Annotated in this window: 60 protein-coding genes and 1 tRNA gene (2 of these 61 only partly in view); 38 read left to right on the top strand and 23 right to left on the bottom strand. The window is 70.4% G+C overall.

The window, feature by feature from the left end; all coding sequences use genetic code 11:
* On the top strand, positions 1-1,576 hold the 3' portion of the coding sequence (locus HF323_RS11145; protein ID WP_169582637.1) for an ABC-F family ATP-binding cassette domain-containing protein. Its footprint begins 23 nt before the window's first position; only the last 1,576 of its 1,599 coding nucleotides appear in the window; its start codon lies off the left edge, out of view; it ends in the stop codon at positions 1,574-1,576.
* Between the two features lie 21 nt (positions 1,577-1,597).
* On the opposite strand, the gene HF323_RS11140 is transcribed toward HF323_RS11145, so the two are convergent.
* From HF323_RS11140 to HF323_RS11125, 4 genes are all read right to left on the bottom strand, one after another.
* Positions 1,598-2,488 carry an SURF1 family protein gene (locus HF323_RS11140; protein WP_223169314.1) on the bottom strand — a complete coding sequence of 297 codons (891 nt, stop codon included), beginning with the start codon at positions 2,486-2,488 and terminating at the stop codon, positions 1,598-1,600.
* Complete coding sequence (locus HF323_RS11135) at positions 2,485-2,712, bottom strand: hypothetical protein (protein ID WP_169582636.1); 228 nt, start codon at positions 2,710-2,712, stop codon at positions 2,485-2,487. Before HF323_RS11135 ends, HF323_RS11140 begins: the two co-directional genes overlap by 4 nt.
* Positions 2,709-3,083, bottom strand: coding sequence for a DUF3099 domain-containing protein (locus HF323_RS11130; RefSeq protein WP_169582635.1), 375 nt, complete (start codon positions 3,081-3,083; stop codon positions 2,709-2,711). The genes HF323_RS11135 and HF323_RS11130 overlap by 4 nt, the downstream gene beginning before the upstream one ends.
* Positions 3,084-3,164: 81 nt before the next feature.
* Complete coding sequence (locus tag HF323_RS11125; protein ID WP_169582634.1) at positions 3,165-3,683, bottom strand: DUF4190 domain-containing protein; 519 nt, start codon at positions 3,681-3,683, stop codon at positions 3,165-3,167.
* A gap of 110 nt (positions 3,684-3,793) precedes the next feature.
* Here HF323_RS11125 and fabG point away from each other — a divergent pair, with 110 nt between their 5' ends.
* Complete coding sequence (gene fabG, locus HF323_RS11120; protein WP_169582633.1) at positions 3,794-4,504, top strand: 3-oxoacyl-ACP reductase FabG; 711 nt, start codon at positions 3,794-3,796, stop codon at positions 4,502-4,504.
* Between the two features lie 37 nt (positions 4,505-4,541).
* On the opposite strand, the gene HF323_RS11115 is transcribed toward fabG, so the two are convergent.
* Genes HF323_RS11115 through HF323_RS11105 form a run of 3 tightly spaced genes read right to left on the bottom strand, consistent with a single transcriptional unit; the run spans position 4,542 to position 7,202 of the window.
* A complete protein-coding gene (locus HF323_RS11115) occupies positions 4,542-5,234 on the bottom strand; it encodes an alpha/beta hydrolase (RefSeq protein WP_169582632.1) in 693 nt (230 codons plus the stop codon).
* 37 nt (positions 5,235-5,271) lie between these two features.
* Positions 5,272-5,913 (bottom strand): phosphoserine phosphatase SerB, encoded by a 642-nt coding sequence (gene serB / locus HF323_RS11110; protein WP_188241692.1) that lies wholly within the window; start codon positions 5,911-5,913, stop codon positions 5,272-5,274.
* 44 nt (positions 5,914-5,957) lie between these two features.
* Complete coding sequence (locus HF323_RS11105) at positions 5,958-7,202, bottom strand: glucose-1-phosphate adenylyltransferase (RefSeq protein WP_169582631.1); 1,245 nt, start codon at positions 7,200-7,202, stop codon at positions 5,958-5,960.
* A 77-nt stretch (positions 7,203-7,279) separates the two neighbouring features.
* Between HF323_RS11105 and glgA the strand changes: the two genes are divergently transcribed.
* The 3 genes from glgA (at position 7,280) to HF323_RS11090 (ending at position 9,640) form a co-directional block, all read left to right on the top strand.
* A complete protein-coding gene (gene glgA, locus HF323_RS11100; RefSeq protein ID WP_169582630.1) occupies positions 7,280-8,473 on the top strand; it encodes a glycogen synthase in 1,194 nt (397 codons plus the stop codon).
* A gap of 9 nt (positions 8,474-8,482) precedes the next feature.
* Positions 8,483-9,268 carry an ABC transporter ATP-binding protein gene (locus HF323_RS11095; protein WP_169582629.1) on the top strand — a complete coding sequence of 262 codons (786 nt, stop codon included), beginning with the start codon at positions 8,483-8,485 and terminating at the stop codon, positions 9,266-9,268.
* Positions 9,269-9,391: 123 nt separating this feature from the next.
* Positions 9,392-9,640 (top strand): type B 50S ribosomal protein L31, encoded by a 249-nt coding sequence (locus HF323_RS11090; protein ID WP_169582628.1) that lies wholly within the window; start codon positions 9,392-9,394, stop codon positions 9,638-9,640.
* Positions 9,641-9,695: 55 nt separating this feature from the next.
* Here the strand turns inward: HF323_RS11090 and HF323_RS11085 are convergent, their stop codons facing one another.
* Positions 9,696-10,427, bottom strand: a complete 732-nt coding sequence (locus HF323_RS11085; RefSeq protein WP_169582627.1) for a 3'-5' exonuclease — start codon at positions 10,425-10,427, stop codon at positions 9,696-9,698.
* A 72-nt stretch (positions 10,428-10,499) separates the two neighbouring features.
* On the opposite strand from HF323_RS11085, the gene HF323_RS11080 reads away from it, so the two are divergent.
* Positions 10,500-11,399, top strand: coding sequence for an alpha/beta hydrolase (locus HF323_RS11080; protein WP_169582626.1), 900 nt, complete (start codon positions 10,500-10,502; stop codon positions 11,397-11,399).
* Here HF323_RS11080 and HF323_RS11075 read toward each other — a convergent pair.
* Complete coding sequence (locus HF323_RS11075) at positions 11,359-11,913, bottom strand: CGNR zinc finger domain-containing protein (protein ID WP_169582625.1); 555 nt, start codon at positions 11,911-11,913, stop codon at positions 11,359-11,361. The genes HF323_RS11080 and HF323_RS11075 overlap by 41 nt on opposite strands.
* A 74-nt stretch (positions 11,914-11,987) precedes the next feature.
* On the opposite strand from HF323_RS11075, the gene HF323_RS11070 reads away from it, so the two are divergent.
* Entirely contained in the window at positions 11,988-12,983 is a 996-nt protein-coding gene (locus HF323_RS11070) for a DMT family transporter (protein WP_169582624.1), read from the top strand.
* Positions 12,984-12,992: 9 nt separating this feature from the next.
* Here the strand turns inward: HF323_RS11070 and HF323_RS11065 are convergent, their stop codons facing one another.
* On the bottom strand, positions 12,993-13,466 hold the full coding sequence (locus HF323_RS11065) for an Lrp/AsnC family transcriptional regulator (protein ID WP_169582623.1): 474 nt from the start codon (positions 13,464-13,466) through the stop codon (positions 12,993-12,995).
* A 167-nt stretch (positions 13,467-13,633) separates the two neighbouring features.
* Here HF323_RS11065 and pdhA point away from each other — a divergent pair, with 167 nt between their 5' ends.
* The 3 genes from pdhA to HF323_RS11050 are packed head-to-tail and all read left to right on the top strand — an operon-like array spanning position 13,634 to position 17,135.
* Positions 13,634-14,770 (top strand): pyruvate dehydrogenase (acetyl-transferring) E1 component subunit alpha, encoded by a 1,137-nt coding sequence (pdhA, locus tag HF323_RS11060; protein WP_169582622.1) that lies wholly within the window; start codon positions 13,634-13,636, stop codon positions 14,768-14,770.
* Positions 14,767-15,777, top strand: coding sequence for an alpha-ketoacid dehydrogenase subunit beta (locus tag HF323_RS11055; protein ID WP_169582621.1), 1,011 nt, complete (start codon positions 14,767-14,769; stop codon positions 15,775-15,777). The genes pdhA and HF323_RS11055 overlap by 4 nt, the downstream gene beginning before the upstream one ends.
* Positions 15,774-17,135, top strand: coding sequence for a dihydrolipoamide acetyltransferase family protein (locus tag HF323_RS11050; protein ID WP_169582620.1), 1,362 nt, complete (start codon positions 15,774-15,776; stop codon positions 17,133-17,135). Before HF323_RS11055 ends, HF323_RS11050 begins: the two co-directional genes overlap by 4 nt.
* 59 nt (positions 17,136-17,194) lie before the next feature.
* On the opposite strand, the gene HF323_RS11045 is transcribed toward HF323_RS11050, so the two are convergent.
* Positions 17,195-17,791 (bottom strand): TetR/AcrR family transcriptional regulator, encoded by a 597-nt coding sequence (locus HF323_RS11045; RefSeq protein ID WP_169582619.1) that lies wholly within the window; start codon positions 17,789-17,791, stop codon positions 17,195-17,197.
* 104 nt (positions 17,792-17,895) lie between these two features.
* Here HF323_RS11045 and HF323_RS11040 point away from each other — a divergent pair, with 104 nt between their 5' ends.
* The 5 genes from HF323_RS11040 to HF323_RS11020 are packed head-to-tail and all read left to right on the top strand — an operon-like array spanning position 17,896 to position 23,978.
* Positions 17,896-19,500 (top strand): carboxyl transferase domain-containing protein, encoded by a 1,605-nt coding sequence (locus tag HF323_RS11040; protein ID WP_169582618.1) that lies wholly within the window; start codon positions 17,896-17,898, stop codon positions 19,498-19,500.
* A 5-nt stretch (positions 19,501-19,505) separates the two neighbouring features.
* On the top strand, positions 19,506-21,491 hold the full coding sequence (locus HF323_RS11035; RefSeq protein WP_169582617.1) for a biotin carboxylase N-terminal domain-containing protein: 1,986 nt from the start codon (positions 19,506-19,508) through the stop codon (positions 21,489-21,491).
* 20 nt (positions 21,492-21,511) lie between these two features.
* Positions 21,512-22,663 carry an acyl-CoA dehydrogenase family protein gene (locus HF323_RS11030; RefSeq protein ID WP_169582616.1) on the top strand — a complete coding sequence of 384 codons (1,152 nt, stop codon included), beginning with the start codon at positions 21,512-21,514 and terminating at the stop codon, positions 22,661-22,663.
* Positions 22,664-22,668: 5 nt separating this feature from the next.
* Entirely contained in the window at positions 22,669-23,169 is a 501-nt protein-coding gene (locus HF323_RS11025; protein WP_169582615.1) for a MaoC family dehydratase, read from the top strand.
* Positions 23,166-23,978: a CoA ester lyase gene (locus HF323_RS11020; protein WP_169582614.1), complete on the top strand. Its 813-nt coding sequence runs from the start codon at positions 23,166-23,168 to the stop codon at positions 23,976-23,978. Before HF323_RS11025 ends, HF323_RS11020 begins: the two co-directional genes overlap by 4 nt.
* Before the next feature lie 16 nt (positions 23,979-23,994).
* Here the strand turns inward: HF323_RS11020 and HF323_RS11015 are convergent, their stop codons facing one another.
* Genes HF323_RS11015 through HF323_RS11005 form a run of 3 tightly spaced genes read right to left on the bottom strand, consistent with a single transcriptional unit; the run spans position 23,995 to position 25,860 of the window.
* The gene (locus tag HF323_RS11015) at positions 23,995-24,369 is read right to left on the bottom strand and encodes a DUF1801 domain-containing protein (RefSeq protein WP_169582613.1); all 375 of its coding nucleotides are present in this window, start codon (positions 24,367-24,369) and stop codon (positions 23,995-23,997) included.
* Between the two features lie 10 nt (positions 24,370-24,379).
* Complete coding sequence (locus tag HF323_RS11010; protein WP_169582612.1) at positions 24,380-24,982, bottom strand: histidine phosphatase family protein; 603 nt, start codon at positions 24,980-24,982, stop codon at positions 24,380-24,382.
* 26 nt (positions 24,983-25,008) lie between these two features.
* The gene (locus HF323_RS11005) at positions 25,009-25,860 is read right to left on the bottom strand and encodes a Sir2 family NAD-dependent protein deacetylase (protein ID WP_317451055.1); all 852 of its coding nucleotides are present in this window, start codon (positions 25,858-25,860) and stop codon (positions 25,009-25,011) included.
* Between the two features lie 75 nt (positions 25,861-25,935).
* Here HF323_RS11005 and HF323_RS11000 point away from each other — a divergent pair, with 75 nt between their 5' ends.
* Complete coding sequence (locus tag HF323_RS11000; protein ID WP_169582611.1) at positions 25,936-26,739, top strand: RNA methyltransferase; 804 nt, start codon at positions 25,936-25,938, stop codon at positions 26,737-26,739.
* 30 nt (positions 26,740-26,769) lie between these two features.
* Here HF323_RS11000 and HF323_RS10995 read toward each other — a convergent pair whose 3' ends face one another.
* On the bottom strand, positions 26,770-27,459 hold the full coding sequence (locus tag HF323_RS10995; protein ID WP_169582610.1) for an SDR family oxidoreductase: 690 nt from the start codon (positions 27,457-27,459) through the stop codon (positions 26,770-26,772).
* A 1-nt stretch (position 27,460) separates the two neighbouring features.
* A complete protein-coding gene (locus tag HF323_RS10990) occupies positions 27,461-28,321 on the bottom strand; it encodes an SGNH/GDSL hydrolase family protein (RefSeq protein ID WP_169582609.1) in 861 nt (286 codons plus the stop codon).
* A 132-nt stretch (positions 28,322-28,453) separates the two neighbouring features.
* On the opposite strand from HF323_RS10990, the gene HF323_RS10985 reads away from it, so the two are divergent.
* The 6 genes from HF323_RS10985 (at position 28,454) to HF323_RS10960 (ending at position 34,423) form a co-directional block, all read left to right on the top strand.
* The gene (locus tag HF323_RS10985; protein WP_223169312.1) at positions 28,454-30,331 is read left to right on the top strand and encodes a DEAD/DEAH box helicase; all 1,878 of its coding nucleotides are present in this window, start codon (positions 28,454-28,456) and stop codon (positions 30,329-30,331) included.
* A gap of 23 nt (positions 30,332-30,354) precedes the next feature.
* Complete coding sequence (locus tag HF323_RS10980; protein ID WP_188241691.1) at positions 30,355-30,825, top strand: hypothetical protein; 471 nt, start codon at positions 30,355-30,357, stop codon at positions 30,823-30,825.
* 106 nt (positions 30,826-30,931) lie between these two features.
* A complete protein-coding gene (locus HF323_RS10975) occupies positions 30,932-32,020 on the top strand; it encodes a VIT1/CCC1 family protein (protein WP_169582835.1) in 1,089 nt (362 codons plus the stop codon).
* Between the two features lie 82 nt (positions 32,021-32,102).
* Positions 32,103-32,187 (top strand) — tRNA-Leu (locus tag HF323_RS10970).
* A 59-nt stretch (positions 32,188-32,246) separates the two neighbouring features.
* Complete coding sequence (locus HF323_RS10965; RefSeq protein ID WP_169582608.1) at positions 32,247-33,548, top strand: M20/M25/M40 family metallo-hydrolase; 1,302 nt, start codon at positions 32,247-32,249, stop codon at positions 33,546-33,548.
* Between the two features lie 50 nt (positions 33,549-33,598).
* Positions 33,599-34,423 (top strand): undecaprenyl-diphosphate phosphatase, encoded by an 825-nt coding sequence (locus tag HF323_RS10960; RefSeq protein WP_169582607.1) that lies wholly within the window; start codon positions 33,599-33,601, stop codon positions 34,421-34,423.
* A 19-nt stretch (positions 34,424-34,442) separates the two neighbouring features.
* Here the strand turns inward: HF323_RS10960 and HF323_RS10955 are convergent, their stop codons facing one another.
* Positions 34,443-35,312, bottom strand: a complete 870-nt coding sequence (locus tag HF323_RS10955; protein WP_169582606.1) for a PAC2 family protein — start codon at positions 35,310-35,312, stop codon at positions 34,443-34,445.
* Positions 35,313-35,439: 127 nt separating this feature from the next.
* Here HF323_RS10955 and HF323_RS10950 point away from each other — a divergent pair, with 127 nt between their 5' ends.
* The 9 genes from HF323_RS10950 to lnt all read left to right on the top strand — a co-directional run bounded on the left by HF323_RS10950 (position 35,440) and on the right by lnt (position 45,365).
* On the top strand, positions 35,440-36,123 hold the full coding sequence (locus HF323_RS10950; protein ID WP_317451054.1) for an HAD family hydrolase: 684 nt from the start codon (positions 35,440-35,442) through the stop codon (positions 36,121-36,123).
* Complete coding sequence (locus tag HF323_RS10945; protein ID WP_169582605.1) at positions 36,120-37,124, top strand: tRNA (adenine-N1)-methyltransferase; 1,005 nt, start codon at positions 36,120-36,122, stop codon at positions 37,122-37,124. The genes HF323_RS10950 and HF323_RS10945 overlap by 4 nt, the downstream gene beginning before the upstream one ends.
* A 9-nt stretch (positions 37,125-37,133) precedes the next feature.
* A complete protein-coding gene (locus tag HF323_RS10940; protein WP_169582604.1) occupies positions 37,134-38,072 on the top strand; it encodes a hypothetical protein in 939 nt (312 codons plus the stop codon).
* A gap of 54 nt (positions 38,073-38,126) precedes the next feature.
* Positions 38,127-39,125: a WYL domain-containing protein gene (locus HF323_RS10935; RefSeq protein WP_169582603.1), complete on the top strand. Its 999-nt coding sequence runs from the start codon at positions 38,127-38,129 to the stop codon at positions 39,123-39,125.
* Positions 39,122-40,084, top strand: coding sequence for a WYL domain-containing protein (locus HF323_RS10930; RefSeq protein WP_169582602.1), 963 nt, complete (start codon positions 39,122-39,124; stop codon positions 40,082-40,084). The genes HF323_RS10935 and HF323_RS10930 overlap by 4 nt, the downstream gene beginning before the upstream one ends.
* 85 nt (positions 40,085-40,169) lie before the next feature.
* Positions 40,170-40,430 (top strand): Sec-independent protein translocase subunit TatA, encoded by a 261-nt coding sequence (tatA, locus tag HF323_RS10925; protein ID WP_169582601.1) that lies wholly within the window; start codon positions 40,170-40,172, stop codon positions 40,428-40,430.
* 66 nt (positions 40,431-40,496) lie between these two features.
* Positions 40,497-41,258, top strand: coding sequence for a twin-arginine translocase subunit TatC (gene tatC / locus HF323_RS10920; protein ID WP_169582833.1), 762 nt, complete (start codon positions 40,497-40,499; stop codon positions 41,256-41,258).
* The gene (locus tag HF323_RS10915) at positions 41,255-43,750 is read left to right on the top strand and encodes a DEAD/DEAH box helicase (protein WP_169582600.1); all 2,496 of its coding nucleotides are present in this window, start codon (positions 41,255-41,257) and stop codon (positions 43,748-43,750) included. Before tatC ends, HF323_RS10915 begins: the two co-directional genes overlap by 4 nt.
* A gap of 37 nt (positions 43,751-43,787) precedes the next feature.
* Positions 43,788-45,365, top strand: a complete 1,578-nt coding sequence (gene lnt, locus HF323_RS10910) for an apolipoprotein N-acyltransferase (RefSeq protein WP_169582599.1) — start codon at positions 43,788-43,790, stop codon at positions 45,363-45,365.
* 4 nt (positions 45,366-45,369) lie between these two features.
* On the opposite strand, the gene HF323_RS10905 is transcribed toward lnt, so the two are convergent.
* From HF323_RS10905 to HF323_RS10890, 4 genes are all read right to left on the bottom strand, one after another.
* Positions 45,370-45,753 (bottom strand): RNA polymerase-binding protein RbpA, encoded by a 384-nt coding sequence (locus HF323_RS10905; RefSeq protein WP_169582598.1) that lies wholly within the window; start codon positions 45,751-45,753, stop codon positions 45,370-45,372.
* 135 nt (positions 45,754-45,888) lie between these two features.
* On the bottom strand, positions 45,889-46,668 hold the full coding sequence (locus HF323_RS10900; RefSeq protein WP_169582597.1) for a glycerophosphodiester phosphodiesterase family protein: 780 nt from the start codon (positions 46,666-46,668) through the stop codon (positions 45,889-45,891).
* Entirely contained in the window at positions 46,665-47,633 is a 969-nt protein-coding gene (locus HF323_RS10895) for an SPFH domain-containing protein (protein WP_223169311.1), read from the bottom strand. Before HF323_RS10895 ends, HF323_RS10900 begins: the two co-directional genes overlap by 4 nt.
* On the bottom strand, positions 47,630-48,118 hold the full coding sequence (locus tag HF323_RS10890; protein WP_188241690.1) for an NfeD family protein: 489 nt from the start codon (positions 48,116-48,118) through the stop codon (positions 47,630-47,632). Before HF323_RS10890 ends, HF323_RS10895 begins: the two co-directional genes overlap by 4 nt.
* A 45-nt stretch (positions 48,119-48,163) precedes the next feature.
* Here HF323_RS10890 and HF323_RS10885 point away from each other — a divergent pair, with 45 nt between their 5' ends.
* The gene (locus HF323_RS10885; RefSeq protein ID WP_169582596.1) at positions 48,164-48,937 is read left to right on the top strand and encodes an SDR family oxidoreductase; all 774 of its coding nucleotides are present in this window, start codon (positions 48,164-48,166) and stop codon (positions 48,935-48,937) included.
* 3 nt (positions 48,938-48,940) lie between these two features.
* Entirely contained in the window at positions 48,941-50,923 is a 1,983-nt protein-coding gene (locus HF323_RS10880) for a S9 family peptidase (protein WP_169582595.1), read from the top strand.
* A 51-nt stretch (positions 50,924-50,974) separates the two neighbouring features.
* Here HF323_RS10880 and HF323_RS10875 read toward each other — a convergent pair whose 3' ends face one another.
* On the bottom strand, positions 50,975-51,535 hold the full coding sequence (locus HF323_RS10875) for a DUF308 domain-containing protein (RefSeq protein WP_169582594.1): 561 nt from the start codon (positions 51,533-51,535) through the stop codon (positions 50,975-50,977).
* 191 nt (positions 51,536-51,726) lie between these two features.
* Here HF323_RS10875 and HF323_RS10870 point away from each other — a divergent pair, with 191 nt between their 5' ends.
* Genes HF323_RS10870 through HF323_RS10860 form a run of 3 tightly spaced genes read left to right on the top strand, consistent with a single transcriptional unit; the run spans position 51,727 to position 53,311 of the window.
* Positions 51,727-52,320, top strand: a complete 594-nt coding sequence (locus HF323_RS10870) for a sulfite oxidase-like oxidoreductase (RefSeq protein WP_169582593.1) — start codon at positions 51,727-51,729, stop codon at positions 52,318-52,320.
* On the top strand, positions 52,317-53,042 hold the full coding sequence (locus HF323_RS10865) for a ferredoxin reductase (protein WP_169582831.1): 726 nt from the start codon (positions 52,317-52,319) through the stop codon (positions 53,040-53,042). The genes HF323_RS10870 and HF323_RS10865 overlap by 4 nt, the downstream gene beginning before the upstream one ends.
* Positions 53,043-53,062: 20 nt before the next feature.
* On the top strand, positions 53,063-53,311 hold the full coding sequence (locus HF323_RS10860; RefSeq protein WP_317451053.1) for a DUF6510 family protein: 249 nt from the start codon (positions 53,063-53,065) through the stop codon (positions 53,309-53,311).
* Positions 53,312-53,315: 4 nt separating this feature from the next.
* Here HF323_RS10860 and HF323_RS10855 read toward each other — a convergent pair whose 3' ends face one another.
* Positions 53,316-54,236, bottom strand: coding sequence for an AEC family transporter (locus HF323_RS10855; protein WP_169582591.1), 921 nt, complete (start codon positions 54,234-54,236; stop codon positions 53,316-53,318).
* Positions 54,237-54,547: 311 nt separating this feature from the next.
* Between HF323_RS10855 and HF323_RS10850 the strand changes: the two genes are divergently transcribed.
* A complete protein-coding gene (locus HF323_RS10850; RefSeq protein ID WP_169582590.1) occupies positions 54,548-55,006 on the top strand; it encodes a pyridoxamine 5'-phosphate oxidase family protein in 459 nt (152 codons plus the stop codon).
* A gap of 4 nt (positions 55,007-55,010) precedes the next feature.
* A protein-coding gene (locus HF323_RS10845) for a phosphotransferase (protein WP_169582589.1) crosses the window boundary here: on the top strand, positions 55,011-55,246 show its 5' end (the start). 505 nt of this gene lie beyond the right edge of the window; the window shows 236 of its 741 coding nt (coding positions 1-236); the start codon lies at positions 55,011-55,013; its stop codon lies off the right edge, out of view.

Raw genomic sequence — 55,246 nt, 5'->3', positions numbered from 1 at the left:
GATCCGCGTGGGCGCCCGCGTGCTCATGTCCGACGTGTCGTTCCGCGTGTCCGCGGGTGACAAGATCGGCCTCGTCGGACGCAACGGCGCCGGCAAGACCACGCTGACCAAGGTGCTCGCCGGTGACGTCCTGCCCTCGGAGGGCAAGGTCGAGCGCTCCGGCGAGCTGGGCTATCTGCCGCAGGACCCCCGTTCCGGCGACCCCGACATGCTCGCTCGCACGCGCATCCTCGACGCTCGCGGTCTGGGCACGCTGGCCCTCGGCATGCACGAGGCCTCGCTCGCTATGGGGTCGGAAGATCCGGATGCCGCAGCCCGCGCCATGCGCAAGTACGCCAATCTCACCGAGCGCTTCGAGGCGCTGGGCGGATACGCGGCAGAGGCCGAGGCGGCGTCCATCGCACACAACCTGTCGCTGCCCGACCGCATCCTCGACCAGCCGCTGCGCACCCTCTCAGGTGGCCAGCGCCGCCGCATCGAGCTCGCCCGCATCCTGTTCTCGGACGCGCAGACGATGATCCTCGACGAGCCGACCAACCACCTCGACGCCGACAGCGTGGTGTGGCTGCGAGAGTTCCTCAAGGGCTACAAGGGTGGGCTGATCGTGATCAGCCACGATGTCGAGCTCGTGGGGGAGACGGTCAACCGCGTCTTCTACCTCGACGCCAACCGGCAGGTCATCGACGTCTACAACATGAACTGGAAGAACTACCTGCGTCAGCGGGTCGCCGACGAGGAGCGCCGCAAGAAGGAGCGCGCCAACGTCGAGAAGAAGGCGACGGCGCTGCAGCAGCAGGCGGCTCGATTCGGGGCGAAGGCGTCCAAGGCGGCCGCTGCGCACCAGATGGTGGCCCGCGCCGAGAAGATGCTGTCGGGCTTGGACGACGTCCGCCAGGAGGACCGCGTCGCCAAGCTGCGCTTCCCGAAGCCCGCGCCGTGCGGGAAGACTCCGATCACGGCTTCGGGGCTGTCGAAGTCCTACGGCTCCCTCGAGATCTTCACCGACGTCGACCTCGCGATCGACCGCGGATCCAAGGTGGTCGTGCTCGGCCTCAACGGTGCCGGCAAGACGACCCTGCTCCGGATCCTCGCCGGCGTCGACCGTCCCGACACCGGGGAGGTCGAGCCCGGCCACGGCCTCAAGATCGGCTACTACGCGCAGGAGCACGAGAATCTCGACGTCTCGCGGTCCGTGCTCGAGAACATGATGTCAGCGGCGCCGGACATCACCGCGACCGACGCCCGCAAGGTGCTGGGGTCGTTCCTCTTCACGGGGGATGACGTCCTCAAGCCCGCCGGCGTGCTCTCGGGCGGCGAGAAGACCCGTCTCTCCCTGGCCACCCTCGTGGTGTCCAGCGCCAACGTGCTGCTGCTCGACGAGCCGACGAACAACCTCGACCCGGCGTCGCGGGAGGAGATCCTCGGTGCGCTCTCGCACTACGAGGGGGCCGTCATCCTCGTATCCCACGACGAGGGCGCCGTCGAGGCGCTGAACCCGGAGCGCGTGCTCATCCTCCCCGACGGCGTCGAGGATATCTGGGGTCGCGACTACGCGGATCTGATCACGCTCGCGTGATCAGGTCCTGACCAGGGCTCCTCACCGACCTGCCGCGTCGAGGAGCGCGTCCTCGTCCTCGGCGTCGCGATCGCGGCGACGGGATGCCCCGGCGCGCCGCGATGCGGTGCCGTCGGCCGCTTCGGCTTCGGCCTCGGCCTCCTCGTCCTCGCGGCGGTGACGTCGCTCACTGCGGATCACGTACGTGATGAAGACGAAGCCCATGATCGCGAACAGGATCCACTGGATCGCGTACGAGAGGTGGGGACCGGGGTCCTCCGACGGCGACTCGAGCGGCTCCGGGCGGGTCTGCGGGGCCGGGTCCTCCGACGCCATCACGCCGTAGGCGCTGAGCTCCATCGCCTGGCCCGCAGCGTCCGAGACGGTGTCTGCGATGAGGGGGAGGTGGATCGTCGGCACCTGGCCCTCGGGTGCGGACCGTCCCGAAGTCGGAAGCGGCTCACCCGGCTTGAGTCGCACGACCACGGTCGTCTCACCCGTGGGCGGCGCGGGGACCTCGTCGGGTTCGGGCTGGCTCTGCCCCGGCGGAACCCAGCCGCGGTCGACCAGCAGCACGCGGCCGTCGTCGAGTTGGAAGGGGACGAGCACCTCGAAGGCCGCGGTGCCGCCATGCGGGCGGTTGCGCACGAGGAGCTCTTCGGCGGCCAGGTAGCGCCCGGTGAGCTCGACCTGCCGCCACTGGTCCGACGGGTCGAATGCGCCGCCGTCGGGGATGAGCTCGGAGAGCGGTACCGGCACCGAGTCGTAGTTCGCCTCGACGAGAGCGAGCTGCTCGGCTCGCTCCTGATTCCGCGAGAACTGCCAGTTCGACAAGAAGGCGCAGGCGATCGCGAAGACCACGGCCAGCGCGATGTAGATCGCCCATCGACCGGCCTTCGGCAGCTGCTGCATGCTGACCTCGCGCCGGCTCATCGGGGCGTCTCCGCGGAGCTGGCGGCGAGAGGCGCGACCGAGACGGGAAAGCTGCGTGCGGCCAGGAACTCCCGCAGGTAGTCGGCGTGCTCGTCGCACGCGACCCACGTCTTCACTCGGTCGGCGGTGTGGATGCGGGGGTTTCGCCAGTCGATCCGCCACTGCGCCTCGGCGCGGCATCCCGCCCGCGAGCACTGGGCCGCGGCGGTGTCCTCGGCGCTCATGCGTGCGTGTCCGGATCGGGTCGATCGCCCGTCGCGGGGGTCTCCTCGATCCTGATCACGGTCGGATGCGAGGTGGGCGGAGCGGGAGGAGCGGCCGGCGCGGCGGGGAGCGCGCGCTCGGGGTCCTCCCGTCGATTGCTGCGGCCCTCCTCGCCGACGTTGGCGAGCACGACCGCGATGTAGGGGAGGAAGATCGCCGCAGCCCCGAGGACCCAGGTGTACCAGCCGTACGGCGTGATCACCACCATGAGGATGAAGCACGCGATGCGCACGGCCATGAGGGTGAGGTACCGCGCGGAGCGCGCGTCGGCCTCGTCACGGGGTGCCCGAGGCAGCGACGTGGCGGACTGGGCCCGGCTCGAGTTCTTCACGGTAGTTCCAGGGTACGCCGCGCGGCCCCCCTCGTCGCCCGTTCTGGGCGATCGAGAGGGGCCGCGCGGAGGATGGGTACGTCAGGACATGTAGCTCGGTGAGACCGCCGCGAAGAACGTGAAGAACGCGATCATGCCGATGATGAAGATGAGGCCGAGCGCGAGCCCGACCCACCCGAGGATGGTGCCCCACAGCGCCATGCCACGGCCCTCCTCGCCACTGGTCTTCAGCTGCCCGAGAGCCATGTGCCCGGTGATGACGCCGACGAGCGACCCTACGAACGGCAGGATGACGAGGCCGGCGATCGAGGCGATCAGGGAGACGATCGCCAGCGTGTTCGTCTTGGCCGGGGCACCGTACCCGTAGGCGGGGGCAGCGCCGTACTGCGGAGCGGCGCCGTACTGCGGAGCGGCGCCGTACTGCGGAGCGGCACCGTATTGCGGAGCGGCGCCGTACTGCGGAGCCGCGCCGTAGGCCGGCGCGCCGCCGTAAGCCGGGGGAGCCGGCGGGGGACCGGACTGCGCGGGCGGCGGGTAGGCGCCGGGCGCCGCCGGCGGACCCTGGTCGGGGCGAGGAGTGTCGGAGTTGTTGTCGCTCACGGGCGGCCTTCTTTCGGATGTCGCCACCAGCGTCCCAGTGCGCGAGTCGGGTGTCAAACCCCACGCCGCTAGGCTGGTGCGGATCCGTCACACACTCCGGGAGCACCACCATGTCAAGCGATCGCGTCGTCCTCGTCACCGGCGGAAACCGCGGCATCGGCCGCGCCATCGCCGAGCGCTTCGTCGCTCAGGGCTACAAGGTGGCGGTGACCGCACGTTCCGGTGAAGGGCCCGAAGGGACGCTCACCGTCCGTGCCGACGTGACCGATGCCGCGGCTGTCGACGCGGCCTTCACCGAGGTGGAGGAAAAGCTCGGTCCGGTCGGGATCGTCGTGGCGAACGCCGGCGTCACCAAGGACACCCTCCTCCTGCGCATGACGGAGGACGACTTCGACAGCGTCATCGCGACGAACCTCGGGGGCGCCTTCCGGGTCGTCAAGCGCGCCTCGAAGGGCATGCTGCGCGCCCGGTGGGGCCGGGTCATCCTCATCTCCAGCGTCGTGGGCCTCTACGGGTCCGCCGGTCAGATCAACTACGCGGCATCCAAGAGCGCACTCGTCGGCTTCGCCCGATCGCTCACGCGGGAGCTCGGGGCCCGCGGCATCACCGCCAACGTCGTCGCGCCAGGGTTCATCGAGACCGACATGACCGCGGCCCTTTCCGAGGACACGCAGGCCGAGTACAAGAAGAACATCCCGGCGGGCCGCTTCGCGACGCCTGACGAAGTCGCTGGTGTCGTGACGTGGATGGCGTCGGACGACGCCGCCTACATCTCCGGGGCGGTCATCCCGGTCGACGGCGGACTCGGGATGGGTCACTGACGCAGCGCCCACCCGTTCCGCTCGCGAACGAGCGACCTCAGCGGATCGCCGCGATGATGGCCTCGGCCAGCGCGTCCGGCTGAGAGAACTGGGGCCAGTGCCCTGAGCCGAGGTGGACGATCTCGGTGTCGGCGATCGCTGCGAACTCGTCGCCCCACGGTCCCCACTGAGCGACGGCTTCGCGGAAGGCGACGTCGTCCATACCGCCCATGAGGATGGTGACGGGCACGGCGTGTCGGCGCGAACCCTCGAGGCGGATCGGATCGGTCGGAACGCGAGCCGGCACCGAATGGGTCCGCGCCGCCCAGGCGGAGCGGGTGTCTGCGTCGAGGTCGCCGACCTCTTCGTCTTCGAACGTGTCCCAGCCTGGAAAGGGAATGACGCCGTCGACGATCTCGAACTCGGAGATGCCCTTGCCGTCGGGGGCGGGAATCGTGTCGACGAGGATGACGCGGGTCACGGCATCCGCCCTGGCCTCCGCCGCACCCCAGACGACGTTGCCCCCGCCGCTGTGACCGACCAGCACCACGGACCCCCCGGACGCGTCGATCTCGGCGACGACGGCGTCGACCCAGTCCTGGATGCCGATGTCGGCGGATTCGGAGGCGGGAACGCCGACACCCGGCAGAGTCAGGGGGCGCGGCGTGAGGCCGGCGCGTTCGAGCGCGGGGGTCACGCCCTCCCACGAGGACGCGTCGAGCCAGAGACCGGGAACGAGGATGATGTCCATGGTTCGACGCTATCGGCGGCCTGCGACATCCGGGAGGTCAGGGCAGAACGGAGATGACCTCGCGCAGATCGACGGGACCGACGACCACGTCGGCCTGCGCACGCACGGCGGGCTTGGCGTTGAAGGCGACCCCGAGACCGGCCGCCGCCATCATCAGGAGGTCGTTCGCGCCGTCGCCGATCGCGATCGTGCGGCTCAGCGGCACGTCCGCCTCGGCCGCCCACTCGCCGAGGGCCCTGGCCTTGCCCTCGGCGTCGACGATCGGGCCGTCCACGACTCCGCTCAGCGCCTCGCCGGCCGTCGCCAGGCGGTTCGCGCGCCACACATCCACGCCCAGATCGGGCGCGACGGTGTCGAGGATCTCGTGGAAGCCGCCCGAGACCACGCCCACCCGGCCGCCGCGGGCGTGAACGGCGTCGACGAGCTCACGCACCCCGGGCGTCGGCTCGATGCGCGAGAGCACGCGGGCGAACGCCGCGACCGGAACCCCCTGCAGCGCCTCGACGCGCGATCGCAGACTCGTCGCGAAGTCGACCTCGCCGCGCATCGCGGCCTCCGTCGCCGCAGCCACCTCCGGTCCGCGGCCCGCCTCGTCGGCGATCAGCTCGATGACCTCGTTGCGGATCAGGGTCGAGTCGGCGTCGAGCACCACGAGGAAGCGCGCGGGAGGCAGAGGCATCCCTCCACGCTAGCGGCGGAGGACGCCGCCACCCCAACCGGGGGTCACCGTTCGACGCGGACGCCCTTGCCGACCACCGTGAGTCCGCTGTCGGTCACGGTGAAGCCGCGGGCGAGATCCTTCTCGCGGTCGACGCCGACCGTGGCGCCCTCGGCGAGCACGACGTTCTTGTCGAGGATGGCGCGGTGGATCCGCGCGCCCGCGCCGACCTGCACGTGATCGAAGAGCACCGAGTCGGTGATCGTCGAACCCCCTCCGGCAAGGGTCCACGGTCCCACGACACTGCGTTCGAGATGGGTCCCCGAGAGCACGGATCCCAGCGACACGATCGAGTCGATCGCGTTGCCGATGCGCCCGACGGAGTCGCGCACGAACTTCGCCGGCGGTGAGTTGACGGCCTGGGAGTGGATCGGCCAGTCGGTGTTGTACAGGTTGAAGACCGGCAGGGTCGAGATGAGATCGCGGTGCGCGTCGAAGAACGACTCGATGGTCCCGACGTCGCGCCAGTAGTAGCGGTCCCGGTCTGTCGAACCGGGGACGTCGTTGCGTTTCATGTCGTACACGCCCGCCTCGCCGCGACCGACGAAGTAGGGCACGATGTCGCCGCCCATGTCGTGGTTCGACGTCGGCAGCTCGCCGTCGGACTCGACGGCCTCGATCAGCGCGTCGGTGTCGAAGATGTAGTTGCCCATCGAGGCGAGCACCTCTCCGGGCGAGTCGGCGAGCCCGGTCGGATTCTGCGGCTTCTCGAGGAACTCGCGGATGCGGGTGGGGTCGTCGGGCTCGACGTCGATGACGCCGAACTGGTTCGCGAGGGAGATCGGCTGGCGGATGCCGGCGACCGTCGCCCGCGCGCCGGATTCGATGTGCGCGGCGAGCATCTGCCTGAAGTCCATGCGGTAGACATGGTCGGCGCCGATCACCACCACGATGTCGGGCTGCTCGTCGTTGATGAGGTTCAGGCTCTGCAGGATCGCGTCGGCCGAACCCGAGAACCAGCGCTTGCCGAGCCGCTGCTGCGCCGGGACAGAGGCCACGTACGAGTCCAGCAGCGCCGACATGCGCCATGTCTGCGAGATGTGGCGGTCGAGGCTGTGCGACTTGTACTGCGTCAGCACCACGATCTGACGCAGCCCCGAGTTGATGAGGTTCGATATCGCGAAGTCGATGAGTCGGTACTGGCCCCCGAAGGGCACGGCGGGTTTCGCGCGATCCGCCGTGAGAGGCATCAGTCGCTTGCCCTCGCCACCGGCGAGGATGATTCCGAAGACCTTCGGCGCTGCAGGCATGCCACCACCCTACGGGGCGCCACCACAGCCGGGGTAGCGGCTATTCCTGGTACGTCACGTGTACTAGGTTTCGTCCCATGCGCGTCGACATCGTGACGAAGGAGTACCCGCCCGAGATCTACGGTGGCGCGGGGGTGCACGTGACAGAGCTGGTCAAGGCGCTGCGCACCTCGATCCACGTCCGGGTGCGCGCGTTCGGCGCCGACCGCGACGAAGAGGGCACCGCCTCGTACGGGGTGCCGGCCGAGCTTGCGGCCGCGAACGCCGCCGTCCAGACCCTCGGCACCGACCTCGAGATCGTGCCGGATGTGGCCGGTGCCGACGTGGTGCACAGCCACACCTGGTACGCCAACTTCGCCGGGCACCTCGCCTCGCTCCTGCACGGCATCCCGCACATCGTGACCGCACACAGCCTCGAGCCCCTGCGCCCGTGGAAGGCCGAGCAGCTCGGCGGCGGCTACGCCGTGTCGAGCTGGATCGAGAAGACCGCCTACGAGGGCGCCGCGGCCATCGTCGCGGTGAGCGAGGGGATGCGGCAGGACATCCTGCGCAGCTACCCGGCGCTCGACCCCCAGAAGGTGCGGGTCGTCTACAACGGCATCGACGTCGAGGCGTGGCATCCGGTCGAAGACCCCGCTCTGCTGGCCGAGCTGGGTGTGGACGCGTCCCGTCCGTCCGTCGTCTTCGTCGGGCGCATCACCCGGCAGAAGGGACTGCCCTACTTCCTCCGCGCGGCCGAGCAGCTGCCCCCCGAGGTGCAGGTGATCCTGTGCGCCGGCGCGCCCGACACGCCGCAGATCATGGCCGAGGTCGAGGATCTCGTGCGAGGCCTGCAGGAGACGCGCGATGGTGTGGTGTGGATCGACCGGATGCTGTCGCGACATGAGCTCTGCACGATCCTCACCGCCGCGACGACCTTCGTCTGCCCCTCGGTGTACGAACCGCTCGGCATCGTGAACCTCGAGGCGATGGCGTGCGGCGCGGCCGTCGTCGGCACCGCGACGGGCGGCATCCCCGAGGTCGTCGTCGACGGCGTCACAGGCCGCCTCGTGCCGATCGATCAGGTGCAGGACGGCACCGGGACGCCGATCGACCCGGATCGCTTCGTCGCCGATCTCGCCCGCGTGCTCACCGAGGTGGTCTCCGATCCCGACCGCGCGCGCGCCTACGGGACGGCCGGCCGCGAGCGGGCGACGAACGACTTCAGCTGGCGGAGCATCGCCGATCAGACGGCCGCGCTGTACGCGGAGGTGGCCGCCTCCGGCCGATAGGCTGGATCCATGCCGCAGGTGCTCGAGTTCTCCGACGTCGTCGTCCGCCGAAACGCCAGGGATATCGTCGACCGCCTCGATTGGACCGTCAGCGACGATCAGCGCTGGGTGATCCTCGGACCCAACGGCGCCGGCAAGACGACGGTGCTGCAGCTGGCCGACACGCTCATGCACCCGACGGCGGGCGTCGTGACGATCCTGGGGGAGCGGCTGGGCCGCACCGACGTCTTCGAGCTGCGTCCCCGCATCGGCTTCGCGTCGTCGGCGATGGCTCGGCGCGTGCCGCCGGAGGAGACGGTCATCAACGTCGTCCTCACCGCCGCGTACTCGGTGCTCGGCCGCTGGCGCGAGGACTACGAGGACATCGACGAGCGCCGCGCGCTGCGCGTGCTCGCGGAGTGGAAGCTCGACCACCTCGCCGACCGCACGTTCGGCACCCTGAGCGACGGCGAGCAGAAGCGCGTCCAGATCGCGCGTGCCGTCATGACCGACCCCGAGCTCCTCCTGCTCGACGAGCCGACCGCGAGCCTCGACCTCGGCGCGCGCGAAGAGCTCCTCTCGCTGCTCGGCGGCTACGCTTCGGCTCCCACGACGCCCGCGATGATCATGGTCACCCACCATGTCGAGGAGATTCCGGTCGGCTTCACCCACGTGCTGCTCCTCGCGGAGGGCCGCGCGGTCGCGGCCGGCCCGATCGGCGAGACGCTCACCGCCGAGGCGCTCACCGAGACGTTCGGGGTGCCGATCCACCTCACCCACGACGCCGGTCGCTACGCCGCCCGCGCCGCCCACTGAGCGTTCGCCGGGCCGATTCCGCGTCGGGCCCGGGAGGCTGATAGAATCGCTCTTTGGTGCACTCGCACCTCAGACTTTGTCCGTCCTGGCAAAATCCAGGGCACCACTTTCAAAGGACTTCCCATGAAGACTGACATCCACCCCGAGTACCAGGCCGTCGTGTTCCGCGACCTCGGCTCCGGCGAGACCTTCCTCACCCGTTCGACGGTGACCAGCGACAAGACGATCGAGCTCGACGGTGTCGAGTACCCCGTCATCGACGTCGAGATCTCGTCGGCATCGCACCCGTTCTACACGGGCAAGCAGCGCATCATGGACTCGGCCGGTCGCGTCGAGAAGTTCAACCAGCGCTTCAAGAACTTCGGCAAGTAAGTCGCCGCACCTCGAAAGCCCCGCTCCGGCGGGGCTTTCGTCGTTCGACCCGCCTTCAGCGGATCGGCCAGCTGCCGTCCAGCCTGTCGTCGGGGTCGAGCCGGCCGATCTGGATGAAGTACTCCGTGAGACTGGCTGCTTGCGCGCGCGCCCACGCGATCTGCCGCGTGTGCAGCTCCTGCGCCGTGTCCGGCAGCCATGCGGCGTACCTCTCGCCGAGCGCTTGGGCGACGCGTCCGGCCGCGACGGCGTCGGCGGATGCCTCGTGAGCGCCGTCCAGTCGTACCGCATAGTGCTCGGCCACGACCGACAGCGTGCGTTTGCCGCGGCGCCAGCGGTCGTAGGCCTTGTCGACCACGAGCGGGTCGATCACGGGGAACGGATCGACGATCGGGTCGATGCGGTGGCGAAGCGCCTCGTGCTTGAGCAGCGAGAAGTCATACGGCGCGTTGTACGCGACGACCGGGATGCCGGCATCCAGCAGACCGCGCAGGGCCGCCACCACCTCGACGATCACGTCCGCCGCGAACCTGCCGTGCTCTCGTGCGTGCGCGGTCGTGATGCCGTGGATCGCCGCGGCGCCCTCAGGGATCTCGACACCCGGATCGGCGAGCCAGTCGCGCGCGCTCAGCACCGCGCCCGAGGCATCCAGCAGCCCCACGTGAGCCGTGACGATCCGGTCGGACGCGACATCCACGCCCGTGGTCTCGAGGTCGAAGACGCCGATCACGCGCAGCCAGTCGGGAACGTCGAACAGCGGGAGAGGGTCGGCCCGCCACTGCTGCATGCCGCTCACGGTATGCGGCACGTCCGACACCGCGTGCGAGGCGCACCGCGGGTGCGCTCGTAGACTCGGACCGTGGCATCCGCGAACCCCTACGCCCCGCTCCTCGACGAGATACCCGTCGAGCGGCATGAGGTGCCGGTCGCGGGCGGCGTCACGGCGTACTGGGTGTACGGGCCGTCGGATGCCTCGACCACGGTCATCGCGGTGCACGGGTTCCGCGGGGAGCACCACGGACTCGAACCCGTCGTCGCGCACCTGCCCGACGTACGCGTGATCTCACCTGACCTGCCGGGTTTCGGCGAGACGGCCCCGCTCCCCGGTGTGCGCCACGATCTCGACATGTATGCCGAATGGCTGAAGGCGTTCGCCGCGAAGGTCGCACCGGGCGCGGTGATCCTCGGGCACTCCTTCGGTTCGATCGTGGTCGCGTCGGCCGTCGCGCATGGCTTGCCCGCGCCTCGCGTCGTGCTGGTCAATCCGATCGGCGCCCCGGCGCTCGAGGGGCCGAGAGGCCTGCTCACGCGCCTCGCGGTGTTCTACTACTGGGCCGGCGCGCGCCTGCCGGAGCGGCTCGGCGAGGCGCTGCTGCGCAACGGACTGATCGTGCGCGTGATGAGCGAGTCGATGGCCAAGACGAAGGATGCCGAGCTGCGCCGGTTCATCCACGATCAGCACGACAGGTACTTCTCGCGTTTCGCCGACCGCGACGTGCTCCACGACGCGTTCGTCGCCTCGGTCTCTCACGATGTCCGCGAGTTCGCGCCGAGGATCGCTCAGCCGACGCTGCTCGTCGCCGCCGTGCGCGACGACATCACGCCGATCGAGGCGGAGCGCCGGCTCGCGCGCCTGTTCCCGGCGGCAGAGCTGGTGGAGATCCCGGATGTCGGGCACCTCATCCACTACGAGACGCCGGCGCCGGCCGCCGCCGCGATCAGGCGCTTTCTCGCGCCTTCCGAGCCCGGTACGCGATGACGTTCATGCGGTTCCCGCAGTTGCCGGTGTCGCAGTACCGCTTGGAGCCGTTCTTCGAATAGTCGATGTAGACGGAGTCGCAGTCGTCGGCGGCGCAGATCCGCACACGGTCGTACTCGTCGGAGCGGATGACGTCGACGAACGCCATCGCGGCCTCGACCATCATGCGGGTCGCTAGGGGAGAGTCGTCGGATGTCGCATGGATGTGCCAGTCGTACTCGTCGTGGATCACGAGCCGCGGCAGCGCCTCGCCGTCGGCGAGCATCCGGTTGACGAGCGGCACGGCGCCCACGCGATCGACATCCCACAGTTCGCGCAAGCGCCCGCGGACCTCGCGCACCTCGGCGACTTCGGTCGCGTCGACGCGGACCACGCCGGTGTACGGATTCGTCTCGAGGAATCGCGCGAGATCGTGCGGCGTCTGGAGATCATCCTCGCCGTCGAATCCGGGCAGGGTGTTGACGAGGTCGACCACCATCATGAGTGTGCGCTTCGTGTCATGGATGAAAACCATGTTGACTCCTGACATCCCCTTCGATACTGTCACCAGTGTAAGCAGATTTGACTCATGACAGCCGGATGCCGCCCATGACCGCTTCGACCGCGTCGATACCCGTGATGACCACGTTCGCGACGCCGTCGCGGGTGCGCACCACCGGTCTGATCATGGCTGTGGCCTCGGCGCTCGCCTTCTCGTCGAGCGGTCCCTTCGTCAAACCGCTGCTCGAAGCCGGCTGGTCTCTCGGCGCGGCGCTGCTGGTGCGCATGGGAATCGCCGGGCTCATCCTCTCGCCCGCCGTGATCCGGGCGATGCGGCGCCAGCCCGGGTTCCTGCGCAGGCACTGGCGGCTCATCGCCGGCTTCGGGCTCATGCCCGTGCTGCTGTGCCAGCTCTTCTTCTTCTCGGCGATGCAGCGGATGCCGGTGGCAGTCGCCCTGCTCATCCAATACCTCGCGCCGGTCATGCTCGTCGCGTTCGTGTGGCTGCGCACCCGCAGGGCGCCGTCGGCGCTCGTGCTCTGGGGGTCGGCGGTCGCCGTCCTCGGCCTGGTCCTGGTGGTCGACATCTCCGGGGCATCCTTCGACCTGATCGGAACGCTGCTCGCGCTGGGAGCCGCGGTGTGCGTGTGCGCGTACTTCGTCATCTCCGAACGCGCCGGAGACGACCTGCCCCCGCTCGCCCTGGCCGCGAGCGGCCTGCTCGCAGGGGCGGCGATGATGGGGGTGCTGTGTCTGGCCGGCATCATGCCGTTCGAGGCGCCGCCGGTGTCGGTCGAGCTCGCCGGTGTCACGGTGCCGTGGTTCGTTCCGCTGCTGTGGGTCGCGGCGGTCGCCACCACCGTCGGATACGCGCTCGGAGTCATGGCCGTGCCGCGCATCGGATCGCGCGTCGCGTCCTTCGTCGGGCTGTCCGAAGTGCTCTTCGCGCTCGGCTTCGCATGGATCTTCCTCGCCGAGGTGCCGGCGCCGATCCAGTTCGCGGGCGGTGCGCTCATCCTCGCCGGCGTCGTGCTGGTCAAGGTCGACGACTTGCGGTCCGCACCGCGGGCGGAGGTCGCTGCCAGCGCCGTCCCGCTCCCGTAGCTCGGCAGCTCACGACTCCCGGCGCGCCAGCTCCATCAGCGGCATGACCCGGTGGGGGATGACCTCGCCCATGACGAGCGACGTCTCGGTGCGCTCGACTCCCTCGATGGCGAGGATGCGCGCATCGGTGTCGAACAGATGCTGGGTGTCTCGGCAGGCCACGCGCACGAGCAGATCGACCTGACCGGACAGGCCGTGCGCCTGCACGATCTCGGGCACGCGCGTCAGTTCCGCGGTGATGCGGGGGAGATCGGCCTGGCGCACGATGACGCTGATGAACGCCTCGATCGGATACCCGAGCGAGGTCGATGAGATCGCCCTCTCGTACGAGAGGAAGACGCCCGAGCGCTCGAGCCGTGCCATGCGCGCCTGCACCGTGTTGCGCGAGAGGCCGAGCCTTTCGGCCAGCGCGACGACGGTCGCGCGGGGGTCGGCCGACAGGGCGGCCAGCAGCTCCAGGTCGACGTGATCAAGGGCACTCATAGTGCGAAACGTTAGCACGGTCTGGGGGGGAGTTAGTTGTCAACATGCTCAAGGGATGCGCGCCTGCTTGAGCGAGGTGCGATGCGGACGTAGCCTCGAAGGAGCCGATGACGATGTCGGCGAGCCACGACGCCCCTCCTCACGAGGGAGGGTTGCACCGAGGAGTGATGACGATGACGCACACCCTGACCCCGACCGCCGATCTCGCGACAGACACCGACGACGTCGCGCGCCTGGTCACCCCCGACGGCGAGAGGATCGCCGATCCCGAGCTGGACCGCTGGGTCCAGGACGTGGATGCCGCGGCACTGCGTGCGCTGTACCGCGACATGGTTCTGCTGCGCCGCATCGACACCGAGGGCGTCGCCCTCCAGCGTCAGGGTCAGCTCGCACTGTGGCCGCCGTGCCAAGGCCAGGAGGCCTCGCAGATCGGCACCGCCCGCGCTCTGCGCGCTGACGACTTCGCGTTCCCCAGCTACCGGGAGACGGGTGTCGCCTATGCGCGCGGTGCCAAGCCGGCGGACTACGTGCTGGCGTGGCGCGGCGAGGAGCACTCCACGTACAACCCGTACGAGATCAACACTGCGACGCAGCAGATCATCATCGGCGCGCAGTCCCTTCACGCCGTCGGCTATGCGATGGGCATCCAGCGCGACGGCACCGACCAAGTCGCCGTCGCCTACTTCGGCGACGGTGCCTCGAGTCAGGGGGACGTCAACGAGGCGATGGTCTTCGCGTCGTCCTACGGCGCCCCCGTGGTCTTCGTCTGCACCAACAACCAGTGGGCGATCTCCGAGCCCGTCACGGTGCAGGCGCGATTCCCGATCGCCGGGCGCGCTCCGGGCTTCGGCATCCCCAGCATGCGCGTCGACGGAAACGACGTCCTCGCGTGCCTCGCAGCTATGCGGTGGGCCCTCGACAACGCCCGCAAGGGCAACGGCCCCGCGTTCATCGAGGCGGTCACCTACCGCATCGGACCGCACACCACCTCGGATGACCCGACCCGCTACCGCGACAAGGAGGAGGTCGAGCGCTGGAAGGGCCGTGACCCCCTGGCCCGGATCGAGGCGCTCCTTCGGAGCATGGGCGAGTTCGACGAGGAGTTCGCCGCGGCCGTCGCCGCCGACGCCGACGACCTCGCCGCCCAGGTGCGCTCGGCCGCGCAGGGAGCAGTGACGCGCGCGCCCCTCACGGTGCTCGACCACGTCTACGCCGAGCCGCACAGCGGTCTCGAGGAGCAGCGCACCTGGTTCGCCGCGTACCTCGACGGCTTCGCCGCCGACGCCGAGGGGGTCGCACGATGACGCAGCTGACGATGGCGAAGGCCATCAACGAAGGACTCCGTCGTGCCATGGCCGACGACGACAAGGTGCTCGTCATGGGCGAGGACATCGGCAAGCTCGGCGGCGTCTTCCGCATCACCGACGGGCTCCAGCAGGAGTTCGGCGCTCAGCGCGTCGTCGACACCCCGCTCGCCGAGGCGGGCATCATGGGCACGGCGGTCGGGCTGGCGTTCCGCGGCTACCGTCCGGTCGTCGAGATCCAGTTCGACGGATTCGTCTACCCGGCGTTCGACCAGATCGTGTGCCAGGTCGCCAAGATGCACTACCGCACGCGCGGGAACGTCCAGATGCCGATCACCATCCGCATCCCGTGGGCCGGCGGCGTCGGTGCGGCCGAGCACCATTCGGAGTCTCCCGAGGCGTACTTCGTCCACACGTCGGGCCTGCGCGTCATCGCCGTCTCCAACCCGCAGGACGCGTACGTGATGCTCCGTCAGGCCATCGCGTCGAACGACCCCGTGGTCTACTTCGAGCCCAAGCGCCTGTATCACTCCAAGGGCGAGGTCGACCTCGATGTCGACCTGGCCGACGCTCCGCCGATGGGTCTTGCCCGCGTGGCGCGGGAGGGGAGCGACGTGACGCTCCTCACGTACGGATCCCAGGTGGCCACCGCGATGGACGCGGCGACGGCTGCGGAAGACGACGGCGTCTCGATCGAGGTCATCGACCTGCGCTCGATCTCGCCGGTGGACTACCGAACGGTGACGGCGTCGGTCCGCAAGACCGGCCGCGTCGTGGTGACCCATGAGGCCGCCCGGGAGGCGGGAGTCGGCGCCGAGCTCATCGCGAGCGTCACGGAGCGCTGCTTCAACTACCTCGAGGCGGCCCCGCAGCGCGTGACGGGCCACGACATCCCCTACCCGCCGGCGAAGCTCGAGAAGCACCATCTGCCCGATCTCGACCGGATCCTCGACGCCGTGGACCGCGTCATGGACCGGCCGAACAGCATGACCGGAGTGGAACTGTGATCCAGGACTTCCGACTCCCCGATCTGGGTGAGGGACTTCCCGAGGCGGAGATCGTCGCGTGGCTGGTCGCCGAGGGCGACACCGTGACGCTCAACCAGACCATCGCCGAGGTCGAGACGGCGAAGGCGGTCGTCGAGCTTCCTTCTCCCTACGCGGGGATCATCACGAAGCTGCACGCGGCGGTCGGCGACGTCGTCGAGGTGGGCTCCGTCCTGATCTCGTATGATCTCGGCGGCGACGACGCACCGGTGCCCGCTCCCGATGCCGAGGTCGTCGAGGAGCCGGCCAAGGCGGAGCCGAATCTCGTCGGCTACGGCGCTGCGCCTCGCGGCAATGCCAAGCCGCAGCGCCGTGCCCGTTCGGCCGGCGCGAGGGTGGCGGCATCCGACACCGCCGTGCTCGAAGCCGCGCCCCACGACGCGATCCACCTCGCCGAACCGGAGCGTCCGCTCGAGCGTCCGCGCTCGACGCCGCCCGTGCGGCTGCTGGCGAAGCAGCTCGGCATCGACCTGGCGCTCGTCGAGGCCACCGGAGCGAGCGGCATCATCACCCGGTCGGATGTCGAGGCGTACGCGACCCGCGTCGGCGCGGCCCCGGTCGCGTCGGAGCCTGTCGAGCCCGAGCTGATGCCCGAGCTCCGGGTCGCTCCCGCGGGGGATCGCACGACCCGCACCCCCATCCGCGGCGTCCGCAAGCACACCGCGGACGCGATGGTGCGAAGCGCGTTCACGGCGCCGCACGTGACGACGTTCGTCACGGTGGACGTCACCGCGACGACCGAGCTGATCGCGTCGTTCAAGACCGATCGTGCGCTGGCCGACCACAAGATCGGCCTGCTCGCGGTTGCGGCCAAGGCCGTCTGCCTCGCCCTCGCACACCACCCGAGCCTCAACTCGCGCTGGGACGAGGCGGCCGGTGAGATCGTCCAGCACCATTACGTCAACCTCGGGATCGCCGCGGCCACCGGCCGGGGACTGGTCGTACCGAACATCCGGGACGCTCAGGACCTGTCGCTGATCGAGCTCGCCGACGCGATCCGCGGACTCGCCGAGACCGCGCGCGCCGGCAAGACGTCGCCCGCGGACATGACGGGCGGCACCTTCTCGATCACGAACGTGGGAGTGTTCGGGGTCGATGCCGGCACGCCGATCCTCAACCCCGGCGAAGCGGGCATCCTCGCGCTCGGTGCGGTGCGCCGTCAGCCGTGGGAGTACCGGGGCGAGATCGCGCTCCGCGATGTCATGACGCTCGCGCTCTCGTTCGACCACCGTCTCGTCGACGGCGAGCAGGGCTCGAAGTTCATGGTCGATGTCGCCAACGTGCTGCGCGAGCCCGGCCGGGCGATGCTGCTGCGCTGAACCTCGAAACGGGAGCGCCCGCCGCGATCGCGGCGGGCGCTCCCGTTTCGAGGGGCGGGTCAGTCGGCGAGCGCCGCGAGCGCCATCGATTCCAGGATGCGGCGCACCTGGTCGTCGCTGGGCCGGTCGCGCAGCCCGCGCACGCTGTGCGGGGTCGAGTTGATGAGGCCGAAGCAGGCATGCGCGCGCACACGGAGCTCGTCGCCGGCGCGGCCGGGATGGATGGCGGCAAGGATCTCGACCCAGACCTCGACGTATTCGCGCTGGAGCCGGCGCACGCTCTGCCGATCCTCGTCGGCGAGACTGGCGAGGTCGCGGTCCTGCACGCGGATGACGTCGGCATCGGACAGGGCGAAGTCGACGTGGAACGCGACGAGCGCCTCGAGTTGTCGTATCGGCGCATCGGCGTCGGCGACGACGCGGCGCCCGCCGGCGAGAAGGCGTTCGCTCACGCCGACGAGGATCGCTCCCAGGAGGGCCTGCTTGTTGGCGAAGTGACGATAGAGGGCGGGGCCGCTCACGCCGACGGCGGCGCCCAGGTCTTCGAGGCTCACGCCGCTGAAACCGCGCTCGGCGAACAGGCGCGCCGCCTCGTGCAGGATCGCCGCCTGGCGGTCGGCTTTGGCCCGATCGCGCTCCGTGACACCGCTTGTCATCTCAGTTAATCCTCGCTAACCTGGACTCCAGTTAGTGAACACTAACCAATTCGATCGCGTCCGGACAACGAACGTGATCCGATCGTGACGTCGACGGAGATGACATGACAGCCCTCCCCACCGCGGCCGTTCATGACGACGCCTTCGCGCGTGCGCGCGACGCTCAGGCCGAGCAGGCCGCGCGGCTTCGCGAGCGCCTCGCCGCGGTCGCGCTGGGGGGACCGCAGGCTTCCCGAGAGCGTCATGTCGCGCGCGGCAAGCTGCTGCCTCGGGACCGCGTCACGCGGCTCCTCGACGAGGGCAGCCCGTTCGTCGAGATCGCTCCGCTCGCAGCCGAAGGACTCTACGGCGGGGATGCGCCGGCCGCCGGCGTCATCGCGGGGATCGGTCTCGTCCACGGGCGGCACGTCATGGTGGTGTGCAACGACGCCACCGTCAAGGGCGGGACGTACTACCCGATGACGGTCAAGAAGCACCTCCGATCGCAGGAGATCGCCTTCGAGAACCGGCTGCCGTGCGTCTATCTCGTCGACTCCGGAGGGGCATTCCTGCCGATGCAGGACGAGGTGTTCCCGGACCGCGACCATTTCGGGCGCATCTTCTTCAATCAGGCCCGCCTCTCTGCGGCCGGCATCCCGCAGATCGCCGCGGTCCTGGGGTCCTGCACAGCGGGCGGCGCCTACGTTCCGGCGATGAGCGACGAGACCGTGATCGTGCGCAACCAGGGCACGATCTTCCTCGGCGGGCCGCCTCTCGTGAAGGCGGCCATCGGCGAGGTCGTGAGCGCCGAAGAGCTCGGCGGGGGAGAGCTGCACGCGCGCCGTTCCGGAGTTGTGGACCACCTCGCCGAGGACGACGAGCATGCGCTCGAGATCGTGCGGGACATCGTGGCCACCCTCCCGCCGCCGGCGGATCCCGCGTGGAACGTGCTGCCGACGGTTCCGCCCGCCGTCGACCCGGGCGACCTGTACGGCGTGGTGCCCGTCGATGTCAACCAGCCCTATGACGTGCGCGAGGTCATCGCACGCCTCGTCGACGGCAGCGAGTTCCACGAGTTCAAGCGCGAGTACGGCGACACGCTCGTGACCGGATTCGCGCGGCTCCACGGCCACCCGGTGGGGATCGTCGCCAACAACGGCGTGCTCTTCAGCGAGTCCGCCCAGAAGGGCGCCCACTTCATCGAGCTGTGCGACCAGCGCGGCGTGCCGCTGCTGTTCCTCCAGAACATCTCGGGCTTCATGGTCGGGAAGGACGCCGAAGCGGGCGGCATCGCGAAGGATGGAGCCAAGATGGTGACCGCGGTCGCGACGACCCGCGTCCCCAAGCTCACCGTCGTCATCGGAGGCTCGTTCGGCGCCGGAAACTACTCGATGTGCGGCCGCGCCTACTCGCCCCGCTTCCTGTGGACGTGGCCCGCCAGCCGGATCTCCGTCATGGGCGGCCCGCAGGCGGCATCCGTCCTCTCCACCGTCAAGCGCGATCAGCTGGACGCGCGCGGCGAGGAGTGGTCCGCCGAGGACCAGGCCGCCTTCGAAGCGCCGATCCGCGCCCAGTACGAGGAACAGGGAAACCCCTACTACGCGACAGCCCGGCTGTGGGATGACGGTATCGTCGACCCGCTCGACACGCGCGACCTCCTCGGGCTCGCGCTCGACGTCGTCGCACGCACGCCCCTGCCCGAACCGCGCTTCGGCGTCTTCCGGATGTGAGCACGATGACCTCAGCAGCCGACGTCCTGTTCTCGACGGTCCTCGTCGCCAACCGCGGCGAGATCGCGCGCCGCGTGATCCGCACGCTGCGCCGTCTCGGCATCCGCTCGGTCGCCGTCTACAGCGACGCCGACGCGCATGCCCCGCACGTTCGCGAGGCCGACATCGCCGTGCGCATCGGGCCGGCCGCGGCATCCGCCTCCTACCTCGACATCGACGCGGTCATCGCCGCCGCGAAGCAGACCGGCGCCGAGGCCGTGCACCCCGGCTACGGCTTCCTCTCCGAGAACGCCGAGTTCGCCAGAGCCTGTGCCGACGCGGGCATCGTCTTCATCGGCCCGGGGGAGCGCGCCCTCGAGGTGATGGGCGACAAGATCCGCGCCAAGGAGCATGTGACCGGGCACGGTGTGCCGACGGTTCCCGGCTTCAGCGCGGCGGCGTTGACGGATGCCGAGATCGATGCGGCAGCGAGCGCGACGGGCTACCCGCTGCTCGTCAAGCCGTCGGCGGGCGGCGGCGGAAAGGGCATGCAGGTCGTGCGGTCGGCAGCCGAGCTGCCCGACGCGCTGGCGACAGCCCGCCGCGTCGCGAGCGCCGCGTTCGGCGACGACACCCTGCTGCTGGAGCGCCTGATCGAGCGCCCGCGCCACATCGAGGTGCAGGTCCTCGCCGACGCGCACGGCACCGTCGTCCATCTCGGCGAGCGCGAGTGCACGCTCCAGCGCCGTCACCAGAAGGTCATCGAAGAGGCGCCCTCCCCGGTGATCGACGCGGCGACCCGCGACCGGCTCGGGGCCGCCGCGTGCGCAGCGGCCGCGAGCGTCGACTACCGCGGGGCCGGCACCGTCGAGTTCCTCGTCGCCGGAGACCGGCCCGACGAATTCTTCTTCATCGAGATGAACACCCGGCTGCAGGTCGAGCACCCCGTGACCGAGCTCGTCACCGGCGTCGACCTCGTCGAGCAGCAGCTGCGCATCGCCGCGGGGGCGCCGCTGGCGTTCGCCCAGTCCGACGTGCGCCTCGACGGTCACGCGATCGAGGCCCGCGTCTATGCCGAGAGCCCCGCGCGCGGCTTCCTTCCCGCCACCGGCGACGTGCTCCTGTGGGAGCCGGCGAGCGGCGTGCGCACGGATGCCGCCGTCGAGTCCGGATCCACGGTGACCGCCGACTACGACCCCATGATCGCGAAGGTCATCGCCCACGGCGCCGACCGTGCCGCGGCACTGGAGCGCCTGGACGCGGCCCTCGCCGAGACGGTGCTCCTGGGCGTGGAGTCGAACATCGGCTTCCTCCGTGAGCTCCTCGCCGACGACGGCGTGCGCACCGGCGACATGGACACCGGTCTCATCGACCGCATGCCGCCATTCGCCGGGCCGGCGCCGACCGGCCGCGCGCTCGGCGCCGCGGCCTCCGTCGTCACAGCCTCCGCCGAGCCGCGCACGCCGCGCCGCGCGTCGGCGCTGTGGGCGAGCGGCTCGGCGTGGCGCCTGGGCGGCGAGCCGGGGCATCCGCCGACGTTCTTCCTCACCGACGCGGGAGAGCTCGTCTCGTCCCCGCCCGCCCCGCAGGGCGGCCATGCCGCCGGGGACGACGGAACGGTGACGGATGCCGCCACCGCCGTCGACGCGGACGGCGCCGTGTGGGTCCACGCCGGCGGGGGAACTCACCGCCTGCGCCCGCTGACGCGCCGGCGGGCGATGGAGCTGCGGCTCGCTGCCCGTGATCGCGAGTCCGCTGCCGCCGATCCCGAGCTGCGCGCCCCGATGCCGGGCGCGGTCGTGGCGGTGCACGTCGCGGCCGGCGCGACGGTCGAGCCCGGCGCGAGGATCGTGACGATCGAAGCCATGAAGATGGAGCATCCCGTCCTGGCGCCGCACGGCGGCGTCGTGCGCGTGGATGTCGCGGTCGGCGACCAGGTCCGCCGCGATCAAGTGCTCGCCCACGTCGCTTCCGCCGATCCCGCCCACGAGGCATCCGCTTCCCGCTCCTGACGAACCCGAGGAGAACTCCCATGGACCACTTCAACCTCACCGAGGACGAGCGCGACCTCGCCCGCATGGTGCGCGACTTCGCCGACCAGGTGGTCGCGCCGCAGGCCTACGAGGCCGATCGCACCAAGACGCTGCCGATGGACGTCGTCGCGCAGATGGGAGAGCTCGGCCTCTTCGGACTGCCGTTCCCCGAGGAGTACGGCGGGCAGGGCGGCGACTACTTCGCGCTGTGCCTCGCGATCGAGGCACTGGGCCGCGTCGACCAGTCGATCGCCATCACCCTCGAAGCGGGGGTCAGCCTGGGCGCGATGCCGGTGTTCCGCTTCGGCACCGAGGCGCAGAAGCAGGAGCTGCTGCCCGACCTCCTCGCGGGCACCGCGCTCGCGGGCTTCGGGCTCACCGAGCCGGAAGCGGGCTCGGACGCCGGGGCGACGCGCACCACGGCGAAGCTCGACGGCGCCGAATGGGTGATCAACGGTTCGAAGCAGTTCATCACCAACTCCGGCACCGACATCACCCGGTTCGTGACGGTCACCGCGGTCACCGGGGAGAGCGGCGGCCGCAAGGAGATCTCGACCATCATCGTGCCGTCCGGAACACCGGGCTTCACCGTCGAGCCCGGATATGACAAGGTCGGCTGGCACGCGTCCGACACCCATCCGCTCACCTTCCAGGACGCGCGTGTGCCCGAGGCGAATCTCCTCGGGGAGCGCGGGCGCGGCTTCGCGAACTTCCTGCACATCCTCGACGAGGGCCGCATCGCGATCGCGGCGCTGTCGACGGGGGCGGCGGAGGGATGCCTCGAAGCGGCCGTCGACTACGCGCAGAAGCGCACGGTGTTCGGCGACGCGCTGTCGACGCGCCAGGGCATCCAGTTCCTCCTCGCGCGCATGCAGCTGCGGGTCCACAACGCGCGCCTGGCGTGGCACCACGCGGCGCGCCTGCGCGACGCGGGGAAGCCGTTCAAGACGGAGGCCGCCATCGCGAAGCTCACGGCGAGCGACGCGGCGATGGACAATGCGCGCGATGCGACGCAGGTCTTCGGCGGCAATGGCTTCATGAACGAGTACCCCGTCGCGCGGCACTACCGCGACTCGAAGATCCTGGAGATCGGAGAGGGCACGAACGAGGTGCAGCTCCTCGTCATCGCCCGCGCGCTCGGAGTAGCGTGACACACGTGGACGGCACCGGCGAGGCGAAGACGATCGTGCAGCGCGGCCTCTACTACGACGAGCTCGAGGTGGGGGCACGGTACCTTCACCGTCCCGGCAGGACGGCGACGGAGGCCGACAACGTCCTGTTCTCGTCCCTCACGATGAACACGCAGGCCCTGCACCTCGACGCCGCTTTCGCGGCGGGGCAGCCGTTCGGCCAGCGGCTCATGAACTCGATGTGGACGCTCGCCACGATGGTGGGGGCATCCGTCTCGCAGATCACGCAGGGAACGCTCGTCGCCCAGCTCGGCCTCACCGACATCTCCTTCCCGGCGCCCGTCTTCCACGGCGACACGCTGTACACCGAGACCGAGGTCATCGACAAGCGGCTGTCGTCCTCGCGCCCGGGCCAGGGGATCGTGACGCTGCGGCACATCGGCCGCAATCAGCGCGGCGACGTCGTCGCGACCGCGACGCGGACGGCGCTGATGTGGTGCGCGCCGACCTCGGAGGAGGGCTCATGAGCGCGTTCGGACTGGGACCGGCGATCCTGTTCTGCCCCGCCGACAGGCCGGAGCGCTTCGCGAAGGCGCTCCAGCGCGCCGACGCCGTCATCCTCGACCTCGAGGATGCCGTGGCCCCGGCCGCGAAGGCGGCCGCGCGCGGCGCGCTGATCGAATCCGAGCTCGATTCCGACCGGGTGATCGTGCGCGTCAACCCGCCCGACACCGACGATTTCGTATCCGACCTGGCGACGCTGTCGCAGACCGACTATCGGCGCATCATGGTGGCGAAGGCCGAGGCGCCCAAGCGGCTGGCGAAGATCGACCAGAGGTTCGAGCTGATCGCGCTGTGCGAGACGGCGAAGGGGGTCGCGCAGGCCGACCGCATCGCCGCGCTCCCGAACGTCAGCGCGCTGATGTGGGGCGCCGAGGACCTCGTGGCGAGCATCGGCGGCACGTCCAGCCGCAAGCCGAACGGACGCTACCGTGACATCGCCCGCTACGCGCGGGCGCGCGTCCTGCTGGCAGCCGGCGCGCGGGGCAAGTCGGCGATCGACGCCGTGCACCTCGACATCGAGGACACCAAGCGCCTGGCGATCGAGGCGGCGGATGCCGCGGCATCCGGATTCTCCGCCACCGCGTGCATCCACCCCAGCCAGGTCGCGATCATCCGGGACGCCTACCGCCCCGACGCGAAGACGGTGGCGTGGGCGCGAGCCGTGCTCGCGGCGGCGCAGGGAGAGCGCGGCGTCTTCACGTACGACGGGCGCATGGTCGACGAGCCGGTGCTGCGCCACGCGCGCGCGGTGCTGCGTCGCGCGGGCGAATGACCCACCGTTCGCGCGGTCAGTCCTTCGCGGCGACCCGCTGAGCGGCGATCTCCCGCGCGATGCGGTCGATGAGCGGGTAGGGCATCTCGGCAGCGTGGGGGAAGACGAGCGAGTCCTTCTCGGCGCGGTGGGACGCGACCTCGTCTTCGAGCGGACCGTCGAACGGGGGCACGGGGTAGAGACCGATGTGCTTCTTCCACCCGGCGTAGTGCAGCGCGTACCGGCCGCCGAGCATCACGGCGGCGATGCCGTACCGGATCTTCTCCTCGGGCGGCGCGCCCGACGCGTCGGCGACCGCGCCCACGATGATCCCGCGGACCCGCTCCAGCCGCTCGGCCACGGGCGGGGGGAATCCCGCGATGTACTCGTCCACGGTGGCGGGGACCGGCATGGCGCCGAGCCTAGGCCACGGCGCCCGCGGAGGACAGCAGCCGCACGTGGTCACGCTCGAACAGCAGCTCGTGGGCGGATCCGTTGGCGAGGCGGGTTCCGGCAGGCGGGAACTCTCCGCCCGACGCATGCCGGATGACCTCGCGGATGAGCGCGCCGTGCGTGACGACGATGAGCGAGGCCTCGCCCGGCGCCGTCGCGCCGCGGTGGTCGCGCACGGCCTCGGCGAGCGCCTCGAGGGCGCGCCGGCGCAGCAGCGGCCACGGTTCGGCGCCGGGAACCTCGGCGGTATGCCAGTCGCCCCAGCGGCGGAAGAATTCGGCCGAGTCGATGCCCTCGGCCTCACCGTAGCCGCGCTCTCGCAGACCGGGGTACAGGCGTGGGGCGGGGAGGCCGAGCTCGGCCGCCATGATCTCGGCGGTCTCGCGAGCACGGGAGAGATCACTGGCCACGATCGTCGCCGGGACGTCGCGCGACGCGACGCGGATGGCCGCGGCCGCCTCACGTGCCTGCGCGCGCCCGGTGTCGTTGAGCGGGATGTCGGTCGTTCCCTGGATGCGGCGAGCGCGATTCCAGTCGGTCTCGCCGTGGCGGACGAGGGTCAGCGAAGTCACCCCACGAGCCTACGGTCCGCGTGCTGTCAGCCCGCTGAAGGCAGGGCGTCGGCGAGAGCGCGCAGCACCTCGCTCGTGCCGGCGTCGATCTTCACCGTCGCGCGCGCGTCGGCACGGGTGGTGCCGCGGTTGACGATCACGACCGGCAGGCGGCGACGTCGTGCCCGCTCCAGCAGCCGGATGCCCGAGTTGACCACGAGAGACGAGCCGGCGATCACCAGACCTTCGCTCGCGTGCACGAGCTGCTCGGCCTCGCGGAACTTCTCCGCGGGGATGAACTCGCCGAAGAAGACGACATCGGGCTTGAGCATCCCTTCGCAGACCGTGCAGGCGGGCACGACGAATCCGTCGCTGCTCTCCGGCAGCACGTCGCCGTCCGGTCCCAGGGCGACACCGTCGGGGACGAGGATCCACGGATTGTCCGCCTCGACGCGGCCCGCGAGGTCGCGCCGGTCGAAGACCTGGCCGCAGTGGGTGCAGAAGACGCGCCGCATCGTGCCGTGGAGCTCGACCACACGGCGGCTGCCGGCGCGCACATGCAGACCGTCGACGTTCTGCGTGACGACGCCGGTCGCCACGCCGCTGCGCTCGAGGTCGGCGATGGCCCGGTGGCCGGCGTTGGGCTCCGCGGCGGCGAACGCGCGCCACCCGAGATGGCTGCCGACCCAGTAGCGCCGGCGGGCCGACTCGCTGCCGAGGAACTGCTCGACGGTCATGGGCGTGCGGACCGGAGCACCTTTGCCGCGATAGTCGGGAATGCCCGAGTCGGTCGAGACGCCCGCTCCCGTGAGCACGGCGATGCGGCGGCCGGCCAGGACGTCGACGGCGCGCGAGACGGCGAGGGCAGCGGCGCCGTCCAGCTCGGTCACGATCGACACACCAGACCCCCTCTCCGCTCCGAGTGTAGGCGTCGCGGTTTACCGGGATGTTACGCCGCGTGGGAGAGTGGGGGCGTGGGAATCGAGCGGGTCGAGTCGGCGGACGACGCGAGACTCTCGGACTACCGGGACCTCACCGACGTCGCCCTCCGGCGTGTCATCGAGCCGGCCGGCGGGCTCTACATCGCCGAGTCGGCGAAGGTGATCTCGCGGGCCATCGCGGCGGGGCACCGCCCGCGCTCGATCCTCGTGCAGGAGAAGTGGCTCCCCGAGATCGAGGAGCGGGTGACGGATGCCTCGGTGCCGGTCTTCGTCGTGACCGCCGAGGTCGCCCGGTCGCTCACCGGGTATGCCGTGCACCGCGGCGCCCTCGCGGCGATGCACCGTCCCGAGTTGCCTCCGGTCTCGCAGGTCCTCGCCGATGCGCGCCTCGTCGTCGTGCTCGAGGACATCGTCGACCACACGAACGTCGGCGCGATCTTCCGAGCCGCCGCCGGCCTGGGGGCGGATGCCGTGCTGGTGAGCCCACGGTGCGCCGATCCCCTGTATCGCAGGAGTGTCCGGGTGAGCATGGGCACCGTCTTCCAGGTGCCGTGGACCCGCCTGCCGGACTGGGAGGAGGCGCGCTCGGCGCTTCACGAGGCCCGTTTCGAACTGGCCGCACTCGCCCTCGCCGACGATGCCGTGCCGCTCGACGAGTTCGGGGCGCGGCGCCCGCATCGGGTCGCGCTCATGCTCGGCGCCGAGGGGGACGGCTTGAGCCGTCAGGCCCTCGCGGCGGCCGACACCGTCGTGACGATCCCCATGGCCGGGGGAGTCGATTCGCTCAACGTCGCGGCGGCCAGCGCCGTCGCCCTATGGGAGCTGCGGGCGCGGTGAATCCGCTCGCCGCATCGCCGTCCCGCGATGTCAGGCGCCGGGACGCACCGTCAGCTCGGTGAGCTCCGCATCCCGCGGAAGGTCGAGAGCGGCCAGGATCGTCGTCGCCACGGACGCCGGATCGATCCAGCGGGCGGCGTCGTAGGCGGCGCCCTCCTGCTGGTGCACCTTCTCCTGCATCGGCGTTGCGGTTCGTCCGGGGTACACCGTCGTGACGCGCAGGCCGTTCGCGCGCTCCTCCTCGCGGAGCCCGTCCGCGATGGCGCGGACGGCGAACTTGCTCGCCGCATACGAGGTCCACTCGGCGTGGACCCTCAGGCCGGCGCCGGAGTTGACGAACACGACGTGCCCGCGCGCGGCGCGCAGTGCGGGCAGCATCAGCCGCGTCAGCTCGGCGGGAGCGATCGCGTTGACGTTGAGCTGCTCCTGCCAGACCGCGACCGGGGTTTCCGCGACGGGGCCCAGCTCGACGATTCCCGCCACGTGGATGAGGCTGTCGAGACGTGCCGGAGGACTCTGGTGCCCGAATGCCCAGGAGAGACGTCCCGGCTCGGCCAGGTCGCCGACGAGCGTGCGGGCATCGGGGAAGCGCTCGCGCAACTGCGCGGCGCGGCCCGCGTCCCGCGCGAGCAGCCAGAGCTCATCACCGCGCTCGCTCAAGCGCTCGGCGAGCGCCGCGCCGATTCCCGAGCCGGCACCGGTCACGAGACGGATCGCCACGTCAGTCCTCCTCGCCTCGCGGTGCGCCCGTTTCGCGCGGCGGTGCCATCGTCGTGAGGGGGAGGGCATCGGGCCGTTTGGCCTTCAGGTGGTCGCCCGACGACTGGTGGCGCAGTCTGCGCAGCACCCAGGGAACGAGGTACTCGCGCGCCCAGACGAAGTCGACCGCCCGCGCTTCGCGCCACGTGCGCGAGGGCAGCGGATCGGGCTGCATGGGCTGAAGATCGTTGGGCACGTTGAGGGCGCGCAGAACCATGCGCGCGATCTCGTGGTGGCCGAGAGCGTTGTAGTGCAGCCGGTCGTCGTCGAAGAAGCGCATGTCCTGCACCTCTTTGAGGGCCCACTGGTCGGCCACGATGCAGTCGTACCGGTCGGCGATCGCGCGGATGTTCTCGTTGTAGATGGCCACGCGCCCGCGGATCCCGCGGAAGACGGGGGTGAAGTTCGTGTCGATGCCCGTGAACACCACGAGCGTGGCGCCCTCGCTCGACAGTCGTACGACGGCATCCTCGAAGAGCTGCGAGACGGCGTCGGGGTCCGCGCCGGGACGGATCACGTCGTTGCCGCCCGCCGAGAAGGTGATGAGATCGGGCTTGAGGGCGAGGGCCGGCTCGACCTGCTCCTGGATGATCTGGCCGATGAGACGTCCGCGGATGGCGAGGTTGGCGTACGCGAAGTCGTCGACCTGTTGCGACAGCACCTCGGCCACGCGGTCCGCCCACCCTCGGAACCCGTTGGGCGCGGTGGGCTCGGGGTCTCCCACGCCCTCGGTGAACGAGTCGCCGATCGCGACCCATCGCCGCCACGGGTGCGGGTGGGGGTTGGGGACGTACGGGGTGAGGTGATCGTCTCTTGTCGGCATCGTCTTCCTCGGTTCGTGACCCCTGCCAGGCTACCCCGGCCGGGGCGACGCGCACCGGCGTGGGACGGACCGGCGGTGTCGTCGTCGTCGTCTAGGGTGGTGACTCGTTGTTCGCGGCAGGCGGGAGGTGCGATGGACGACGAGTCGGTCCTCGAAGCACCGCGCGCCGCATCCCCGCACACTGAAGCCCACGATCCCTCCGCCGACGCCCACATCGGCAGCTTCAAGGCGGAGCATCTCTCGCCGTCGTTCCCGCAGCGGGCGCCGTGGGGAACGGCCCAGCGGCTGCGCGCCTGGCAGGCCGAGGCCCTGGACCTCTACTTCGGGCTCGACGGTCCCGACGGCCCGGGCGGCGGGCCGCGCGACTTCCTCGCCGCGGCGACACCGGGCGCCGGCAAGACGACGTTCGCCCTCCGGCTGGCGAGCGAGCTTCTACGCCGCCGCATCGTCGACCGCATCGTCGTGGTGGCCCCCACAGAGCATCTCAAGACGCAGTGGGCGGATGCCGCGGCTCGCGTGTCGATCCGCCTCGATCCCGCCTTCAGCAACCGTCACGTCGCGCCCGCCCGGCACTACCACGGCGTCGCCGTCACCTATGCGCAGGTCGCGGTCAAGGCATCCGTCCACCAGCGCCTCACGATGGACGCGCGCACGCTCGTGATCCTCGACGAGGTGCATCACGGCGGTGATGCTCTCAGCTGGGGCGACGCGCTGCGCGAGGCCTACAGCCGCGCGACGCGGCGGCTGCTCCTGTCGGGCACCCCGTTCCGGAGCGACACGGCCCCCATCCCGTTCGTGGAGTACCACCCCGACGAGAACGGCATCCGCCTCTCGCGCACCGACTACGCGTACGGCTATCGGCGCGCGCTCGAGGACGGGGTCGTGCGTCCGGTCATGTTCCTGGTCTACGCCGGGCAGATGCGCTGGCGAACGAAGACCGGCGACGAGATGGAGGCACAGCTCGGGCAGGACAACACCAAGGACATCACCTCGCAGGCGTGGCGCACCGCGCTCGACCCCGGCGGGGAGTGGATTCCCGCGGTCCTGCGGTCGGCCGATCGCCGGCTGAGCGAAGTGCGCGAGCAGGTGCCGGATGCCGGCGGCCTGGTGATCGCGACCGACCAGACCGCCGCGCGCGCATACGCCGAGATCCTCCGCGACATCACCGGCGAGCCGGTCACGATCGTCCTGTCCGACGAGGCCGAGGCGTCCTCGCGCATCGAGACGTTCTCGAACGACACGAGCCGCTGGATGGTGGCCGTGCGCATGGTGTCGGAGGGCGTGGACGTCCCCCGCCTCGCGGTCGGCGTGTACGCGACGTCGGCATCGACCCCGCTGTTCTTCGCGCAGGCGATCGGTCGCTTCGTGCGCGCCCGCCGCCGCGGTGAGACCGCGAGCGTCTTCCTGCCCAACGTCCCGCAGCTGCTCGCGCTCGCGAACGAGATGGAGCGTCAGCGCGATCACGCGCTCGATCGCGACAGCGAAGGCGACGAGTGGAACGCCGAGGAAGACCTCATGGCGGCCGCCGAGCGCGACGAGAAGGCGTCCGACGCCCTCACTGAGGAGTTCGAGTACCAGGCGCTCGGCTCACACGCCCACTTCGACCGTGTGCTCTTCGACGGCAAGGAGTTCGGGCAGCTCGCGGTTCCGGGCACGCCCGAGGAGGAGGAGTTCCTCGGGCTTCCGGGCCTGCTGGAGCCCGAGCACGTCCACGAGCTGCTGATGCAGCGGCAGGCGCGCCAGGGCCGTCACCGCCGCGCCCGCGAGGAGCGCGAGTCGAGCAACCCTGATGAGCCGGCGGCCCTTCCGCAGGCGCTGCACCGATCGCTCAAGGAGCAGCGGCAGCTCCTCAACAGCCTCGTGGGGCTCTACGCCCGACAGTCGGGCGAGGCGCACGGCCTCGTGCACGCGGAACTCCGGCGGATCTGCGGCGGCCCAGCGGTCTCGCACGCGACGGTGGCGCAGCTGCAGGCGCGGATCGACGTCCTGCGTCAGCGCGTGCGCTCCTGACGGCGCCGCCTAGACTCGCGGGCATGCCGGCCAGCTACTCCTTCACCTCACGGTGGAGTGTGCCCCTGGCGGCGCCGCGGGTGTGGGACGAGGTCGAGCGGATGCTCCGCCCCGGCGCCGACGGCACGTGGTGGCCCGGCGTGCGGATCGTCGAACCCGCCGCGTCCCTCGCGCCGGGGGAGCACCTGCAGCTGGCCGTGCGGAGCCCGCTCGGATACCGGCTGCGCGTGCGGCTCACGATCGACGCGGTCGATCCAGGGCGTTCCCTCGCCGCCTCCAGCGACGGCGACCTGCAGGGGACGGGGCGCCTGACCGTCGAACCCGCGGCGGAGGGGGCATCCGTCCTCGTCTTCGACTGGGATGTCGCCACCGCACGCCGCTGGATGAACGCGACCGCGTGGGTGCTGCGCCCCGCCTTCGAGCGAGCGCACGCCCACGTCATGACGGCGGGCGAGCGCGGACTGCGCGCCCGGCTGGAGCAGGCCGGCGGCTAGCGGTTCGGAGGCCCGAAATGCTGGCAATCCGGGCCCGCGCGGGTCGGGGCATCCGCTCGCGAACTACCGTGGAAGGGTCCCCACGTACCCGGCCCGGAGGCCTTCTGTGAGCGTGCCCGCCGCCCCCACGCCCCGCGACCGACGTCGCTGGGCGCAGTATCTCGTCAACGAGCGCGCCGAGGCGCGCGTGTACCGCGAGCTCGCGGCGCGGCGCGACGGCGAGGAGCGCGAGATCCTGACCGCCCTCGCAGAGGCCGAAGGGCGCCACGAGGCGCACTGGCTGGCGCTGCTCGGCGGCGAGCCGGCCCGCCCGCCGCGACCCGATCTGCGCACCGTCCTGCTCGGGTCGATGGCGAAGCGGTTCGGCTCGATCTTCGTGCTCGCCCTGGCCCAGAACGCGGAGGCCCGGTCGCCGTACGACGACGAGCCCTTCGCGACGGCCGCCATGGGCGCCGACGAGAAGGTTCACCATGAGGTGGTCCGGGGGCTCGCCGCGCGCGGGCGCCGCCGCCTCTCCGGCACGTTCCGCGCGGCGGTGTTCGGGGCCAACGACGGGCTCGTGTCGAACCTGGCCCTCGTGATGGGCATCGGGGCGACGGGCGTCGCACCGCAGTTCGTTCTCTTCAGCGGCATCGCGGGCCTTCTCGCCGGGGCGCTGTCGATGGGGGCGGGCGAGTTCGTCTCGGTGCGGTCCCAGCGCGAACTGCTCACCGCCACGCAGCCCAGCGGGTACGCGGACGTCGCGATCCCGCACCTCGACATCGACGCGAACGAGCTCGCGCTCGTCTACCGCACGCGAGGGATGCCCGAAGGGGAGGCGACGGCCCGCGCGCGCCGAGCCGTCGAGGCGGCGCGCTCGATCGGCGAGGGCCGCACCGATACGTCCCCCCTCGACGTGGTGGACCACCACGAGGTGGTCGGCAGCGACTGGGGCGCCGCGGTGTCGAGCTTCCTGTTCTTCGCGTCGGGTGCGATCATCCCCGTGCTGCCGTGGATCCTCGGGCTGTCGGGAGTGGCGGCCATCGTTCTCGCGCTGGTCCTGGTCGGCATCGCCCTCCTGTGCACGGGCGCGGCGGTCGGGCTGCTCTCGGGCGCCCCGCCGCTGCGCCGCGCGCTGCGTCAGCTGGCCATCGGCTTCGGCGCGGCCGCCATCACGTACGGCCTCGGGCTGCTCTTCGGAGTGTCGCTCGCATGACGCGCGCGAGCCTCTCGTCGATTCGTTGAACCAAGGGCGACGTGGTAATGTCGTTCCTCGGTTGCGAAACCGAAAACCACCTGCGCGGGTGGCGGAATAGGTAGACGCGCTAGCTTGAGGTGCTAGTGCCCGTATAGGGCGTGGGGGTTCAAGTCCCCCCTCGCGCACACAGAGAAGAAGGCCCCCGAAAGGGGGCCTTCTTCGTCGAGAGGATAGGTTGGTCGCCATGCCCGCATCGCCCTCCGAGCTGCCTGAGGTCGCCGCCGTCGCGCGGGATCTGATCCGCTTCGACACCACCAATCACGGGGGCGGCCGCGCGGCGGGCGAACGCGAGGCGGCCGAGTACGTCGGGGACTTCCTGCGGAGCATCGGGCTGGAGCCGGAGTTCTACGAGCCGGTCCCTCGGCGCACCAACGTCCTGGCGCGCGTGCCCGGTCGCAACCGTGACAAGCCCGCCCTCGTCCTGCACGGTCACCTCGACGTCGTGCCGGCGATCGCCGATGACTGGAGCGTCGATCCGTTCGCGGGCGTCGTCAAGGACGGCATGCTGTGGGGCCGCGGCGCGGTCGACATGAAGGACATGGACGCCATGATCCTCACCGCCGTCGCCGACATCGTGCGGGCGGGCGATGCGCCCGAGCGCGACCTCGTGCTCGCGTTCTTCGCGGATGAGGAGAACGGCGGCGTCGAGGGCTCGGCCCTCGTCGTCCAGGACCGCCCGGAGTGGTTCGCCGGCGCGACCGAGGCCATCAGCGAGGTCGGCGGGTACTCGATCGCCGTCGGCGACCGCCGCGCCTACCTGCTGCAGGTGGGCGAGAAGGCGCTCGTGTGGATCCGCCTCGTCGCGCGCGGGCGCGCGGCCCACGGCTCGAGCTACCACGGCGACAACGCCGTCACAAAGCTCGCCGCCGCGGTCTCGCAGCTCGGCCGCACCGAGTGGCCGGTGACCCTTACCGACGCGACCCGCGGAATGGTGGAGCGCCTGGGCGAGCTGACGGGCACCGGTCCGGATGATCCCGACGCCGTCGCGGCCGCGGCGGGCGCGGCATCCGGATTCCTCCGCTCCACTCTGCGGACGACCACGAACCCGACCGGCCTCACCGCCGGATACAAGCACAACGTGATTCCCGACCGCGCCGAGGCGCTCATCGATGTGCGGGTGCTCCCGGGGACCGAGGATGCCGCCCTCGCCGACATCCGCAGGATCGTCGGCGACGACATCGAGGTCGAGATCGTGCACCAGGACATCGGCCTCGAAGTGCCGTTCTCGGGAGAACTCGTCGACGCGATGGTCGCGGCCCTCGGCCGCCACGACCCGGGCGTTCCCGTCATCCCGTACCTCATGGGCGGCGGCACCGACAACAAGGCCCTCGCGGCCCTCGGCATCTCCGGCTACGGTTTCGCGCCGCTGCGCCTGCCGGCCGACCTCGATTTCACCGGCATGTTCCACGGCGTCGACGAGCGGGTGCCCATCGAGTCCCTCGTCTTCGGCCAGCGCGTGCTGACCGACCTCCTCCGCACCTACTGAGAGAACCCGCGGATGCCTCACCCCCGGGCATCCCGCATCGAAAGGCCCCTATGCTCCTCGAGGCGATCATCCTCGGCCTGGTCCAGGGACTCACCGAGTTCCTTCCGGTGTCCTCCAGCGCGCACCTGCGCATCCTGGGGGAGTTCCTGCCCTCGGCGCAGGACCCGGGCGCGGCTTTCACGGCGATCACGCAGATCGGCACCGAGGCGGCCGTGGTGCTCTTCTTCTGGCGCGACATCGTGCGCATCATCGGCCAGTGGTTCCGTGCTCTCTTCGGACGCATCCCGCGCAATGACCCCGACGCCCGCATGGGCTGGCTGATCATCGTGGGAAGCATCCCGATCGTCGTCCTGGGACTGCTCTTCCAGGACCAGATCGAGACGGTGTTCCGGTCGCTGTGGCTGATCGCGGCCATGCTGATCCTCTTCGGCGTGCTGCTGGGCATCGCCGATCATGTCGGGGCGAAGAAGCGGATGCTGCGCGACATCACGGTGGGCCACGGCGTGATCTACGGCTTCGCGCAGGCGCTGGCGCTCATCCCGGGCGTCTCACGCTCGGGCGGAACCATCACCGCGGGTCTCTTCATGGGCTACGAGCGCGCCGCAGCCGCCCGCTACGCCTTCCTCCTGGCGATTCCCGCGGTGTTCGGCAGCGGCTTCTACCAGCTGTTCAAGAGCTGGAACGAGCCGGGGGTGTTCACCCTCGGCGAGACCGCGGTCGCCACCCTGGTGGCGTTCTTCGTCGCGCTCGGCGTGATCGCGTTCTTCATGAACTGGATCTCCAAGCACAGCTTCCTGCCGTTCGTGGTCTACCGCGTGGCGCTCGGGTCGCTGATCCTGGTGCTGCTGAGCACCGGCGTCATCTCGGCGTACTGATCGGCCGCGTCGCGGATCGTCAGCGGCGCGGTTCGTCCCGGCCGGGCTTCGTCGGTCCCTCGCCGCCGCCCCGGCGCAGATAGCGCTCGAACTCCTGGGCGATCGCGTCGCCGGATGCCTCGGGCGAGTCCCACGTGTCGCGCGTGCGCTCGAGCTGGCGGATGTACTCCGTCATCTCCTCGTCGTCGGCGGCCGCCGCGTCGATCGACGCCTCCCACGCTGCGGCCTCGGTGGCGAGTTCACCACGGGCGATGGAGGCGCCGGTGAGGTCCTCGAGCCGATCGAGGAGGGCGAGGGTGGCCTTGGGCGACGGTGTGTGGCCCGCCACGTAGTGGGGCACGCTGGCCCACAGGCTCGCCGACGGGATGCCCGCGGCGTCGGCGGCGTGCCCCAGCACGCTGAGGATGCCGACGGGGCCCTCGTAGGTGCTGCGCTCCAGCCCGAGGGCGGTGCGCAGGGGCTCGCTGTCGCTGCCGGCGAACACCGAGATCGGCCGCGTATGGGGCACGTCCGACATCATCGAGCCCATCGAGACGAAGCCGGTGATGTCCTCGCTCAGGGCGATATCGATGAACTCCGCGGCGAAGGCCTGCCACGCGCGGGCCGGTTCCACTCCGGTGAGCAGCCACAGCTGGGTGCCGCCGCGGGTGGTGCGGGTGGGACGCAGGAGGACCGCCTCGGGCCACCGCAGCGAGCGCTTGCCGTCGCCGTCGGTGGCGATCTGCGGACGGGTGTACTGGTAGTCGAAGTAGAGTTCGGGGTCGACCGAGAAGACGGTTTCGTAGGTCCCGCTCTCGCGCAGTTGAGCGATCGCCGACGAGGCGGCCTCCCCGGCGTCGTTCCAGCCGTCGAACGCGGCGACGAGCACCCGGCGTCCCAGTCCGTCCACGAGACCTCCTCCACCCGCGTCGCGGGTTCTCTCCAGGATAGGCCCGGCGCGCGGTGCGGGCCTCAGCGTGGCGGCGGTGCGCCTCGACCGGCCGGGCCGGGCCGTCGCCTCTCGGTAGCATGGAGCAGTGAATCCTCCGCCTCTGGCCGCCGTTCTGTGGGATATGGACGGCACCCTCGTCGACACCGAACCGTATTGGATGGCGGCCGAGACGCCCCTCGTCGAGAGCTTCGGAGGCACGTGGTCGCACGAGCAGGCGCTCGGCCTCGTCGGTCTCGGGCTGGAGGATTCCGCCCGGATCTTCCAGGAGGCCGGTGTCCGCATGGGGGTGCACGACATCATCGACCGGCTCACCGACGACGTGATGTCCCGGCTCGCGACCACCGGTGTGCCCTTCCGTCCCGGAGCGCGCGAGCTCCTCGCCGACCTGCGGGCCGCCGGCATCAAGACCGGACTCGTCACGATGTCGATGCGCCGGATGGCGGATACCGTTGTGGATCTCATCGAATTCGACGCGTTCGACGTCGTGATCGCCGGCGACGACGCGACGCGCCCCAAGCCCTTCCCGGACCCCTACCTGCAGGCGTGCGAGGCGCTCGGCGTGACGCCCGCCGAGGTCGTCGCGATCGAGGACTCACCGAACGGACTGCGCTCGGCCGTGGCATCCGGAGCCGCCGTCATCGGCGTGCCGCTGATGGTCTCGATCGACGGAGCCGGGGCGCACGCCGTGTGGCCCACCCTCCAGGGGCGCACCACCCACGACATCGCCGCGTTCCACTCCGCCCACCGCGCCAAGGAGGCCGCACGATGACCGAACGCCCGCGCGGGCCCTTCCGCTTCGGAGACCGGGTGCAGCTCACCGGTCCGAAGGGCCGGCTCCACACGATCACGCTCCGCGAGGGCGGCGAGCTGCACACGCATCACGGGGTGCTCAAGCACGAGCAGCTGGTGGGCCAGCCCGACGGCTCCGTCGTGGCGAACAGCGGGGGTCACGAGTACCTCGCGCTCCGCCCGCTGCTGCGCGACTTCGTGATGTCGATGCCCCGCGGCGCCGCGATCGTCTACCCCAAGGACGCGGCGCAGATCATCGCCGAGGCCGACGTGTTCCCCGGCGCGGTCGTCGTCGAGGCGGGCGTCGGCTCGGGCGCGCTCTCGCTGTGGCTGCTGCGGGCGATGGGAAGCGAGGGCCGGCTCATCTCGTTCGAGCGCCGTCCCGAGTTCGCCGAGGTCGCTCGCGCCAACGTGGAGACGTACCTGGGTGAGGCGCCGGCGAACTGGGAAGTCGTCGTCGGTGACCTCGTCGAATCCCTCCCCGATGCGGTGGCGCCGGCATCCGTCGACCGTGTCGTCCTCGACATGCTGGCCCCGTGGGAGTGCATCGACGCCGTCGCGGACGCGCTCACCCCGGGCGGCGTGGTGCTGTGCTACATCGCGACCGCGACGCAGTTGAGCCGGGTCGCCGAGTACATCCGCAACAGCGGGCTGTTCACCGACCCCGAGGCCAGCGAGACGATGGTTCGCGGCTGGCACGTGGAGGGGCTGGCGGTGCGTCCCGACCACCGCATGGTGGCTCACACCGGCTTCCTCCTGTGGGCCCGGCGACTCGCGCCGGGTGCGATCCCGCCCGAGGTGAGACGCCGCGCCTCGAAGTCGAGCTACGGCGATGAGGATGTCGAACTGTGGACTCCGGGGGCCGTCGGCGACCGGCAGATCACCGACAAGAACCTTCGCAAGCGGGTGCGCGAGGCGCAGAAGGCGGCGGAGGGCGCGCGCCTGGCGGCCGCGTCGGGCGACGAGGACGCTTCGGCCTAGACTGTTCCGGTGCGCAAGATCCCCGCTGCCCTCGCGATCCTCGGACTCACGGCCGTCGGTCTGGCCGGCTGCTCGCTTCCGGGTGCCTCCGACTGCTCTCGTCCCGCCCCCGACGAGGAGACGCTCGACCTCATCCAGGTGAGCGGGTCGACGGATGCCGCGCCCGAGGTCGAGCTCTACACGCCGTTCCACGCCTCGGAGTCGTCGTTCGCCGACGTCGAGCAGGGCGGTGGCGACGTGCCCATCACGTCGAACGACCAGCTCGTGGTCATCGATCTGACCCTGTTCTCCGGCGACACCGGCGAGAGCCTCGTGTCGACGGCCTACAACGGCGATCTGTCGCAGCCCGTCCCGCTCTCGCAGTGGGCCGAGCCTCTCCCCGTGCTCGAAGACGCTCTGCAGTGCGCGTCCGAAGGATCGCGCATCGCGATCGCGGTCGGCCCGGAGGGGATCGACCCGGGAGCAGCCGGCAGCGTCGGCCTGGCCGAGGGCGATTCTGCCGTCGCCGTGGTGGATGTGCGCAAGGTGTACCGTCCCGCCGCGGACGGCGCGCTGCAGTTCAACAGCGGCATGGGCCTGCCCGCTGTCGTGCGCGCACCCGACGGTACGCCGGGCGTCGTCGTCCCCGACGGCGAGGCCCCCGACGAGATCGTCGTGCAGACCCTCAAGAAGGGCGATGGTCCGGCTGTCGAAGCCGACTCGACGGTGCGCGCGCATGTGCTCGCCGTCGGATGGGACGACAAGGAGCAGCTCAACTCGACGTGGGAGACCGCACAGCCGCAGTCGATTCCCCTGTCGGACGACGAGGCGATGAGCGAGATCCTCGTCGGCCAGACCGTCGGATCGCAGGTGATGGCCGTGGTGCCCGCCGAGGACGGCGGCACCGAGCAGGCGACCGTCTTCGTGTTCGACATCCTCGGACTCGACGAGCCGGCTCCCGCGCAGTAGACACGGCCGTTCCGAGGTGGGGCCCGCGCGCACGGGCGAGCCTAGGATGAGTGGGTGCCTGCCAACGCGCCCGCGAAGAATCCGCCCGAGGAGCGGCTCGTCAACCTCGTGGTCGCGCTCATGGCCACCGAGCAGGGGCTGACGAAGGACACGATCCTCACGTCGGTCGCCGGCTATCGCGAGCAGAGCGTCGCAGGCGCGTCGAAGGACGCGCTCGAGAAGATGTTCGAACGCGACAAGGAGAGCCTGCGCGGGCTCGGGGTCCCGATCGAGACGATCGGCGACTGGGCCGATCCCGACGACCTGCGAGAGGCCCGCTACCGCGTGCCGACGGCGGAATATGCGCTGCCCGAAGACATCGAGTTCACGCCCGCCGAGCTCGCGCTGCTCAATCTGGCCGGCGGAGTGTGGAGCGAGAGCTCCATGTCGGATGACGCCCGCAGCGGGCTGCGCAAGATCCGGGCCCTCGGCATCCCCGTCGACGAGCCGATCATCGGGTACTCGCCGCGCATCAGCCTGCGCGACCCGTCGTTCCCCGCGCTGCAGCAGGCGATCGAGCAGTGCCGCGTGGTGACCTTCCCCTACCTGAAACCCGGCGAAGAGTCACCCCGCACGCGCCGCGTGCAGCCGCTCGCTCTCGTCGAGTACGAAGCGCGGTGGCACGTCTTCGGAATCGACCTGAACGTCGGGGCCGACCGCACGTTCCTGCTCTCGCGCATCGTCGGCGCCGTGACCGTGACGCGGGAGGGTTTCGATGCAGCGCTCCGAGAGGGGGCGGGCGACCGCGCGCTGAGCGGCCTCGAAGAGGTCGCGGCTCGCAGCCGTGCCCTGCTGGAGGTCAATCCCGGCACGGAGGCCGCGCTTCGTCTCGCTCGGCGGGCCCAGCCCGCCGAGCAGGGGATCCACGTGCCGTACGTCGACGTGCACATCTTCGCGGAGGAGCTCGCGTCATACGGTCCGGAGGTGCGGGTGGTCGAGCCTGCCGAGCTTCGCGACCGCGTCATCGAACGGCTCGCCGCCGCCCGCGATCTGAACGCGACGGTCGCCGGATGAGCGCGCGCAAGCCGCTGGTCGCGACCGATCGCGCCGCGCTCATGCTCCAGCTCGTGCCGTATCTGATCGGCAAGGGCGAGGTCTCCATCGCCGAGGCCGCCGACGAGTTCGACGTGTCGCCCGAACAGATGCGCGCGATGGTCGAGAAGCTCACCGTGATCGGCCTGCCCGGTGACGGCGGGTACTGGCAGATGGCGAACGACCTCTTCGACATCGACTGGGATCTGCTGGACACCCAGGACATCATCGTCATCACCAACTCGGTCGGGCTCGAACGAGCCCCCAGGCTCACCGCGCGCGAGGCCGCCGCGCTCCTGGCGGGGCTGCAGCTCGCACGCACGATCCCCGGCGTGGGCGACACCGAGCTCTTCGCCGGGCTTCTCGCGAAGCTCGCCCGCGGGGCCTCGAGCACGCCGGCCGAGGTCATCGTCGCTCCGAGCCCCGTCGACAGCGTGCGCGATACGGTCGCCGGTGCGCTGCGCCGAGGAGTGGCGGTCTCGTTCACCTACAAGGCTCCCGACGCGCAGCCGACCACGCGCACCGTGGACCCGGTCAAGGTGCACATCGCCGACGGGCAGTGGTACCTGCAGGGCTGGTGCCACCTGCGAGAGGCCATGCGCACCTTCCATCTCGACCGGGTCGGCGACCTGCAGCTCACCGACATCCCGATCACCCACGCCGGCGAGCCGGCGCCGGGGTGGTTCGAGCCGGGCGAGGACGACTTCGTCGCCCGCATCCGCTTCCCCGAGCAGGTCGCCCGTCTGCTCGGCGACTATCTCGACCGAGCCGCGCTGGAGACCTCCGGCGGCGTCACCGTCGCGACGATGCGCGTCGCCGACGAGGTGAGCCTGCGCCGGCTGGCCGCCCGCCGCGGCGGCGAGGTCGAGGTGCTCGAACCGACGGCGGCGCGCCGCGCCGCGGCGGAATGGGCCGAAGCGGGCCTCGCCCAGTACCGCTGATGCGTTCACCCGGAGTTCGCCGACACGGCACCGGCGTGACAACCCGCGGGTTACACTGATTCCGGACCCGCCGAAAGGAATCGACATGCTGCAAGGCCTCACGGGGTGGCACTTCCTCATCATCCTGGCCGTGATCCTGCTGCTGTTCGGCGCGGCGAAGCTGCCGGCGCTGGCCAAGAGCATGGGTCAGTCTGCTCGCGTCTTCAAGGGCGAGATGAAGGCGATGAAGGACGACGACACCACTCGCACCGACTCGGCTCCCGCTGCCGGAACCGCCGCCTCGACAGAGGCTCCGTCGACCGAGGTGCGCACGGACGCGGGCGGAACCGCCGAATCCAAGCCCTGACCCGCCGTGGCAACGGCGGGACCGCCGCGCGTGCACGAGGGCGACTCGACGCGGCGTGAGAAGCGCATGTCGCTCGGCCAGCATCTGGTCGAACTGCGCCGGCGACTCATGTGGGCCGCGCTGGCCCTCATCGTCGGCATGGTGGTGGCCTTCTTCATCACCGATCCGGTGATCTGGCTCATCACCGAGCCCATCCGCGTCGTCGCCGAGTCGGCGGGGCAGGAGGGCAAGGTCGAATTCATGTACCAGACCATCACCGGCCCGTTCGACATGCGGCTGCGGATCTCCTTCGCGATCGGCATCCTCCTTTCGGCGCCGATCTGGATCTGGCAGATCTGGGCGTTCATCATGCCCGGCCTCACCCGCAAGGAGATCCGCTACACCGTCGGCTTCATGGCCGCGGCGATCCCGCTCTTCTTCGCCGGCTGCTACGTGGGCCTGCTGATCATGCCGCACGTGGTGGAGCTCATGGCGACGTTCGTCCCCGAGGGCGGCGCGCAGTTCTACGACGCGCTCTTCTACTACGACTTCGTGTTCAAGCTCCTCGTCGTCGTCGGCGTCTCGTTCATCCTGCCGGTGTTCCTCGTCGCGATGAACCTCGCCGGGGTCATGTCGGGTCGCGCGATCCTGCGGGGCTGGCGCGTCGCGGTGCTCATCTCGGTGATCTTCGCCGCGCTGGCGACGCCCGCCGCCGACGTGATCAGCATGCTGATGCTCGCGGGCATCCTCGTCGTGCTGTTCTTCGCGGCGGCGGGGCTCTCGATGCTCTTCGATCGACGCAAGGCCAAGCGCGCGGTGGAGTACCTGCCGCCCGAGGCTCCCGCATGACCGACCCCGGTCCAGCGGAGCGGTATGCGCGGGCGCGCGAGTCCGCGGCGCTCGACCGGACGCACCCGATCACCGCGGCCTTCGCGGCAGCGCAGCGCTTCACGCTCGACGAGTTCCAGCTCGAGGGATGTCGCGGCCTCGAGGAGGGCCGCAGCGTCCTGGTGGCGGCCCCGACCGGTGCGGGCAAGACGATCGTGGGCGAGTTCGCCGTGCACCTGGCGATGCGCGAACCGGGCGACAAGGCGTTCTACACGACTCCGATCAAGGCGCTGTCCAATCAGAAGTTCCGCGAACTGCAGGACGTCTACGGCGCGGACGAGGTGGGCCTCCTCACCGGCGACACGAACATCAACGGCAGCGCGCGCATCGTGGTGATGACCACCGAGGTGCTGCGCAACATGCTCTACGCGGACTCGCCCGCCCTGCGGGGACTGCGGTACGTCGTGATGGACGAGGTGCACTACCTCGCCGATCGCTTCCGCGGCGCGGTGTGGGAGGAGATCATCATCCACCTCCCGCCGAGCGTGCGACTCGTGTCGCTCTCGGCGACCGTGTCCAACGCCGAGGAGTTCGGCGACTGGCTCGACACCGTGCGCGGCGACACCGAGGTCATCGTGTCCGAGACCCGGCCGGTCCCGCTCGAGCAGCACGTGCTGGTGCGCGGCGACCTGCTCCCGCTGTTCGACGATCGCGCCGGCATCGCCACCGCGCAGGTCAACCAGGAGCTCATGCGCATCCGATCCTTCAAGGGTCCTGCGTTCGAGAACAACCGTCGCGTGCAGGCGACCAACAGCGCGCGTAACGCCGGGTACGAGGCATCCCGCCGACGCCCGAACCGAGGCGGCAAGCGCCCGGTTCGGTCCGCGAACGTGCATCGCATCGAGCGCCTGGACCGGCCCGACGTCGTGGAGCTGCTCGCGCGGTCGAACCTGCTCCCAGCGATCTTCTTCATCTTCAGCAGGGCGGGCTGCGACGCCGCCGTCCAACAGGTCCGCCGTGCCGGCGTGCGGCTGACCAGCCAGGACGAGCGCGCCGAGATCCGTGCGATCGTCGAGGAGCGCACGCGCACGCTCCACGATGAGGACCTCGCGGTCCTGGGCTACTGGGAGTGGCTCGAGAACCTCGAGCGCGGTGTGGCCTCGCACCACGCGGGGCTGCTTCCCGCGTTCAAGGAGGTCGTCGAGGACCTCTTCCAGCGCAAGCTGGTGAAGGTCGTCTTCGCCACCGAGACCCTCGCGCTGGGGATCAACATGCCGGCGCGGACGGTGGTGCTGGAGAAGCTCGAGAAGTTCAACGGCGAGGCACGCGTCGCCATCACGTCCGGTGAGTACACGCAGCTCACCGGCCGCGCGGGGCGCCGCGGCATCGACGTGGAGGGGCACGCGGTCGTGCAGTGGACCGAGGGACTGGACCCGCAGGCGGTCGCGGCCCTCGCCTCGCGCCGCACCTACCCGCTGAACTCGAGCTTCCGCCCCACGTACAACATGGCGGTCAACCTCATCGACCAGTTCGGCCGGCCGCGCGCGAGGGAGATCCTCGAGTCCTCGTTCGCGCAGTTCCAGGCAGACCGCGCCGTCGTGGGCATCGCCCGGCAGGTCCGCGAGCAGGAGGAGTCGCTCGCGGGGTACGAGAAGGCGATGACGTGCGATCGGGGCGACTTCACCGAGTACTCGGCGATCCGGCGCGATCTCAGCGACATCGAGAAGCTCAACCGCACTGATGCGAATGCGACGAGGGCCGCGCGCGACAAGCGCCAGAAGGAGATCGCCTCGCTTCGCCGACGGATGCAGCGGCATCCCTGCCACTCGTGTCCTGATCGCGAGCACCACGCTCGCTGGGCCGAGAGGTACTGGAAGCTCCGGCGCACGATCGACAAGCTCCGCCAGCAGATCGAGACCCGGACCGGCACCGTCGCGCGCATCTTCGACCGCGTGGTCGAGGTGCTGACCGAGCTCGACTACGTGCGCATCGAGGACGATGCGACCGTCCTCACTCCGGCCGGGCGCACCATGCGGCGCATCTACGGGGAACGCGACCTGCTGGTGGCGGAGTCGTTGCGCCGCGGACTGTGGAAGGACCTGGATCCTGCCGCGCTGGCGGCGCTGGCCTGCTGCCTGGTCTACGAGCCCCGGCGCGATGACGGCGGGCCGGGGGAGCGGGGGCTCCCGCGCGGGCCGTTCCGCACGGCGTTCACCGACACCCTCGACCTGTGGCAGCGCCTCGACGACCTCGAACGCGAGCATCGGCTTCCCGGATCCGAGCCCATCGCCGCCGGTCTCGCCCAGGCGATGCACTCCTGGGCCCGCGGGGCGATGCTCGACCGGGTGCTCGACGAGGCAGATCTGGCCGCGGGCGACTTCGTGCGGTGGTCGAAGCAGACCATCGACCTGCTCGACCAGCTCTCGATCGTGGCGGAGGGGCCGCTGGCGGCGACGGCGCGCAAGGCGCTCGACGCGGTGCGTCGCGGGATCGTGGCGTACTCGGGCGTCTGACAGCGGCTCCACAGTTCGCGCGACCTAGGCTGGATCCGTGCCTCTCGCCGCCCCGCCTCGACCGCTCCTGCCGCTGTGGGCGGCCGTCCTGGCATCCGTCGTGGGCGGCGTCGTGCTCGACCTCGCCTACCCCTCGGTCGGCTGGTGGCCGCTCGCGTTCGTCGGCGTCGCCCTCTCGCTCGTGGCGCTCATCGGACGCTCGGCGTGGGGGGCGCTTCTCGTCGGATTCGTCTTCGGCGCGACGTTCTACCTGGTCCACATCATGTGGATCACGCGCTACCTGGGTGTGGTGCCCTGGTTCGCCCTCGCCGGGATCGAGACGGTCTTCGTGGCGGTGGGCTCTATCGCGCTGATGCTGGCGTATCGCTGGATGCCCCGGCTCTTCCCCTCTCGGTGGGCGCGTCTCGTCGCTCTGCCCGTCCTCATCGGCGGGCTCTGGACGGCTCGCGAGCTGTTCATGGGCTCCTGGCCCTACACCGGCTTCCCGTGGGCGCGCATCGGAATGAGCCAGTCGGAGAGCCCGCTGGCGCACCTGGCGTCGTGGACCGGCGTCGCGGGGCTCACCTTCATGATGGTCGCCTTCACGGCAGCGGTCATCGAGTGGGCGCGGCTCGGGCGATGGCGCGACGTCGGCACCGCCGTGCCCGCGGTGTCCCTCGCCGTCATCCTGCTGCTCGTGCCGGCGTTCCCCACTTCGTCGGCGGGGACCCTGCGGGTCGGCAGCGTGCAGGGAAACGGTCCGTCGGGATACTTCGACCCCCGGGAACCCGGCGACGTGCTCGACGCGCAGCTCGAGGCATCCGCTCCACTGCTCGGTGAGGAGGTCGACGTGCTTCTCTGGCCGGAGGGCGGGATCGACTCCGATCCGCTCGCGATCGAGAGCACGGCGCGCACGCTCGACGCGCTGGCCGAGCGCGTGGACGCGCCGCTCATCGTGAACGCAGCGACCACGCGCGGTGACGACACCTTCAACACGTCCATGCTGTGGGTCGCCGGCGAGGGCGCCGTGCAGATCCACGACAAGAGCAATCCGGTGCCGATGGGGGAGTATGTACCCGATCGGTGGTTCTACGAGGCGCTGGCCCCCGACCTGATCGGGCTGATTCAGCGCGAGTACACGCCCGGCACCAACCCGCCGTTCTTCGATCTCGGCGAGGTGGGAGTGGGGCTGGCCATCTGCTTCGACGTGATCTACGACGAGGTCATCTGGACCGGTGCCCGGGACGGCGCCCAGGTGTACATGTTCCAGACGAACAACGCCGACTTCCGCGACACCGACGAGAACCTGCAGCAGCTCGCCTTCGCGCGCATGCGTGCGATCGAGACCGGTCGCTCGGTGGTGAATCTGTCGACGGTGGGAACGAGTCAGGTGATCGCGCCGGACGGCACGACGATCGACGGACTTGCCGCGGGCGAGCCCGGACACATGCTGACCGACGTTCCGCTGCGAACCGGGCTCACCCCGGCGGTCGTGACGGGGCCCTGGGTCCAGGCGCTGCTGGGCTGGGGCTCGCTCGCCGCCCTCATCGCCCTCGGTGCGGGCGTCGTCGCCGCGGGTCGGCGGGAAAAGAAGACGCCGGCTCCCGAAGGAGCCGGCGTCGCACAGGGTCTGTGAGTCGTCAGGCGCTGATCTTGTCGATCGTGACGTCCTCGCCGGCGCCGCGACGGGCGCGGACGTAGGCGAGGCGCTCCTCGAGGAGCTCTTCGAGCTCGGGGAGCGTGCGGCGCTCGAGCAGCATGTCCCAGTGACTGCGCGGCGTCTTGTCGCCCGAGTGGTCGACGGTTGCGGTTCCGTCGCCGACGCGCAGGAGCGCCTCCGCGCCACAGGTGCGGCACTCCCAGGCGGGGGGCACCTCGGCGTCGGCCGCGAAAGTCAGGGTCGTGTCACGGCCACAGGCCGTACACGTGTAGATGTGCTGTGCACGCTCATGGAAAACGACGCCCTCTTCGCTCTGTAGGCTCTGGGCGCCGAGTCGGATGCCGCGCAAGCTGCGGTCTGCCATTGTGTGGTCCTCTCGTCGCTGTACAGGTATAACGAAGCCACCTGGGCGGATCATCCGAAAGGCCCCTCCGCGGGCGCGTTTCACAGTGGATGCACAGCCCCGCACGGACGTCGCGCGGCCGGAATCCCGGTGCTCTCAATGCAGAGCGCGGAGGGCGACGTCGGCCCGGTCGGTCACGATCCCGTCCACGCCGAGACCGACCAGTCGACGCATGTCGCCGGGGTCGTTCACGGTCCACACGTGCACCTCGACGCCGTGCTCGTGGGCGGCCGCCACGAGCCGCGACGTCACGATCCGCAGGCGACGCTGATGCTCCGGCACCTGGAGCGCGTCGATTCCTTCCAGTGCTCGGGCCACGCGCCGTCGTGAGTGCAGCGCGAGCGCGGCAACGAGGCGGCGGATGGTCTCGCTCCCGGCCGATGTCGCAGGACGGATGCCTCGCCCGGCGGCGTCGGCGGACGCCAGGGCCGCACGGCGACGCTCATCCGAGAAGCTCGTCAGGAGCACGCGCTCTCCGTGCCCCGCGACCAGGCGACCGACGGGTTCGGCCGCAGCGGGCGCCTTGACATCGAGGTTCCACCGCACGGTGGGGAAGGCCTCGAGCGCCTGCGCCAGCGTGAGCAGCCCGCCGCGCCCCGACATGAGCTCCTCGAGTTCGAGCGCGCGCACCGACGCGACGGGCCGAGGATCGCCGGTGACCCTCGACAGGTCGTCGTCGTGGAACAGGACCACGACACCGTCGGCGGTCAGGTGGCAGTCCGACTCGACGTAGTCGACACCGGCGGAGTGCGCCGCGGCCACGGCCGCGAACGAGTTCTCGGCCACGCCGGTGGAGGCGTCTCCGGGCGTCACGAGACCCCGGTGGGCGAGCACGCGCGGCGTCGGGACGCCTTCGAACCAGGGATGACGCGTCACGACGCGGTCGGCGGCAGGCCCGGCGCCTTCTCTTCGGCGCCGGCGCGCGCGGACGGTGCGGCTGAAGTCGCCGCGCCCAGGAACGAGCCGCTCAGTCCCTTGAGCGCCTCGGTGAACTCGCTGGGGATGATCCACAGCTTGCTCGACGCGCTGTCGGCGATCTTCGGCAGCGTCTGCAGGTACTGGTACGCGAGGAGCTTGTCATCGGGGTTGCCGCTGTGGATCGCGTCGAACACGGTCTGGATGGCCTCGGCCTCACCCTGCGCGCGCAGCACCTGGGCCTGCTTGTCACCCTCGGCCTTGAGGATCTCGGCTTGACGACGGCCCTCGGCTTCGAGGATCTGCGACTGCTTCGATCCTTCGGCGGTCAGGATGGCGGCTCGCCGGTCCCGCTCGGCGCGCATCTGCTTCTCCATGGAGTCCTGGATCGAGTGGGGCGGGTCGATGGCCTTCAGCTCCACCCGTCCGACGCGGATGCCCCACTTGCCGGTGGCCTCGTCGAGGACGACGCGAAGCTGGCCGTTGATGTTGTCGCGGCTGGTCAGCGCCTCCTCGAGGTTGAGCCCGCCGACGACGTTGCGCAGCGTCGTCGTGGTGAGCTGCTCGACGGCACCGAGGTAGTTGGCGATCTCGTACGTCGCCGCGCGTGCATCGGTGACCTGGAAGTAGACGACGGTGTCGATGGAGACGACGAGGTTGTCCTCGGTGATGACCGGCTGCGGCGGGAACGAGACGACCTGCTCGCGCATGTCGATCAGCGGCCGGAGACGGTCGATGAAGGGGACGAGCAGGTTGAGGCCGGGGGTGAGGGTCTTGTGGTACCGGCCGAGGCGCTCGACGATGCCCGCGTTGGCCTGCGGGATGATGCGGATGGAGCGCACGATCACGACCAGCACGAAGATGAAGACCGCGATCGCCAGCAGCCACGCGATGGCGGTCGGGATGAAGGTTTCGAGGTCGCTCATGCGCGGGGATCCTCCGTGGGGGTCGAGGCGGGGTTCGCGGGGCGGACGACGGCGGTGGCCCCGTCGATACGGCTGACGGTGACGACGGTGCCGGGTTCGAGCTCGCCGCTCTCGGTGCGGGCCGTCCACACGTCGCCGTTGCTGAGGCGCACCTGTCCGCCGTGAGCGCTGACGGTCGCCACCACGCGGCCGCCGAGATCGATCAGGGCATCGACATTGGACGGCGTGGGGTCCTCGCCGCGGCGCAGGCGCCGCAGGAGCGGGGGGCGCAGGAACAGCACGAGCACAGCGGCGACCACGGCGGCGATGATGACCTGCAGCCAGATCGGGGCGCCGGCGAGGTCTGCGCCGAGACCGGCCAGGCCGCCGATGCTCAGCATCAGGAACGTGAAGTCGAGCGTGAGCATCTCGATCACGAGGAACGCCAGGATGAGCACGAGCCACCCGATCCACGCGTACTGTTCGATGGTCTGGATGAGCTCCACGATGCGCCTCCTCGTCCCTCGAACCTAGCAGGTAGGGTCGAGGGCGTGACTGAGACACCCACCCCGCTCCCGGCCGCCTCGCTCGCCGGGAAGACCGCCCTCGTGACCGGCTCCTCGCGCGGCATCGGCGCCGACACCGCGCGCTACCTCGCACAGGCGGGAGCCGACGTGGTGATCAACTATCGCAACAAGGCGCCCCGCGCCGAGAAGCTGGCCGCCGAGCTGCGCGAGCTCGGTGTGGACGTGCTGGTGGTGGGTGCCGATCTGACGGATGCCGCGTCGGTGCAGGCCATGTTCGCCGAGGTCGAGCGCGCTTTCGGGCGTCTCGACATCCTCGTTCTCAACGCCTCGGGCGGCATGGAATCCGGGATGGCCGAGGACTACGCCCTGCAGCTCAACCGCGACGCCCAGGTGCGCGTGCTCGAGACCGCTCTGCCGCTCCTGGGCGAGGGCGGCCGCGTCGTCTTCGTCACGAGCCACCAGGCGCACTTCATCCGCACCACCCCGACCATGCCCGAGTACGAGCCGGTCGCCCTCTCAAAGCGGGCAGGGGAGGACGCCCTGCGGGAGCGCATCCCGGCTCTCGCCGAGCGCGGAGTCGAGTTCGTCGTCGTCTCAGGCGACATGATCGAGGGCACGATCACCGCGACGCTGCTCGAACGGGCCAACCCGGGAGCGATCGCCGCACGCCGCGAGGGTGCCGGCAAGCTCTACAACGTGTCCGAGTTCGCCGCCGAGGTCGCCCGAGCCGCGCTGGATCCGGTCCCGGACGACAACACCCGCCTCGTCGGGGACACCAGCTCGTTCGCGGGGGAGTGACGCGTGCGCGCCGACGACATCGAGAAGCTCATCTCGGTCGGACGCCCCGCGATCGCGGCCGACGGCTCGTTCGCGATCTTCGCGACGTCCCGTCCCGACCTGACGGCCAATCGCGGGGTCGGGCAGCTGTGGCGCGTCGACCTGCCGGACGGCACGCCCCGGCGGCTCACCCGCGGCGTCGCCGACTCCGGACCCCGGCTGTCGTCCGACTCCACGCGCGTCGCGTTCGTGCGCGGTGATGCCAAGGGCCGCCCGCAGATCTTCGTGATCCCCGCTCACGGCGGTGAGCCGGTGCAGGCCACCGATGCGCCGAGCGGCGTCGAGACGTTCGCGTGGGCTCCCGACGGGCGCTCGTTCGCGTATCTCGCCCGGGTGCCCGAGCCCGGTCGGTACGGCAGCGTCGAGGGGCTGGATGCCTCGGCCGAGGCGCCGCGGCACATCACGGGCATCCGCTGGCACTTCAACGGGCTGGGCTACTTCGCCGACCGCCCCGCGCACGTCTTCGTCGTGACGGTGCCCGAGACGGACGCCGAGCCCTTCTACGAACCCGCCCCGGCGGTGCTCCCGGAGGGTGAGCAGCCCCCGAAGAAGCCGGTCGTGGGCGCCGAGCCGCGCCAGCTCACCGAGGGATCGGCGTCGCACTCGGGACTCGCCTTCTCACCCGACGGCGCCGAGGTGCTCACCACGGTGGACGAGATCGAGTCCACGCGCCGCGATCTTCGCACCCGCCTCATCGCCATACCCGTGGACGGCTCCTCCCCACGCGAGGTGCTGTCGCGCGAGGCGGGGCTCTCGGTGTTCGACCTCGACGTCGCCGCCGATGGCACGGTGGCACTTCTCGCCCACGAAGTGGGGGAGGACGGCGTGGACTTCATCGCGCCCGGTGTGGGTCTCTGGCTCGCGGAGGGTGTCGGCCCGCGCCGGCTCACCGACGAGGAGTCCATCAACCTGGGCGACGGTCACATCACGCCGGTCGGCGACGACTTCCTCGTCCAGGACGCCACCCGCGGGCGGATGCGCCTGCTGCGCGTGACGCGCGCCGGCGACGTCAGCGAGGTCCTCGCGGGTGACGTCGAGGTCACGGGCCACGCCGCCGCCGGCGGGGTCGTGGTCGCCGCGGTGTCGACGCCCGAGTCGTTCGGTGAACTCGTGCTCGTCGAGGGCGGGAAGTCCCGCACCCTCACCGCGTTCGGTGCGGCGGCCGCGGCATCCGGAATCGCGCTCCCGACCGAGCTGACCGTCGACGGGCGCGACGGCTATCCCGTCCACGGCTGGGTCGCCACACCGGCGGGCGAGGGGCCGTTCCCCGTGATCCTCCAGATCCACGGCGGACCGTACGCCGCGTACGGTGTGCATCTGTTCGACGAGACCCAGGTGCTCGTCGATGCCGGCTACGCCGTGGTCTACAGCAACCCGCGGGGATCGGCAGGTTACGGCCGTGCGCACGGGCGCAGCATCCGGCAGGCGATGGGCACCGTCGACTTCCACGACGTCATCGACTTCCTCGAGGGCGCTGTCGCCGCCGATGCGCGCCTCGATGGATCCCGCGTCGGGGTGATGGGCGGCTCGTACGGCGGATACCTCACCGCATGGGTCATCGCGCATGATCACCGCTTCGCCGGCGCGATCGTGGAGCGCGGATTCCTCGATCCGGCGACATTCCAGGGGACGAGCGACATCGGCACGTTCTTCGGCGACGAGTACGTCGGCGTGTCGGTCGCGGACATCGCCCGGCAGAGCCCGATGGCCGTCGTGGACAAGGTCACCACGCCGACGCTCGTGATCCACTCCGAGCTGGACTTCCGCTGCCCCCTCGAGCAGGCGACCCGCTACTACGCGGCGCTCAAGCGCAACGGCACCGAGGCGGAGATGCTCATCTTCCCCGGAGAGAACCACGAGCTCACCCGCTCGGGCCAGCCGCGTCACCGCGTGCAGCGGTTCGAGGCCGTGCTCGACTGGTGGAACCGCAAGCTCCCGGTTCGCTGACCGCACGAGAAAGGGCCCCGGGATCTCCCGGGGCCCTTTCTCGTCAGCGGATCAGAGGTCCTTCTTGCCGAAGGTGAACGCGCGGACGATGTTGATGATGCCGAGCACGACCAGTGCGATGCCGAGCAGCCACCACAGGACCACAGCTCCCCACAGCGGGCTGAACACGAGGTACAGACCGGCGATGATGCTGACGATGGCGAAGAAGATCGACCAGCCCTTCGAGGAGGCGTCGCCGAGCGTCGACAGGGCGACGATGCCTTCGACGATCCACAGGATGCCGACCAGGATCACCACGAACACGGCGAGCCAGGCCGTCGCCTGCTGGAGGTTCACCAGCGCCACGACTCCGGCGATGATGAAGAGGATGCCGAGCGCGATGTGGCCGAGGCGCGCCCACCCGCCCTTGTTCCTCGTGAAGATGCCGAGGCCGGCGTAGACGATGCCCGCGGCGATCGCGTAGATCGCGATGACGACGGTCACGACGAACGCCGCGTTCTGGGGCTGGAAGATGATGAACAGACCCGCGAGGACGGCGAGCACGCCGCCGACTCCGAGTGCGGTGCGAATGCCGTTGACGGCCGACTTCTCGGCTGCTGATTCCGTGGACATGCGAGAGTGTCCTTTCTGAGAGTTGCCTGTGAAGGTGCGGCCCAAGCCTAGACCCCAACTCGAAGTTCGCGGCATTCACCGCCGTGTGTCGCGTCACGCGCGTTCATCGATCCGTCCGCTCCGGAGTCTGGCTTCCGGCTCCCTCAGCGCGTTACGGTGAGCGTGCAGGCCGGTCGGACAGGGAGGCAACCATGGCAGTCTTCTCACGGGGATTCGGTGCGCGGCGACGCGAGACGGACCCCGCCCTCCCACCCGGTCAGTACCTCACCGACGACTTCCCCGTGCTCTCCGCCGGCCCGACGCCGCGGATCGAGACAGCGGAGTGGTCCTTCGCGGTCCTCGAGGACGGGCGGGGGCGCGCCCGGTGGACGTGGGACGAGTTCATGGAGCTCCCCGCCGAAGACATCACCACCGACATCCACTGCGTCACGCGGTGGTCGAAGCTCGGGACGTCGTGGCGGGGCGTGTCGATCGACACGCTCCTCGAGGCTGTCGACACCGAGGCGACGCACGTCATGGCGCACTCGTACGGCGGCTACACCACCAACGTCCCGCTCGAGGACCTCATCGACGGCAAGGCGTGGGTCGCCTACGAGTTCGATGGCGAGCCGCTCGACCCCGAGCACGGCGGACCGGCCCGTCTGCTGGTGCCGCACCTGTACTTCTGGAAGAGCGCCAAGTGGGTCAAAGGGCTCGAGCTGATGGACGCAGACGCGCCCGGGTTCTGGGAGCAGAACGGGTACAACATGCACGGCGATCCGTGGAGCGAGGAGCGGTATTGGTGATCGTCGGCGGCTGGCGCCCGGCTCGCGTCGCCCGCGTCGCCGAATCCACCGCCTCCGCCCGCATCCTCCACCTGGAGGTCCCGGGGTGGCCGGGGAGTGATGCCGGACAGCATGTGGACATCCGCCTGACGGCCGAGGACGGCTATCAGGCGGTGCGTTCGTACTCGCTCGCGTCGTACGGGCCGGGGGAGACGATCGAACTCGGCGTCGACGAGATCCCCGAGGGGGAGGTGTCGCCCTATCTGGTGCGGGACGTGCGAGCCGGTGACGAGCTCGAAGTGAAGGGACCGCTCGGCGGCTATTTCGTGTGGCGGCCCGGGGGAGAGGAGCCGGTTCAGCTCATCGCAGGCGGATCGGGTGTGGTGCCGCTGCTCGCGATGGCGCGGGCTGCGAAGGATGCGGGCACCGAGGCATCCGTTCGAATGCTCTACTCCGTGCGGGGGCCGGATGAGGCGATGTATCGCGAGGAGCTGGAGAGCATTGCCGGTGCCGGGGGAGTGGACCTCACGTGGGTGTACACGCGCCGGGCGCCCGACGGATGGGAAGGCTCGGTGGGCAGGCTCGACGACGCGGGGCTCGCAGGCGCAGTATGGGAGCCGGAACGCGATCCGATCGTGTACGTCTGCGGTCCGACGGGCTTCGTCGAGCACGTCGCCGATGCTCTCGTGGAGCTCGGACATCGACCGGAGCGGATCCGGACCGAACGCTTCGGAGGTGCGTGATGCGCGCGGAGAATGCCACCGTGACCGTGGACGGGAACGTTCTCGCCGGGCTGCTGAGCGACGTCCTCGACGGGGACGCGACATCGCTCGTCGGCACGTGTGCGGGATGCGGGGCGGAAGCCGCCCTCGCCGAGACCATGGTCGAGATCGACGAGGCCGCCGCGATCGCGCGCTGCCGCTCGTGCACGCACACGCTCCTCACCGTCCTGCGCGACGACCGCGGTGTGCGCGTCCTGATCGGGATGCTCCGGGAGCTGCGGCGACCGTGACGGGTCAGCCCAGCACGAGCGTCACCGCGATGAGCACGGGGACGCAGCCGATCGTCGTGAGGAAGACCGTGTCGCGGGAGATGGTCTCGCCGACGCCGTAGCGCTGCGAGTAGTTGAAGACGTTCTGCGCTGTCGGCAGTGCGGCGAGCACCACCACGACGAGGACGTCGCGCGCCCCGAGTCCGAAGACGAACTCCGCGACGACCCACGCGAGCAGCGGCATGACGAGGAGCTTGAGCGTCGTGGCCAGGAGGATGTCGCGCCGACGTCCGGAGGCCCCCAGCACTCGCTGGCCGTGCAGCGAGATGCCGTAGCTGATGAGGAGCACCGGCACGCACGCGTTGGCGATGACCTGCGCAGGGTCCATCACGATCGGCGGAAGCTCGATTCCGCTCACCGATACGAGCGTGCCGAGCACGGAGCCTAAGACGATCGGGTTGGTGGCGGTCCGGGCGACCGAGCGCCACAGCGTCGAGCGACCGAACGTGACGGCATCCAGGATCGCCATCGTGATGGGCGTGAAGACGAGGAGCTGCAGCAGGATCACCGGTGCCGGGAAGGCTGCGCTTCCGAGCAGGTACAGCGACAGCGGGATGCCGATGTTGTTCGAGTTCACCTGGCCGGCGCTCAGGGCGCCGATGATCGTCTCGCCGACGGACCTGCGCCACGCGAGCCGTGCGACGAGCACGTACAACGCGATGATGGCGACGGCCGTCACCGCCGACACGGGCAGGAGCGCCGAGAACAGCGTGCGCACATCGGCCTGCGCGAGCACCACGAACAGAAGGAAAGGCGAGAGGACGAAGAACGTCAATCGTGCCAGCACAGGGCGCGCATGCTCGCCGAGGAGATCGATCCGGCCGATGATCCACCCGACGAGGATCGCGACGCCCACCACGACGAACCCGGTGAGCGACTCCAGCATGCTGAGAGCCTACGGATGCCCCGTGCGTGGTTCGAATCGATGCGACCCCTGCCTGGTCCAATTGAGGCGCGAGCCTCTCATGGAAAAATAATCAAATACATTGCCGAATAGCCTTGACGGCCCGGCGACAGGTGCCCATCATGGAATCGTCTCGTACCGCCCTGCGGTAGAAGGACACCTCTCCCCACACAGGGGCGACGCCGCACGTTCCCCCAGGCGTGCTCTCAGACGCGTCCCTGCCCACCCCTCGCCACGTGCCCGGCGAGGGGTGGTTCTTTTCCCCGTATCGCGTGCGTGGCTAGCGTGGAGGCATGACCACCCCCGCACCGGCCCGTGATCGCGCGACGCGAAAGGTCGACACCCTGTCGATGCTCGCCCAGCCGTCCGTCGATGCGTGGGTCGCCACGGCGTCGGCGATGGGGGAGCCGCACCTGGTCCCGCTCTCGCTCGCGTGGACGGCTGATCGTCTCGTGATCGCGGTGGAGCGGGGTTCCGCGACCGCACGGAACATCGACGCATCCGGGACGGCGCGGCTGGCTGTCGGGCCGACGCGAGACGTCGTGCTGATCGACGCGACGCTCGAGCGCTCGGTCGGCGTCGACGACGATGCCGCGATCGGTCGCGCGTACGCGGCGCAGGCGGACTGGGATCCGCGCGGGCTGACGGCGTACGTGTTCCTCGTGCTGCGGCCCCTGCGCGTGCAGGCGTGGCGCGAATCGAACGAGCTCCGCGGCCGCGTGCTGATGCGCGATGGCGACTGGCTGGCGTAGTCGAATGCCTGCGTACGAAGACGACGTCGTGCTCTCCGGTGGCAACGTCACGCCGGTCGTGCGCCGGGGGGACGCGGTCCACCGGGGCTCGGGTCCGTGGACGCCGGCCGTGCATCGCCTGCTGCATGCGCTCGGTGAGGCCGGGATCGAGGGGGTGCCGCGTGCGCTCGGCTACGACGACCTCGGTCGCGAAGTGCTCTCCTTCGTGCCGGGGGAGACGTTGGCGGATGCCGCACCCGC

Origin of the sequence: Microbacterium sp. MF43 (assembly GCF_012847295.1) — a bacterium.
GTDB lineage: Bacteria > Actinomycetota > Actinomycetes > Actinomycetales > Microbacteriaceae > Microbacterium.
The sequence above is the reverse complement of the archived record's forward strand: the minus strand, read 5'-3'. Positions and strand labels throughout refer to the sequence as shown.

Excerpts from the sequence above, each read along its gene's own strand:
- HF323_RS11020 (WP_169582614.1), top strand. The coding sequence starts at position 23,166 with ATGAGCGCGTTCGGACTGGGACCGGCGATCCTGTTCTGCCCCGCCGAC.
- HF323_RS10875 (WP_169582594.1), bottom strand. The coding sequence starts at position 51,535 with ATGTCCACGGAATCAGCAGCCGAGAAGTCGGCCGTCAACGGCATTCGC.
- HF323_RS11135 (WP_169582636.1), bottom strand. The coding sequence starts at position 2,712 with ATGAGCGCCGAGGACACCGCCGCGGCCCAGTGCTCGCGGGCGGGATGC.
- HF323_RS11065 (WP_169582623.1), bottom strand. The coding sequence starts at position 13,466 with ATGAGTGCCCTTGATCACGTCGACCTGGAGCTGCTGGCCGCCCTGTCG.
- HF323_RS11115 (WP_169582632.1), bottom strand. The coding sequence starts at position 5,234 with ATGGACATCATCCTCGTTCCCGGTCTCTGGCTCGACGCGTCCTCGTGG.
- HF323_RS11055 (WP_169582621.1), top strand. The coding sequence starts at position 14,767 with ATGACGCAGCTGACGATGGCGAAGGCCATCAACGAAGGACTCCGTCGT.
- HF323_RS10945 (WP_169582605.1), top strand. The coding sequence starts at position 36,120 with ATGACCGAACGCCCGCGCGGGCCCTTCCGCTTCGGAGACCGGGTGCAG.
- HF323_RS10980 (WP_188241691.1), top strand. The coding sequence starts at position 30,355 with ATGCCGGCCAGCTACTCCTTCACCTCACGGTGGAGTGTGCCCCTGGCG.
- fabG (WP_169582633.1), top strand. The coding sequence starts at position 3,794 with ATGTCAAGCGATCGCGTCGTCCTCGTCACCGGCGGAAACCGCGGCATC.
- serB (WP_188241692.1), bottom strand. The coding sequence starts at position 5,913 with ATGCCTCTGCCTCCCGCGCGCTTCCTCGTGGTGCTCGACGCCGACTCG.
- HF323_RS11035 (WP_169582617.1), top strand. The coding sequence starts at position 19,506 with ATGACCTCAGCAGCCGACGTCCTGTTCTCGACGGTCCTCGTCGCCAAC.
- tatC (WP_169582833.1), top strand. The coding sequence starts at position 40,497 with ATGTCGCTCGGCCAGCATCTGGTCGAACTGCGCCGGCGACTCATGTGG.
- HF323_RS10965 (WP_169582608.1), top strand. The coding sequence starts at position 32,247 with ATGCCCGCATCGCCCTCCGAGCTGCCTGAGGTCGCCGCCGTCGCGCGG.
- HF323_RS11015 (WP_169582613.1), bottom strand. The coding sequence starts at position 24,369 with ATGCCGGTCCCCGCCACCGTGGACGAGTACATCGCGGGATTCCCCCCG.
- tatA (WP_169582601.1), top strand. The coding sequence starts at position 40,170 with ATGCTGCAAGGCCTCACGGGGTGGCACTTCCTCATCATCCTGGCCGTG.
- HF323_RS11090 (WP_169582628.1), top strand. The coding sequence starts at position 9,392 with ATGAAGACTGACATCCACCCCGAGTACCAGGCCGTCGTGTTCCGCGAC.
- HF323_RS11140 (WP_223169314.1), bottom strand. The coding sequence starts at position 2,488 with ATGAGCCGGCGCGAGGTCAGCATGCAGCAGCTGCCGAAGGCCGGTCGA.
- HF323_RS10870 (WP_169582593.1), top strand. The coding sequence starts at position 51,727 with ATGGCAGTCTTCTCACGGGGATTCGGTGCGCGGCGACGCGAGACGGAC.
- HF323_RS10915 (WP_169582600.1), top strand. The coding sequence starts at position 41,255 with ATGACCGACCCCGGTCCAGCGGAGCGGTATGCGCGGGCGCGCGAGTCC.
- HF323_RS10855 (WP_169582591.1), bottom strand. The coding sequence starts at position 54,236 with ATGCTGGAGTCGCTCACCGGGTTCGTCGTGGTGGGCGTCGCGATCCTC.
- HF323_RS10960 (WP_169582607.1), top strand. The coding sequence starts at position 33,599 with ATGCTCCTCGAGGCGATCATCCTCGGCCTGGTCCAGGGACTCACCGAG.
- HF323_RS11095 (WP_169582629.1), top strand. The coding sequence starts at position 8,483 with ATGCCGCAGGTGCTCGAGTTCTCCGACGTCGTCGTCCGCCGAAACGCC.
- pdhA (WP_169582622.1), top strand. The coding sequence starts at position 13,634 with ATGACGATGACGCACACCCTGACCCCGACCGCCGATCTCGCGACAGAC.
- HF323_RS11075 (WP_169582625.1), bottom strand. The coding sequence starts at position 11,913 with ATGGTTTTCATCCATGACACGAAGCGCACACTCATGATGGTGGTCGAC.
- HF323_RS11040 (WP_169582618.1), top strand. The coding sequence starts at position 17,896 with ATGACAGCCCTCCCCACCGCGGCCGTTCATGACGACGCCTTCGCGCGT.
- HF323_RS11045 (WP_169582619.1), bottom strand. The coding sequence starts at position 17,791 with ATGACAAGCGGTGTCACGGAGCGCGATCGGGCCAAAGCCGACCGCCAG.
- HF323_RS10985 (WP_223169312.1), top strand. The coding sequence starts at position 28,454 with ATGGACGACGAGTCGGTCCTCGAAGCACCGCGCGCCGCATCCCCGCAC.
- HF323_RS10895 (WP_223169311.1), bottom strand. The coding sequence starts at position 47,633 with ATGAGCGACCTCGAAACCTTCATCCCGACCGCCATCGCGTGGCTGCTG.
- HF323_RS10850 (WP_169582590.1), top strand. The coding sequence starts at position 54,548 with ATGACCACCCCCGCACCGGCCCGTGATCGCGCGACGCGAAAGGTCGAC.
- HF323_RS11085 (WP_169582627.1), bottom strand. The coding sequence starts at position 10,427 with ATGCAGCAGTGGCGGGCCGACCCTCTCCCGCTGTTCGACGTTCCCGAC.
- glgA (WP_169582630.1), top strand. The coding sequence starts at position 7,280 with ATGCGCGTCGACATCGTGACGAAGGAGTACCCGCCCGAGATCTACGGT.
- HF323_RS11070 (WP_169582624.1), top strand. The coding sequence starts at position 11,988 with ATGACCGCTTCGACCGCGTCGATACCCGTGATGACCACGTTCGCGACG.
- HF323_RS11105 (WP_169582631.1), bottom strand. The coding sequence starts at position 7,202 with ATGCCTGCAGCGCCGAAGGTCTTCGGAATCATCCTCGCCGGTGGCGAG.
- HF323_RS10930 (WP_169582602.1), top strand. The coding sequence starts at position 39,122 with ATGAGCGCGCGCAAGCCGCTGGTCGCGACCGATCGCGCCGCGCTCATG.
- HF323_RS11030 (WP_169582616.1), top strand. The coding sequence starts at position 21,512 with ATGGACCACTTCAACCTCACCGAGGACGAGCGCGACCTCGCCCGCATG.
- HF323_RS10905 (WP_169582598.1), bottom strand. The coding sequence starts at position 45,753 with ATGGCAGACCGCAGCTTGCGCGGCATCCGACTCGGCGCCCAGAGCCTA.
- HF323_RS10990 (WP_169582609.1), bottom strand. The coding sequence starts at position 28,321 with ATGCCGACAAGAGACGATCACCTCACCCCGTACGTCCCCAACCCCCAC.